We start from the raw sequence: 56,549 nt of genomic DNA on the forward strand, positions 1-56,549 counted from the left end.
GCTCAATCAGGACGTGAAAACCAATGCGATGGGCAAGAGCCGGCCGACCAACAAGGCAGAAATGATCGATAGCGTGCGTCGCCATCTGCATCGCCGGCAGAAGCAGCCTCACGTCATTCGCAACCTGTTTCAGGAAAAGCATGTTCGCTACGCAGCCTGATCAAACGTACGCACTATTTAGTGCGCCGGTCAGTAACACCCGTTAAAAGACAGCGCAATGCGCACCGAGGAGACAACATCATGCTGCTGAAGGACAAGATCGTCATCATTTCGGGCATCGGCCCCGGGCTGGGCGTGAAACTCGCCGTGGAGGCCGCCCGCGAAGGCGCGCGCGCCGTGGCCATTGCCGCACGCACTGCGGCGAAGCTGGACGAGGCCCAGGCCCGCATCGACGAACTGGGCGCCGACTGCGAAGTGCTCAAGGTGGTGACCGACATCACCGACCGCGCCCAGTGCCGGCACCTGGCCAGCGAGACCCTGCGCCGCTACGGACGCATCGACGCGCTGGTCAACAGCGCCTTCCAGCACGGCAATTTCCCGGAACCGATTGCATCCGCCGACCTCGACGTCTGGCGCGAGGTGTTCGACACCAACGTGTTCGGCACCATGACGCTGACGCAGGAAGTGGCGGCGCTGATGAAGCCGCAGGGCGGCGGCGCGATCGTGATGATCAATACACAGGCCACGCGCAAGCCGATGCCCGGCGAAGGCGGCTACGCGGCGTCCAAGGGCGCGCTGGCGGTGGCGGTCAAGTACCTGGCGCGCGAACTGGGCCCGTATGGCATCCGCGCCAACAGCATCTTCATGGGCTGGATGTGGGGCGCGCCGGTGCAGGGCTATGTGCGCCACGTTGCAGCGGAGCAGGGCATGAGCGAAGATGCGGTGATTGCCCCCGTCACCGCGCAGATCGCGCTGGGCCGCATGCCGACCGACGACGACTGCGCGCGCGCAGCGCTGTTCCTGGTGTCGGACTACGCCCGTGCGATCACCGGCGCGTCGCTTGACGCCAACGGCGGCGATTTCATGCCCTGATCGCTGGCCACCGGAAACCTGCCATGACACGCTACTTTGCCTTCAACGGCGACGCCGACGGCCTGTGTGCCTTGCAGCAGCTGCGCCTGGCCCATCCCGGCGACGCAACGCTGGTCACCGGCGTCAAGCGCGATATCCACCTGCTTGACCGCATCGACGCCGCACCGGGCGATACGGTCACCGCACTCGATATTTCGCTGGAGCAGAACCGCGCCGGCCTGCTGCGGCTGCTCGCTGCCGGTGCGCGGGTGGAGTACTTCGACCACCACCACGCCGGCGCATTGCCTGAGCATCCCGGGCTGTGCGCGCATATCGACGAAGGCGCGGAAGTCTGCACCAGCATCCTGGTGGACCGCCACCTAGGCGGTCGCCACCGGCGCTGGGCGATCACTGCGGCTTTCGGCGACAACCTGGCAGGCGTGGCCCGACAGATGGCTGCGCAGGCCGGGCTCGAAGCGCGCGACACCGCCGTGCTGGAGCAGTTGGGCACCTGCCTCAACTACAACGCCTACGGCGAGTGCGTGGCCGATCTGCACTTCGATCCGGCCGAGCTGGCCGCGCACATGCTGCCGTTTGCCGATCCACTGGACCTCGCGGCCCAATGCGCGGCTTACCGGGTGCTGTGTGCCGGCTATGCCGACGACATGGCCCGCGCGCGCTGCCTGGCGCCGTCGCACGAGGTCCCGGGTGCCGCGCTGCTGGTGCTGCCCGACGCCGCATGGGCGCGGCGCGCGATCGGCGTGCTGGCCAATGAGCTGGTGAGCGGGCGTCCCGGCGACGCCATCGGGCTGCTGTCGCCCAAGACGGACGGCGGCTTTGCCGTCAGCGTGCGGGTGCCCGCGCACAGCGCCACCGGTGCGGCTGACTTCTGCCGCGGCTTCGATACCGGCGGCGGCCGGCGCCTGGCAGGTGGCATCAATCACCTGCCCGACGCCGACGTGGACCGATTCACGCGCAGCTTCACAGACTGCTTCGGCCGCGCGTAGCCACCTTGTTCAGGCTGGGGGCACGAACTCCGTGACCTCCAGCTCGAAGCCGGCGACCGTGCGGTAAGGCACCGGATGGCTGAGCAGGCGCAGCTTGCGCGCGCCCACGTCGCGCAGGATCTGCGCCCCCACGCCCAGCGCGCGTTGCGCAAACGCCGGTGCGGGCGTAGCGGCGGACGGTGCGGCAAGCCGCTCCAGCCGCTGCTGCGGCGATTCCCGTTCATCGAGCAGCACCAGCACGCCGCAGCCTTCGGCTCCGATACGCGCGAGCGACCGTTCCAGGTTCCAGGCCGGCAGCAACGGCGCGCCGAAGCCAAGCACGTCACGCTGCATTTCGACCGTCTGCACGCGCGTCAGCACCGCCTCGGCCGGATCGGGTTGCCCCAGCACCAGCGCCAGGTGCAGCGCATCGACCGGCACGTCATGGTAGGCGTGCACGGTAAATCGGCCATACGGCGTGTCCAGTTCGGTCGTGCGCGTGCGGCGCAGCGCGCCTTCGGTCAGCAGCCGGTGGTGGATCAGCCCGCTGATCGATACCGCGGGCAGGCCGTGTCGCTGCGCGAACGCGAGCAGCGCAGGGCCGCGCAGCAGGTCGCCGGCATCGTCGAGCAGCATCGCATAGGCGCCCGAGGCGACGCATCCGGCCAGCGACGGCAGGTCGGAGCACGCTTCGGCAAAGCCCGCGCGGCGCAGCACGCCGTCCGGCTGCGCGACTACCGGAAAGATGTGGCCGGGCTGGACCAGGTCCGCTGGCTGCGCGAGCCGCGCCGCGGCCACGCGCAGCGTCAGGGCGCGGTCCGCGGCGGAAATGCCGGTGCTGACGCCGCTGGCGGCTTCGATCGACACCGTGTAGCGCTCGCGCTGGCGATGGTTGGCGGCCATGGGCGGCAACTGCAGCCGCTGGCGGCGCGCCTCGGTGATCGCCATGCAGACCAGCCCGCGAGCCTCGGCGGCCATGAAGTTGACGTCGCCCTCGGTGGCGCGCTCGGCGGCGACCAGCACGCAGCCAAGGGCCTCGTCGGTCTCATCCTCGAGCACCACCACGCGTTGCCCGGCCGCCAGCGCCGCGAGCACGTCCTGCATTGGCGGGAGCAGGGTGGCGTTCATGCTGCCTCCTGCGTGCCACTGGCGGTAAAGGCCTGGCGCAGCGACGCGGCGCCGGCATCGAGCGCGTGGCTTGCGGCATCGATCACGCCCTGCATGCTCATGAAGCCATGGAACTGGCCGGGCCAGCGGCGCACGGTTGCCGCGCTGCCCGCGCGCTGGAGCGCTTCGCCATACGCTTCGCCCTGGTCGCGCAGCGGATCGAATTCCGCGGTGATGATGGTGGCGGCCGGCAGGCCGTGCAAGTCGTGCTGGTGCAAGGGGCTCGCGCGCACATCGGCGGCGTCGGCCGGATTGGCCAGGTACTGGGCGCGATACCAGTCGAGCTCGCGGGCGCTGAGGAAATAGCCTTCGGCGCAGTCGCGGTAACTGGCGCTGTCGGCGGCGGCGTCGGTGCAGTCCAGGTAAGGGTAGAGCAGTAGCTGATGCTTCAGCGCGATGCCGCTGCCGCGCAATTGCTGGCACACCACCGCAGCGAGGTTGCCGCCGGCGCTGTCGCCGGCTACTGCCAGCCGGGCCGGGTCGGCGCTCAGCTCGGCGGCGTGCTTGGCGACCCAGCGCACAGCCGCGACCGCGTCGTCGGCCGCGGCCGGGAAGCGCGCTTCCGGAGCCAGCCGGTAGTCGACCGACAGCACCAGCGCGCCGCTGCGGCGCGCCAGGCTGCGGCAGATGTTGTCGTGCGAATCGAGGCCGCAGAGCACGAAGCCGCCGCCATGGAAATAGACCACGAGCGGCAGGCCGGCGCTGTCGTCAGGCCGGTACAGGCGCGCCGGCAACGGGCCCGCCGCGCCATCGATGGTCAGGTCTAGCTGCGCGGCAATGCTGTCGCCGGGCGCAAAGCCCGGCATGGCGGCCACTGCCGCGCGATAGTCGGCGGCGCGCAGGGTGGCGAAATCGGGGCTCGGCATGGCGGCCATGGCGTCCAGCATGGCGCGGGCCTGGGGATCGAGCGGCATGGAATCTCCCTGGTAAGGTGGTTGAGGATGGTCAGAGCGCGAAGGCGGGCGCCTTGCCGGCGGCAATGCCTTGCGCGCGCACGAGCGCGGCCTGTGCGGCTTGCTCATGCGGCAGGATCCAGAACTGGCCCGCCGACACGCCGTCGAGGATCATCTGGGCGACGGCATCGGGCGTCATGCCGGCGGCAATGCCGCTGCGCAGGGCGCCGTTCATCTGGTCCACTTCCTGCGGCGCCGTGCCGCCAAGTCCGGCGGCGATGCCGGTGGCGACCGGACCGGGGCAGACCACGGATACGCCCAGCGGCATCCCTGCCGCCTGCAGTTCGAGCAGCAGCCCTTCGCTGAGCGCGACCACGCCCTGCTTGGACAGCGTGTAGGGCGCCAGCCACGGCCCTACCGCGAGGCCGGCCATCGATGCCACGTTGACGATATGGCCCGCACCTTGCGCCGCCATGCGCGGCACGAAGCTGCGCAGCGCGTGCAATACGCTCCACAGATTGACGCGCAACACGCGCTCGAACACCTCCGGCTCCAGCTCCCAGCAGCGGCCGGTCGCAAGAATGCCGGCGTTGTTGACCAGCAGGTCGACACGGCCCAGCTGCCGGAAACTCTCTTCGCACAGGTGCTCGATCTGCGCCGCATCGGACACGTCGGTGGGGATGGCGATGACGGTCGCCCCTTGCCCGGCGAGCGCCGCGCGTGCCGCTTCGAGCGCATTGGCGTCGATATCGGCGAGCGCCAGCGCATACCCTTGCGCGGCCAGCGCTTGCGCGAGCGCGCAGCCAATGCCGCTGGCCGCTCCCGTGATCACTGCGGCCTGCTGCCGCGGAATTGCCGCCATGGTGTTGCTCCTCGGTGAAATGAAGGCGGCGGAAATCGCCGCGCATGGCTGTCTTGTAGCGGCAGCGCGGCGGCACGGCATCGTCTGTTTGGGTAGGGCAGTGGCGGGCGTCGAGCAGAATTTCCAAGGATCCGGGGACGCCTAAGGGTTTGCCCTCGGCTCGGCGGGGATGGCCGGGATGGCGGGGATGGGTCTGCCCTTAGTCTGTTTGGAGTATGTGCGCGGGCGTCAGGCGCGTGAGCATTGTGCTGTTCCGCAGGACTAGTCCGCTTCGCATGCATTGCCGGTCCAGCCTTCGGGAAAAACATGAAGGTGGCCGCCACGCCGGCCACCGCCACCATCCCCGTCATCGGGACGCAAAGAAGGGCCGCAGAGCCCGTACAAGGCCAGCTGCGCGGCACGTCCCGCGCGCTGCGCACGCCACACAATGGAGACAGAGGAAATGCTGATGGAGGCTAGCCAGAACCCGGCAATCGCACACCTGTTCACGCAGGCAACCGTGTCGCTGTCGGACTTCAGCGCGTTGCTGGGGAACATCTACCAGGGACCGATGGAGCAGGTGCCATGGGGCAAGGCGCTGGAGCAGATCCGCAGGCAGCTCGATGCCAATTACGTCACGCTGATCCTGCGCTCGCCGTCGACGGACCGTCCCGGGCTGATGGTCAACGCCTCCGAGCACGGCCAGACGCTGCCGGGCGAGGTGTCCTACAACAGCTACTACTATTCGCTCGATCCCTTCATCGGCCTGCCTTCCGACCGCGTCGTGACCATCGACGAGCACCTGGGTCACGGTGTCTGGTGCATGAGCGAGCTGTACCAGCAGTTCCTCAAGGACATCGGCATCCGCTACATCCTGGGTGCGGACCTGCGCACCGACGACGGCGTGGAATGCCGCTTCCGCGTCTGCCGTAACCATGACGGCCCCGATTTCTCCACCTCCGATAAGGCGCTGTGCACCGCGCTGCTGCCGCACCTGAAGCGCGCGGTGGACCTGCACTCGCGCATCGACGTGGTGGAATCGGAACGCACCGTCTACGCCAGCGCCATCGACCGCATGCTGGTCGGCATGGTGATCCTCGACGAGTCGGGCACCATCATCAAGACCAACGCGGCCGCCGACGAAATCCTCGCCGCCAAGGACGGCATCCGCATGGCAAAGGGCGGGCTCGACGTGGAGTACGGCCAGGAGAACCGCAAGTTCCAGCGCGTGCTGCGCCAGGCGATGATGGGGCACGTCGGCACCGCGCCGCCGGTGATGGAGGCGATGTCGATCACGCGTCCGTCCGGCAGCGCCAAGCTCGGCGTACTGGTCCGCACCATTCCGCTTAGCGAATGGTCCGAAGACAATCGCAAGCGTCCTGCGTGCGTGGTGTTCATTCGCGACCCGGAGAGGCGTTCGCAGGCGTCGCATGACGTGGTGCGCCAGCTGTTCGATCTCACGCCTGCAGAGACGCAGCTCGCGCTGCAGCTTGCCAACGGTCTCACGCTCGACGAAGCCGCGGACGAACTCGGCATCAGCAAGAACACGGCGCGCGCGCACCTGCGCGCGATCTTCTCCAAGACCGGCGTGACGCGGCAGGCCACGCTGGTCCGCATGCTGCTGAGCAGCGTGATCTCGCTCGGCTAACTTGCCGGCGCAAGCTTTGCGCTGAGCACCAGCGCAAAGCCTTCGGGCGTGTGCAGCACCGCACGCGCCTCATGCGGCCCCTGCGCAGGGGGCTGTGCCACAGCAGCACCGGCTTCCACCAGCCGCGTGACTGCCGCGGCAATGTCTTCGGCTTCGTCCACCTTGAACGCCAACGCCGGCTGTTCCACCAGCCTTTCTTCGCCGGCCACCAGCGCCAGCGTCAGCGCCCCCGCATCGAGCGCGCAATAGCGGTCGCCATCGCGGAATTTCACTGGTAGTCCGAGTGCTTCCGTGAAGAACGGCAGGGCCGTGTCGAGATCGCCAACGGGGTAGAGCAACAGCTTCGATTGCATGGTGTGCGGTTCCTTTCGTTGAAAACAGGGGGCGTGATGCCCGTTGCCAATGATAGGCAGGCGCAATGTCCTGCTCATAATCCAATCAGACGATGTTGCAACGCCTTGCGGCGACCACACTGCGATCACACAGGCCACATCCGGCCACAGGCGCAGCGTCTTGCAGTGCCCCGGATGCGGATCTGGACCGATACAAGCCGAGAGGGGACTGCAATGCGTTTTTCGCTGATCTATGAAGCCCAGACCGTCGATGCCTCGCGCGCCGGCGACCACAAGGTGTTCGATGAAATCATGGAACAGGTGGTGCTGGCCGAGGACATGGGCTTCGACGTGGTCTGGGCGGTGGAGCACACCGCGCTGACCAACTATGCGCACATGAGCGCGCCGGAGACGTTCCTGGCTTTCGTCGCCGGGCGCACGCAGCGCATCGGCATCGGCCATGGCGTGGTGTGCCTGCCGCCGGCGATGAATCATCCGGTCAAGGTGGCCGAGCGCATTGCCACGCTGGACATCCTGTCCGGTGGCCGCGTGCACTTCGGCGTGGGCAAGGGCGGCACGCAGCAGGAGGCCGGTACGTTCGGCTATGACCTGAGCACGCTGCACCCGATGATCGACGAGTCGATGTACCTGATCCCGAAGATCCTCACGCAGGACGAGATCGAGCACGACGGCGAATTCATCAAGATCCCGCGCCGCCCGATCCACCCGAAGCCGCGCCAGGACCCGCATCCGCTGATGTACCTGGCCTGCACCAATGCCGACACGCTGCAGCGCGCGGGCGCGCGCGGTATGGGCGCGCTGGTGCTCGGCTTCGGCGGCCCGGAGGATGTCGCCAAGAAGAACGACATCTACCGCACGGCATGGGAAAGTCGCAAGTCCGAGGACCAGGTGGGCTTCCGCCCGCACCAGCATTTGGCCGCGCTATGCCCGACCATCGTGCTCGAAGATGGCCTGGCCGCGCGCAAGATCGGCATCAAGGGTCAGCGCTACTTCATGGAATCGCTGTCGTACTGGTACGCAGGCGGGGAGCGTCCCGATCCTTCGAAGTGGGACGACGAACATGTCACCGCTACCGACGCGCAGGGCAAGGACGTCATCAATACGAATTTCGCTTCCGAGAAGGTCTCGGTGGACTTCAGCGACCCGGCGATGATGATGCTCAATCCCAACCATGCCTACGGCACGGTGGAGGATTGCATCGGCTACGTGCAACGCCTGATCGACGCCGGCGCCGACGAAATCCTGTTCATCTGCCAGATGGGCACGGTGCCGCAGTGGGCGCAACTCGAGACCATCCGCAATATCGGCGAACACGTGATCCCGCATTTCCGCAAGCAGGGCCACAAGCTGCGCGTGGCCTGACCGGACTGGACTTGCTCCCCGATGGTTTGCTCCCCTCTCCCGCTTGCGGGAGAGGGGCCGGGGGAGAGGGCCAGTGCCTCCATGAAATGCCCGGTTTCATCGCGCGAGGGCTAGTCCCATCAGACGATGGCACCCGAACCCGCCGATGCAAATATCAACGCCAGCCACAAGACAAAATCACAAGGAGACCGCGGTGCATCACGACAACAATCCCAAGGAACTGGCGGCACGCCTGATCGCGCGCGCCGAGCAGATGATTCCCGTGCTGGCGCAGCGCGCCGCGCAGGCAGAAGCCGAGGGACGCATTCCCGATGAGACCGTGGCCGACATGCAGGCCGCGGGCTTCTTCAAGGTACTGCAGCCGCGCCGTTACGGCGGCTACGAGCTTGACCCGCAGACCTTCTTCCGTATCCAGATGGCGCTGGCTAAAGGCTGCATGTCGACCGCCTGGGTCTACGGCGTGGTCGGCGTGCACAACTGGCAACTGGCGCTGTTCGACGAGCGCGCGCAGCAGGAGGTGTGGGGCAACAATGCCTCGACGCTGATCGCTTCAACCTACATGCCGGTCGGCAAGGTCACGCCGGTGGAAGGCGGGTTCCGCTTCTCGGGGCACTGGAAATTCTCCAGCGGCAGCGAGCTGTGCGAGTGGATCTTCCTGGGCGGGCTGGTACCGCCGTCCGAGCCGGGTGGTGCCTATGACTACCGCACCTTCCTGCTCCCTCGCTCCGATTACAAGATCGTGCGCAACTGGGATGTGCTCGGCCTGCGCGCGACCGGCAGCCATGACATCGTCGTGGACGATGTGTTCGTGCCCGAGTACCGCACGCATCGCGCCGTCGACGGCGCTATGGGTACCAGTCCGGGTTTGGCGCACAACGACGTCCCGCTGTACCGGCTCCCGTTCGCGCAGATTTTCGTGCGAGCGGTGTGCACCGCCTGCATCGGTGCGCTCGAAGGCACGCTCGACGATTTCGTCGCCTATGCCGATGGCCGCGTGAGCAGCAACGGCGGCAGCAAGACGGCCGAGGACGGCGGCGCCCAGCTCGCCTGCGCCAATGCCGCCGTGGCGATCGACGAGATGCGCACCATCCTCGAACGCAACTTCGACGAACTGCTGGCGCTTGCACGAGAGGGCGGCCAGATGCCGACGCCGCGCCGGCTGCATTTCCGCTACCAGTCGTCGCAGGTCGCCGAGCGCTGCGCGCAGCTTGCCAACGGCCTGCTGCGCTATGCGGGCGGCAATGGCATCTACCGCAGCAACCCGATGGTGCGCCGCTTTATGGACCTGCACGCGGCACGCGCCCACTACGCCAACAACCTGGACCGATTCGGCCAGAACCTGGGCGGCGTGATGATGGGCCGCGCCAACACCGATTTCTTCATCTGAGCCGCGCACCGATCAAGGGAACCGATCATGAGCCAGAGCACAGCGCGCAAGCAGCCGGCGGAGTTCGACGTGGTGGTGGTGGGCTCCGGCGCGGGCGGCATGCTGACCGCCTGCCGCGCCGCCGACCGCGGCCTGTCGGTGGTGGTGCTGGAAAAGAGCAGCCAGTATGGCGGCACGTCGGCGGTGTCCGGCGGCGGCATCTGGATTCCGCTCAATCACCATATCGCCGCAGCGGGCGCGAAAGACGACTACGCGACCGCGTTCGAATACGTGCTTGCCTGCACGGGCGAACACGGCGATCCGCAGCGGCTGCGTGCCTACCTGGACCACGCGCCGCGCATGCTGCAGTATCTGGAGAAGCAGGCCGGCGTGCAGTACTACACGCTGCCGCGCTACGCCGACTACTTCCAGAAGCAACCGGGCGCGATGCCGGGCTACCGCTCGCTCGACCCGATGCCATTCGACGGCGCGCGCCTGCGCGAGGAATTTGACCGCCTGCGCCCGCCGTCCCCCGGCACGCTGGTGGCCGGCCGCGTGGCGGTGACTTCCGGCGAGGCCCACAAGCTGGTGTGCAAGTCGCCGGGCTGGCTGTGGCTGGCAGCGCGCCAGTTCGCGCGCTACTGGCTGGATATTGGCTGGCGCCGCAAGACACGGCGCGACCGCCGCCTTACGCTTGGCAACAGCCTGGCCGGCGGCCTGCGGCGCGCGATGATGGACCGGGCCATTCCGCTGTGGCTCGATACGGCGCTGCAGGACCTGATCATCGAAGACGGCGTGGTCCGTGGCGTTCGCGCGCTGCAGGACGGCCGCGTGGTCGAGATCCGTGCCTTGCGCGGCGTAGTCCTGGCCGCAGGCGGCTTCGAGCGCAACCAGGCCATGCGCGAGCAATACCTGCCGCAACCGACGCAGGCCACGTGGAGCGCCACACCGCCCAACAATACCGGCGATGCCATCCGCGCTGGCCAGGCCGCCGGTGCCGGCGTCGCGCTGATGTCCCACATGTGGGGCGCGCCGACCGTGCGCGTGCAGGGCGAGGAAAAGCAGCGCGCGCTCTTTATCGAACGCGCCATGCCCGGTTGCATGGTGGTGAACGGGCAGGGGCGGCGCTTCGTCAATGAAGCCGCGCCGTACTCGGAATTCGTGCCCGCCATGTACCGCGACCACGAGAAGACCGGCTGCAGCGTGCCCGCGTGGATGGTGTTCGACGCCACGTTCCGCCACAAGTATCCGTGCGGGCCGATCCTGCCCGGCTCGGTCATGCCGGATCGCAGCATCCCCGCCAGCCTGTCCGGCATTCTGGTGATAGCCGACACGCTGGAGGCACTGGCCGCGCAAACCGGCATCGATGCCGCGGGCCTGGCCGACAGCGTGGCGCGCATGAACCGCTATGCGGCGAGCGGCGTGGATGAGGACTTCGGCAAGGGCGACAACTTGTTCGATACCTACTACAGCGATCCCACCGTCCGCCCCAATCCGTGCCTCGCGCCGATCGGCAAGGCGCCGTTCTACGCCGTACGGCTCGACGCCGGCGACATCGGCACCAAGGGCGGGCTGGTGACGGACGCCAGCGCGCGCGTGCTGCGCGAAGACGGCTCCGCGATTCCCAGGCTCTTCGCCATTGGCAATACCAGCGCCGCGGTGATGGGCACCAGCTATCCAGGCGCGGGCTCCACGCTGGGACCCGCCATGACTTTCGGCTTTATCGCCGCCGACGTGCTGGCGCAGCAAGCGCGGCAGACTGCCGCGGCGCCCCACACTCAATCCGTTCAGGAGGCCTTATGAGCGCCAATCCCATTCCCGGCGCCACGCTGCGCGACGACATGCTGATGGCCATGCGCCGCATGGCGCGCTCGGTGGCGGTCATCAGCTGCCGCGATGGCGAGCGCCGCTATTCGATGTCCGTGACCGCGGTCGATTCGCTGTCGGCGGATCCGCCGTCGCTGCTGATCTGCATCAACCGCAATTCGTCGATCTATCCGCCGCTCGATGCCGGCGCGGACTTCTGCATCAACCTGCTGGCCGCCGACCATCGCGATATCGCGGTGGACTGCAGCGGCAGGCTCAAGGGCGAAGAGCGCTTCACCAGCGGCCAGTGGGACGATGACATGCTCGGCGTGCCGTGCCTGCGCGACGCCCAGGCGAACCTGATCTGCACGCAGGACGGCCGTTTCGACTACGGCACGCACGCGGTCTTTATCGGCCGGCTTCGCGAGGTGCGGCTGGCGGGCGAGGTGTCGCCGCTGGTCTATGTCGACGGGGCCTATTCCACTTCCGCGCCGCTCGCCTCGTTGTGCCCGGCGTAATCCATACGTAAGCGGCCGTCAGAAGGCCGCCATGCAAACACCAGTTTGCCGGCCAGCGGCAGGCGGAAATCAGAAGCAACAATCAGCAGGAGACCATTCATGAGCCAACGTACTGAAGGAAAGATCGCCATCGTCACCGGCGCCGCGAGCGGCGTCGGCCGGGAAGACGCGCTGTTGCTGGCGCGCGAAGGCGCACGCGTGGTGCTGACCGACCTCAACGAGGAAGCCGGCCATGCGCTGGCGCGCGAGATCGGCGAGACCGCGCTGTTCGTGCAGCACGACATTGCCAGCGAAGCCGGCTGGCAGCAGGTGATCGCACGTACCGAGCAGCGCTTCGGCGCCCCCAATGTCCTCGTCAACAACGCCGCCATCCTGCTGCTAGGCACGGTGGAAGACACGTCGCTGGAGCAATGGCAGCGGGTGCAGCGCATCAACGCCGATGGCTACTTCCTCGGCTGCAAGTACGGCGTGGCCGCGATGAAGGCGGGCGGTGGCAGCATCGTCAACATGTCGTCGGTGGCAGCACTGGGCGGCATGGGGGCGTTCTGTGCCTACAGCGCGAGCAAGGGCGCAGTAGCGGCGCTGACGCGCAGCGTCGCGGCGCACTGCAAGCAAAGCGGCTACAAGGTGCGCTGCAACTCGATCCATCCGGACGGCATCCTCACGCCGATGACGGCGGCCTTCCTGCCCGGCGGCGCCACCGCCTTGCCTGAGGAGGTGGGCGGCGTGGACCCGATGCAGCGCATGTGCCATGCGCGCGATGTGGCGAACCTGGTGCTGTTCCTGGCCTCCGATGAATCGCGCTTCATCAATGGCGCCGAGCTGCGCATCGACAACGCGCAGACCATCATGGGCGTCGCCTGACGCATACGACTATGGTGCAAGCGCAATTTCACCGGCTGCAGATCGCCGAAGTCGTGGCGGAGACGGACCAGGCGCATTCGCTGGTCTTCGCGCTGCCCGACAGCCTGCGCGACACCTTTGCCTACCGGCCGGGCCAGTTCCTGACGCTGCGCGTGCCGGTAGACGGCGTGCCGCAGCAGCGCTGCTATTCGCTGTCGAGCGCGCCGGAAGTCGACAGCGCGCTGCGCGTGACGATCAAGCGCGTGCAGGGCGGGCGGGTTTCCAACTGGGTCTGCGACCACCTCGGCACCGGCGATACGGTCGAGGTCATGCCGCCCGCCGGCGTGTTCACGCCACCCACGTTGCACGGCGACTTCCTGCTGCTGGCCGGCGGCAGCGGCATCACGCCGGTGCTGTCGATCGCCAAGGCGGCGCTGCGCCATGGGCGCGGCACGGTGACGCTGGTCTATGCCAATCGAGACGAGCAATCGGTAATCTTCCGCGAAGCGCTGGGCGAACTGGCGCGGCGCCATCCTGGCCGGCTGCGGGTGATCCACTGGCTCGACAGCGTGCAGGGCCCGCCCAGCCAGCGCCAGATCGAGGAGCTGGTGCGGTCGTGGAGCCTGGCCGAGTGCTTTATCTGTGGACCAGGCCCGTTCATGGACAGCGCCCAGGCCGCGCTGCAGGAACTGGGCGTACCGCGTGGAAAGCTGCACGTGGAGCGCTTCGTTTCGCTACCGGACCGGACACCGGCACCTGCTCAGGCAGCAATGCCAGCTGTATCCACGGTAGCGACGCCAGTCCCGGTGGCAACCATGCACGGCGCCGCGCTGACAGTGCAGCTCGATGGCGCAACCCATCAGGTCAGCGTCGCGCCCGATGAAACCGTGCTCGACGCGATGCAGCGCGCCGGCGTGGCTGCCCCCAACTCCTGCCGTGCCGGCTTGTGCGGCGCCTGTATGTGCCAGGTGATGCAGGGCGACGTCACGCTCGGCGAAAACCATGTGCTCGACCAGGCCGACCTCGATTCGGGCTGGACACTGGCTTGCCAGGCCCGCCCCGCGAGCGGCGACATCCACCTCAAGTTCCCGGATTGACATGACCACATCTGACACCATCGACGCCATTGCGGCACCGGCCGGGACCGGCATGGCAGCGCGCGAGGACATCCCGGCGACCATTCCAGAACTGGTGCGGCGCGCGGCGCAGCGCTACGGCGATCGCATTGCCATTCAGGAAGACGGCCTGCGCCTGAGCTATGCCGCGCTCGACGCGAGCCGCATCCAGGCAGCGCGCGCGCTGATGGCGCTCGGCGTGCAGCCGGGCGACCGCATTGCCATGTGGGCGCCGAATTTCTCCGAATGGATCATCGCGGCGCTGGCCACGCACAGCGTGGGCGCGGCACTGGTGCCGCTCAATACCCGCATGAAGGGCGTAGAAGCCGGCGCTGTACTGGCCGACAGCGGCGCGCGGCTCTTGTTCTGCGTCGACGACTTCCTGGGCGAGAGCTATCCGCAGATGCTGGCGCCGCATCGTCCCGCCACGCTCGAGCGTCTGGTGATCCTGCGTCCCGGACACGGCAGGGCGGCAGCCGACGGCGAACTGCCTTGGGAGGCCTTCCTCGCGCTAGCGCAGCAGGTGGACATGGCTGCCTTCGCCGAACGCGAGGCCACCGTGCGCGGCGATATGCCGATGGACATCATGTTCACGTCCGGTACCACCGGCCGGCCCAAGGGCGTGGTGACCGCGCATGCGCAGAACCTTCGCGCCGTCGACGGTTGGGCAGCCATCACCGGCGTGCAGGCCGGCGACCGCTACCTGATCGTCAATCCGTTCTTCCATACCTTTGGCTACAAGGCCGGCTGGCTCGCAGCGCTGTCGCGCGGCGCCACGGTGCTGCCGCACCTGGTGTTCGACGCCGAAGCCGTGATGACCCGTGTCGAGAACGAGCGCATCACCGTGCTGCCCGGGCCGCCGACGCTCTACCAGACGCTGCTCAACGCGCCGCGCCTGCGCGAATTCGACCTGTCGTCACTGCGCATCGCGGTGACAGGAGCCTCCGCCATAGCGCCGGTGCTGATTCAGCGCATGCGCAGCGAACTGGGCTTCGACACCATCATCACCGGCTACGGCCTGACCGAATCCTGCGGCTTTGCCACGCTGACGCGCGCCGGAGACGATGCCGACACCGTCGCCGCCACCTCGGGCCGTGCCATGCCGGGCATCGAGATCCGCTGCGTGGATGCGCAGGGCCAGCCAGTCGCCACGGGCGAGCCGGGCGAAGTGCTGGTGCGCGGCTACAACGTGATGCAAGGCTACTTCGGCCTGCCCGACGCCACGGCCGAAGCGATCGACAGCGACGGCTGGCTGCATACCGGCGATGTCGGCACGCTCGACGCGCGTGGCTACCTGCGCATCACCGACCGCATCAAGGACATGTTCATCGTGGGTGGTTTCAACTGCTATCCCGCGGAAGTCGAAAAACTGCTGGTGGCTCACCCGGCCGTGGCCCAGGTAGCCGTGGTTGGCATGCCGCACGACAGGCTCGGCGAGGTCGGACGGGCGTACGTCGTGCTGCGCCATGGCGCACGCGTGGACGCCGACACGCTGATCGGCTGGGCGCGCCGGCAGATGGCCAACTACAAGGTGCCGCGCGAGATCGTGTTTGTGCCGACCCTGCCGGTCAGTGCGGCGGGGAAGGTGCTGAAGTACCAGTTGCGGGAATCCTGAGGAGGAGGGGAATGACTGACATGACGGATATGAAGTCGCTGGCGCAGCGGCTTGACCGGCTCGAAGCGGCCGACGCCATCCGGGCGCTCAAGCTGCGTTACCTGCGTGCGTGCGATGACAAGAACCCGGAGGGCATGCGGGCGTGCTTTGTCGCCGACGGCGCGCATATTCACTATGACCGCATTGGCAGTTTCGCGGGGCGTGATGCGCTCGTGCAGTGCTTCACTGAACTGGCCTGCCGGCCGACGCTGCGGGAGATGCATTTTGCCGGGCAGGGGGATGTTCAGGTGCTGGATGATGGGACGGCGCGGGGGAGTTGGGATCTGGCTTATCTGGCGTTTGATGATGTCAATGGGGGGAGGACTTTCCTGAGTGGTCGCTATGCCGATGAGTATGTGCGGGTTGATGGGGAGTGGTTGATGCGGTCTACGGTGTTTACGACTGGGCTGTTGTCGCAGGGGGCTTAGCGTTGTCGTTCTTGGCATGCGCCGCGGTTTCGCCGGCGTAGCCGGCGAGTCACTTTTTGTCCGAGCGACAAAAAGTAACCAAAAAGCGCGTCGTTGCCGCTGGCCATCAATTCCACGGCGGCAGACGTTCAAACGGCTTTGGATTCCATTTTGGTGGTCGGCCGTTCCACCCTGCTACGCCATGTGAGTCAGAACCTGTGCCTTGCGCGGCACGGCTTTTGGACGATCCCCAAGACGGACTCGGGTACAGCGTTTCAACACGGTCCGTGGTGGGACGCCTTCGGCTGCGCTGCGCGCGCGTCATCGTCTGGACGCAAGCTCATCAGCGTGGCTGGCGCCCAGGTTCGTCCAAGGTCCTTTCTCCACTTCGGCATGCCATGCGCGGGCATCGTCTCCGAGGCGCGGGCCTCGTCACCGAGGCGTGGTTAGCCCTGGGCCCGTGTGCTCAGACTAGAGCTCTGCGCGCAGCGCAGCCGAAGGCGATCACACGATATCGCCGGCAGCAGGAGCCACAGACGCTTGCAGGGCTCGTTCAATCAGCGCTGTATTCCCACTCACGGTGGTGCCCCACGCGGCAGGCAGCGGAAATCCCCTCTGAAGCCCATACCCGTACAACACCCTTGGCACACTACGATAAAAATTCGCCCCTTTGGGGCAACCAAAACGCGTTTTTGGTTACTTTTGTCGCTCGGACAAAAGTGACTCGCCGGCTACGCCGGCGAAACAGCCGCGCCTGCCAAGAGCGATAAGCCCAGCCCGCAAAAAACCCCCGTTGGCTACGCCGGCGAAACAGCGGCGCCCGCCAAAAGCGACGCCACCCCAAAACCAGAAGCCCCGCCGCCTACGCAGGCAAACCGGCAGCGCCTGCCAAGAACAACAGCCTTGCCAGCGTCCTACTCCACAATCGCCGGATGCACCCCCGGCGGCCCGCCAAGCACCTCCCGATACGACGGCGGCTGCACCCCTTCATCATCCACAATCCCATACTCCAGCGCCGCCTCAGCACAAATCAGCACCTTCCCGGATTTATCCATCAAAGCAGCATCCCGATACAACGCATCCACAATACGCCCCGTAAACTCCGGCGTCTCCGCCACCGGCGCAAACGACGCATATTTATCGGGATGCTTCTCCCACACCTGCATCGTCCGCGCCGTCCGCAGCGGCCCCATCCACAGCGACACCGCAGCCACGCCGTGGGGCCGCAGGTCTACCGCCATGTCGTGCGCGAACTTGTCGATGCCAGCCTTCTGCGCGCCGTAAGCCGGCCCATGCATATAGCAGTTGGCGCCAAATGACGAAGTGAAAACGATCAACCCACGCCCCTGCGCGATCATCATCGGCGCGGCATGCCAGCTGGCCACATAGCCCGAACGCAGGCCCACGTCGAGAATGCCGGTCATCTCCAGCGGCTTCTGCCAGAAGGGTCCCGGCATGATCAGCTCGTCATGCAGGAAGGTGGCGTTGTTGACCAGGATGTCGAGCCGTCCGGCTTCCTCTCGCACGCGCCGGAACAGCGCGGCCACCTGCGCATCGTCACCATGGTCGCAGGCCACCGCGATACCGCGGCCGCCGAGCGCGTCGATGTCGCGCGCAGTCGCGTGAATCGTGCCCGGCAGCGGCGCGCTGCCTTCCTGCTCGGTGCGTCCGGTCACATACACCGTGGCGCCGGCTGCGCCGAGTGCCAGTGCAATGCCCCGGCCGGCACCACGCGATGCGCCGGTAACCACTGCGACGCACGCTTGTTTTAAATCCTTCATGTCTCCTCCTGTGAGTATGGGAACCGCTTCCAAGATTGCGGTTCGGCGCAGACCGGCACATCACTCGTTCGGACTAGCCACGTACGCGTCCGGCTAATCCAGCCGGACGATGGCCGCTGTCCCCGCGAAGGCCACGATAGGCGCGGCTACGCCCACGCGCCGCGAACGGCGCAACACTCAACAATCAAGGAGACAAGCGATGCCAGACCCAGAATCCATAGAAGCCATCCGCACACTGGCCTACCGCTACGCGCAGGCCGTGGACCGCCGCGAGTTCGCGCGCCTGACGGCACTGTTCACACCCGACGCGAAGCTGAGCGGCCCGGGATTCCACCTCGACGGCGCACAGGCGATCGCCGAGGGCATGTCGGCACTCGGCAACTACAACGCCACGCAGCACCACGTGCATCACCAGCTGGTCGATGTAGACGGCGATACCGCGAGCGGCGAGACCTACTGCATTGCGAACCACCTGTACCAGGACGACGGCGGCGTGCCGCGCAAGCTGGACTGGGGCATCCGCTACCAGGACCGCTATGTGCGCCGCCAGGGCGAGTGGCGCATTGCCGCACGCACGCTGCTGGTCGACTGGACCCAGGATCTCCCACAGAAAGGATGAGGCACAACATGACGAAAGTACTGGAAGGAAAGGCAGCACTCGTTACCGGCGGCGCAGGTGGCATTGGCGCGGCGAGCGCGCTGGCGCTGGCGCGCGATGGCGCCGCAGTGGCATTGATGGGCCGGCGACGCGAAGCGCTGGAAGCGGCTCGGGACGCGCTGCGCGAGAAGGTGCCCGGCGCCAGCATCGAGATCTGCGTGGGTGACGCATGCCGCGCCGACGACGTGCAGGCCGCGCTGCAGCAGGCGTGGGACCTGCGTGGGCGCCTCGATATCGTCGTGCCAACGGTCGGTGGCGGCGGTTTCAAGCCGATGCTGATGCATGACGAGGCTTCATTCATGGCCGAGATCGAGTTCAACATCGCCAGCGCGTTCCTGGCCGTGCGCCACGCCGCGCCGCTGATGGCGCCGCATGGCGGCAGCATCGTCTGCATTTCGTCGGGCGCGGCGCGCATGAACTGCCGCTGGCTGTCGGCGTACTGCGCGGCCAAGGCCGGGCTGGAAGCATTCGTGCGCGGCGCAGCAGAGGAACTGGCCGAAGCCGGCATCCGTGTCAACGCAGTGCGTCCAGGGCTCACACGCTCGGGCGCAACTGGCCCGATGTTCGACAACGAAGCCGTGCTCGGCCAGTTTGTCGCGCAGATGCCGCTGGGACGCGCCGGCGAGCCGGAAGACATCGCCAACGCCGTGCGCTACCTCGCCGGTCCGGAATCCGGATGGGTGACAGGGCAGAGCTTCGGCGTCGATGGCGGCAACGAGCTGCGCGGCAACCCCATGCTGGACGATGCCATTGCCGCCATGTACGGCCAGGCCGCGCTGGACGACGTGCTGGCGGGCAGGATTCCGGCCGCAGCATGAACGGTCGGCACAACGAAGAGGAGAACGCAGATGAAGCAAGAATGTAGGGTGAAGGGCAAGGTCGCGCTGGTCACCGGCGCGGCCAGCGGCGTCGGCCGCGCGGACGCGCTGCTGCTGGCTGCAGAAGGCGCGAGGGTGGTGCTGAGCGACGTCAACGAAGAAGCGGGCCACGCGCTGGCCCGCGAGATCGGCGACGCGGCGCTGTTCGTGCGCCATGACATCGCGAGTGAGCAGGACTGGAACGGCGTCATGGCGACCGCGCTGGACCGCTTCGGACGCCTGGATGTGCTGGTGAACAATGCCGCGATCTGTCCGCTCGGCTCGATCGAGGAAACCTCGCTCGAATGCTGGCGGCAGGTCATGCGCGTCAATGCGGATGGCTATTTCCTCGGCTGCCGCTTCGGCGTGGCTGCCATGAAAGGCAATGAGACCGGCGGCTCGATCGTGATGATGTCCTCGGTTGCGGCGCTGGGCGGGCTGCCGATGATGTGCGCATACACGGGCTCTAAAGGCGCCGTTACCGCGCTGACGCGCAGCGTGGCCGTGCATTGCAAGCAGCAAGGCTACCGCATCCGCTGCAACTCGATCCACCCGGACGGCATCTGGACGCCGATGACGCAAGCGCTCGTGCCGGATCTCGACCCGGTGGCGCTCGGTATCGGCACGGACCCGATGGCGCGCATGTGCAATCCCGAGGATGTCGCGAACCTGGTGCTGTTCCTCGCCTCGGATGCATCGCGCTTCATCAACGGCGCGGAACTGCGCATCGACAACGCACAGCTGATTTCGTCGCTGTGACGAGGACGCGGCAGCTGCCAGGAACGGAGCTGCCGCGTAGTACTTAGCCGCCGTATTGAGCGACTATCTCTTTGACCGTGCGTGCGATGTCCTGGCGGCGGTAGCCGAGCAGGGCGGTCTCTGCCGAGTCGGGTTCGTAGTAGAGCGTATTGCCACGGCCGAAGCAGATCGCCGCATCCGGCATCAGCGGATGTTCCTGGTCGATGGCCGGTGGCACCGGTCGGCCAACCTCACGGAAGAAGGCGCCAAAGTAATCCTGGAACGTCAGGTTCTCGTCGCCGACCAGATAGGCCTTGCCGTTCTCGCCGCGCAGCAGCGCGCCTTCGATGGCCTCCGACAGCGATGCCGCCGAAATGAAGTTGACGCCGCCCGGCGGCGCAAAGTCAGGCATCGGCGCGAAGCCGCCCTTCGCATAGTTGGTATAGGCCTTGAACATGGGCACCAGCAGGCCCGGCACGGTCCCGACGACGAACGGCGCATTGACGCTCACGACGCGGAACTCAGCGCCGGCCAGCGCGCGCACGCCCTCGTCGGCAAGCTTGCGTGAGCGGATATAAGCGTTGTGCTCGACCAGCTCTGGCATCGCCTGCGGATAAAAGCTGCCAACATGCACGGCGACGCGGATGCCGGCATCGCGCGCGGCACGGAAGAAGCGGGGCACACCCTGCACGTTGGCGCGTTCCCAGTGCGCCGCTTCGTCGCCATCCGCCGGCAGGTGGCGTACATCGTTGCCGGCCGCAAAGACCAGGGCATCGAACGCACCGAGCTGCGCGGCCGGCAGGTCGTTGGCGATGTAATCGCAGCGCAGGTAGTCAAGTTCACCTAGCGGCGTGTCTGCGGCAGGGCGGTTGCGCCCTGCGATGGTGACTTCGTGTCCCTTGTCGCGCAGGGCCAGGGCGGCGTGGCCGCCGATCATGCCCGTGCCGCCGACGATCAGAATCTTCATGCTGCTCTCCTTGCTCGTGGTTGTTGTTGGTTGGCTGAGGGTTACGATGCGTTCGATCAGCCGTCAGAGATTCATGCCGTTGCCGACCATCACCGGCATATTGGTCCAGTTGCCTTTCGGATCGCGGTACCAGCCGGCCGCCGCCAGCGCGCCGCCGTTTACATGCAGGGCCGTACCCGTGATCCACGCCGCGCGCGGGCTGGCCAGGAACACGATGCCCTCGGCAATGTCGCGCGCCGTGCCAAACCGGCCCAGTGGGATCCAGTTCGGCATGTGATGCCGGTGCTCTTCCGCCACCACCAGCGACACCGGCACCTGCGGCGTTTCCGTGGTTTCAGGGGCGATCAGGTTGACGCGGATGCCCGACGGCGCCAGTTCGAGTGCAAGGCTTTGCGTAAAGCCGGTCAGTGCGGCCTTGAACGCGCCATAGATGCTGCAGTTCGGGATGCCGCGGAAGCCTTCGATCGACGACACGCTGACGATGCTCGCGGCCGTGCTGCGCCGGAGCAGCGGCAGCATCGCGCGCGTGACCGTGAACACATGGCGCAGGTTGACCGCGTACAGGCTGTCGATCTCCGCGTCGTCATACAGTTCGAACGGCTTGGCGATGCGTAGGAAGTCGCCGACGTTATTGACCAGCACATCGAGCGCGCCGAAGCGTTCACCGATCTGCGCGGCGAGCGAGGCGACGGTGGCCGCGCAGGTGACATCGCCGTGCACGACCAGTGCGTCCTTGCCGCCTGCGCCGAGCACGGAAGCGGCAGCATCGGCGCGGCCCGCATCGATCTCGATCACCGCGACGCGCGCGCCCTGTTCCTGGAAGGCCTGCGCGGCCGCCAGCCCGATGCCGGCGCCGCCGCCGGTGATCAATACAGTCTTGCCTTGGAAATCCATCAGTCTCAGTCTCCTCTTTTGTCGTGGTCGACAGCGGCCGTAGCAAGGCCACCCGAGGCGACTTTGAATCGCCGCGGTGGTGTGGACATCGTCCGAATGCATGGCAGGGAAAACACCGATAGGGCGGGGCCGGGCGTGGCCCTGATGCGTCCCTATAATCGCCGCTGACCCAGGTGCCGGCAGAGCGCCGGGCAAGACACCCAGGAGACGAAAAGTATGTTGATGGCCACGGAGCCGGCGCCGGACGCGTCGTCGCCCCTGTTCACCCATTCCGGCCTCGGCCTGGCGCAATTCAGCGCGCTGCTGGCAGCCATCTACGAAGGCCCGATGGAGTCCGTGCCCTGGGGCCGCGCGCTCGAAATGCTGCGCAAGCAACTGGATGCCACGTATGTGAGCTTTATCCTGCGCTCGCCGGCCAGCGACCGCAGTGGCCTGGCGGTACACGCGTCCGAGCAGGGGACCTCGCTCGAGGCGGAAGCGTCATACAACAGCTACTACTACGCCATCGATCCGTTCATCAACCTGCCCACCGACCGCGCCGTCACGGTGGACGAGGCGACCGGCTCGGGCAACTGGTGCCACAGCGAGATCTACCGGCAGTTCCTGCAGCCGCTCGATATCCGCTATCTGCTGGGCGCGGACATCCGCACCGACGACGGCGTGGAATGCCGCCTGCGCATCTGCCGTCCGCATGCGTCGCAGGACTTCAACGAGAAGGACAAGGCGGCTTGCGGCGTCATCCTGCCGCACCTGAAGCGCGCGGTCCGGCTGCATTCCCGGCTCGACGTGGTCGAGTCCGAACGCAGCCTGTACGCCGGCGCCATTGACCGGATGCTGGTGGGCATGCTGATCCTGGATGAGTCCGGTGCGGTTCTCAAGAAGAATTTCGAAGCCGACGAGATCCTCGCGGAGAATGACGGCATCCGGCTGAACGGTGGCAGCTTCGAGATTGCCTACGCGCAGGAGAGCCGCAAGTTCCAGTTCCTGCTGCGTCGTGCGCGCATGGGTCACCATGGCGGCGCGCCGGCAATTGCGGAGGCCATGTCGATCACGCGGCCGTCGGGGCGCGGGAAGCTTGGGGTGTTGATACGGACGATTCCGTTGAGCGAGTGGTCGGAGGACAACCGGCACCGGCCGGCATGCGCGGTGTTTATTCGCGATCCGGAGCGCAAATCGCGCGCCTCGCATGAGGTAGTGCGGAAGCTGTTTGATCTCACTCCTGCGGAGACGGCGCTTGCGCTGGTGCTGGCTGACGGGTTGACGCTTGATGAGGCGGCTGTTGAGTTGGGGATCAGCAAGAACACTGCTCGGGCGCATTTGAGGGCTATTTTTTCCAAGACTGGGGTGACGCGGCAGGCTACGTTGGTCAGGACGTTGCTGAGTAGTGTGGTGGCGTTGGGGTAGGGGTTGGCAGGTTAACGTTCTTGGCAGGCGCCGCTGTTTCGCCGGCGTAGCCGGCGGGGCTTCTCAGTGGGGTCAGGTTGTCGCTCTTCGCTGGCGCGGCTGTTTCGCCGGCGTAGCCGGCGAGTCACTTTTGTCCGAGCGACAAAAGTAACCAAAAACGCGTTTTGGTTGCCCCAAAGGGGCGAATTTTTATCGTAGTGTGCGGAGGGTGTTGTACGGGTATGGGCTTCAGAGTGAATTACGCTGCCTGCCGCGAGGGGCACTACCGTGAGTGGGAATACAGCGCTGATTGAACGAGCCCTGCAAGCGTCTGTGGCCCCAGCTGCTGGCGATATCGTGTGATCGCCTTCGGCTGCGCTACGCGCAGAGCTCAAGTCTGAGCACACAAGTCCAGGGAAAACCACGCCTCGGTGACGACGCCCGCGCATGGCATGCGCGAAGTCGAGAAAGGACCTCGGACGAACCGGGGCGCCGGCGATGCTGATGAGCTTGCACCCAGACTACGACGCGCGCGCAGCGCAGCCGAAGGCGTCCCACCACTGATCTGATTGAAACGCTGTACCCGAGTCCGTCTTGGGGATCGTCCAAAAGCCGTGCCGCGCGAGGCACAGGTTCTGACTCACATGGCGTAGCAGGGTCGAACCACTGACCACCATCGCAGGCGTCCAAAGCCGTTTGAACCACTGCCACCGTGGAATTGATGGCCAGCGGCAACGACGCGCTTTTCTGCCTACTCTTTTGTCGCTCGGACAAAAGAGTAGGTCGCCGGCTACGCCGGCGAAACAGCGGCGCCTGCCAAGAACAAAGCCCCATTCCCAACCACAAATCCCCCGCCAGCTACGCCAGCGAAACAGCGGCGCCTGCCAAGAACAAAGCCCCATTCCCAACCACAAATCCCCCACCAGCTACGCCAGCAAAACAGCGGCGCCCGCCATGAGCGATAACCCAACTCCAACGAGAAAGCCGCTCCCGCCGACATCCCCGTATACCCGGTAGTCCACTTGAGGTATGCCCCTCATCCCCCAGCCTCCTAGCATCCTCGCGAACCCCTGAACGCCATCCGCAATGTCGTTCTAAACGGACCGTAAAGGTCAAAACCTGCAATCCCTTCGCACAGGAGCCAAGAGCATGGAAAAGGTCATCTACGTAGTCTGGCGCGACCCCCGCACCAAGCCGGAGACATTCGCACACGACCTGCGAACAAACCTGGCACAGCAACTGCTGCAACTAGGCGCCCGCGGCGTACAGATCAACGTACAGGACGAGGACGTGGCCCCCGCCACAGCCCTGCGGCAAGTGAACACACTCCCCCAGATGGACGGCCTGGTCTCCATCTGGGTCGACAGCGCCATCACCAGCCTGCGCCGCCCATTCGACGACGCCGTGCAGGTCGCCACCGGCCGCATGGCCGGCTATCTCGTCACCGAATCCCAACCCATCCGCAACACCCGACATCCCGCGCGCCCCGGCGAGCGCACGCCGGGCTTCGCGCAGCTGGCGTTCCTGAAGCGCCCGCCGCGCCTGACCCACGAGGCGTGGCTCGACACCTGGCACAACCGCCACACCCAGGTGGCCATCGACACCCAGGACACCTTCCTCTACGTGCAGAACGTGGTCGTGTGCCCGCTGACGCACGGCGCGCCGCCGCTCGACGCGGTGGTCGAGGAGGGCTTCCCTGATGCCGCCATGACCGACCCGCAAGCGTTCTTCGATGCACCCGGCGACGAGGCGAAATACCAGCGCAACCTGGCCGCCATGATGGAAAGCTGCCAGCGCTTTATCGACTTCGACAAGATCGACGTGGTGGCCAGCAGCCAGTACATCGTCAGGCCGCCAGCCGCCTGAATGCCGCGAGAATGCGCCGGATCCGGCTAGTCCGCTAGGACGATGTGCCGGCCGGCTGCGCACGGAAGAATGGTCTCCATACCGATATCGAACCAGAGGAGACCAGCATGTTGGACATTCGTGCGCTTGGCTACATCGTGGTCGAGTCCACCGACCTAGGACAGTGGCGACACTACGCGGAACAGGTGCTTGGCATGGCCTGTTCCGGGGCTCCGGGCGGCGCGTTGTACGTGAAGATGGACGAACGCGACTACCGCTACCTGATCGTCCCCGGCACGCGCGACCGCTACCTGGCTTCCGGCTGGGAACTGGCCGACGAGCAGGCTTACCGCCACGCGCTGGCTACGCTGCGCGTGGCGAACGTGGAAGTGGTGCAGGCCAGCGCCGCCGAGCTGGCGCAACGTCGCGTGCAGGCGCTTGCCTGGTTTGTCGACCCGTCGGGCAACCGCCATGAGATCTCGTGGGGCATGCGCTCGGATTTCCTGCGCTTTGTGTCGCCGATCGGCGTGCCGCGCTTCATTACCGATCCGATGGGTGCCGGCCACACCGTGCTGCCGGCACCGGCCTTTGACGAGACCTATGCCTTCCTGCGCGATGTGATGGGCTTCGGCCTGTCGGACATTTACCGCGTGCGCTTCTCCAACGATCCCGCCGAGCCGGAAAAGCGCATCCACTTCCTGCACTGCGCCAACGCCCGCCACCACAGCCTGGCGATCTTCGAGATGCCGTCGGAAGCGGGGTGCATCCACGTGATGGCCGAAGTGCCGGAGATGTCCGAAGTCGGCCGCGCGCTGGACCGCGTGCAGCAGCACGGCGTGAAGATGTCCGCCACGCTGGGCCAGCACTGCAACGACCGCATGACATCGTTCTACATGAAGACGCCGGGCGGATTCGACCTCGAATACGGCCATGGCGGGCTGGTGGTGGACTGGAGCCACCACGCCGCCTACGAAGCCACGCGCGTGAGCCTGTGGGGACACGACTTCAGCATCGGATACCGCTAAGCCCTCAATACCTATGATCAAGACAATCGACAAGACCATGAGCGCGGCCGATGTGGTCGGCCAGCTCGCCGATGGCATGACCATCGGCATCGGTGGCTGGGGCCCGCGCCGCAAGCCGATGGCAATGGTGCGCGAGATCCTGCGCTCGCCGCTGAAAGACCTGACCGTGGTCGCCTACGGCGGCCCTGAAGTGGGCATGCTGTGCGCGGCGGGCAAGGTGCGCAAGCTGGTGTTCGGCTTCGTGTCGCTCGACGTGATTCCGCTCGAACCGTACTTCCGCCAGGCGCGCGAGCGCGGCCAGCTGGCGGTGACGGAGCTGGATGAGGGCATGCTGCAACTTGGCTTGCGCGCCGCTGCCGCGCGGCTGCCTTTCCTGCCGACGCGTGCGTCGCTTGGCACCGATGTACTGGACAGGAACCCCGAACTGAAGACAGTGCGCTCGCCCTATGCAGACGGCGAGGTACTGGTGGCGATGCCGGCCATCGAGCTGGACGTGGCGCTGCTGCACGTCAATGAGAGCGATGTGCTCGGCAATACCCGCATCGACGGTCCAGATCCCTTCTTTGATGAATGGTTCGCGCGCGCCGCAGGCCGCTGCTACGTGAGCTGCGAAACGCTGCGTCCCAGCATCGAGGATGAAGACCTGTCGCGCGCACGCGGCAATGCCTTCGAACGCTCGCTCGTGACCGGTGTGGTCCACGCGCCTGGCGGCGCCCATCCCACGTCCTGCGCTCCGGCTTACGGCTGGGACCTGCCCGCGCTGAAGGCGTATTGCGCCAGCGCCGAAGCCGAGCACGGCTTTACCGCCTACCGCAACGAGGTGGTGGGCACGAGCGAAGCTGCCTACCTGGAGCGCATCGGCGGCCTCGGCCACGTGCATGACCTGCCGCTGCCCGTACTTTGAACCCGTCAACTCAAGGAGCGACCGTGAGCGCCACTTATGAATTCACACGCGCCGAGCTGATGATCGCCGTCGCTGCCCGCGCCTGGCGCGACGATGGCGAGGTGCTGGCCACCGGCATCGGCACCGGCCCGCGCATTGCCGCCGGCCTGGCGCGCCTTGCGCACAACCCCGGGCTGCTGCTGACCGACGGCGAAGCCTACCTGGTGGAATCGCCCGTGCCGCTGGGCCCGCGCGAGCCCGGCTACAAGGTCCGCGCAAGCGGCTGGATGGGCTACTCGCGCGTGTTTGACTGCCTGTGGGGCGGACGGCGCCATGCGCTGGTGATGCCCACGCAGATTGACCGCTTCGGCCAGGCCAATATCTCGTGCCTCGGCGGCACGCACGCACAGCCGAAGACCCAGTTGCTGGGCGCACGCGGCTTTCCCGGCAACAGCATCCATCACGCCAATTCCTTCTTCGTGCCGGCGCACAGCACGCGTGCCTTTGTCGCCGGCGAAGTCGACATGGTCTGCAGCACCGGCTACAACCCGGCGCGCCAGATCGAAGGCATGCGCAGCTTCGTCGACCTGCGCGTGATCGTCACCGACCTGTGTGTGATGGATTTCGGCGGCCCGGACCATGCGGTGCGCGTGCGTTCGCTGCACCCGGGCGTAAGCCTGGAGCAAGTGCAGGCGGCTACCGGCTTCGCGCTGGCCAACACGGCCGGCGAGGTACTGCCCGAGACTGCGCCGCCCACGCCGGAAGAACTGCGCCTCATCGCGCAGCTCGACCCGCACAACCTGCGCGCGACCATCGTGCGTGGCAACCCTTCCGGACGCGCGTGAGGCAACCATGACAACGCCAGCCATCGAGCCCATTGCACTGGGCCCCGACGCCGAAGTGCTCTACCACGTGGCGGACGGCATTGCCACCGTCACCATGAACCGTCCGCAGTACCACAACGCGCAGAACTCGAAGATGACGTATGCGCTGGACGAGGCCTATCGCCGCGCCGCGTCGGATGACGCGGTCAAGGTGATCGTGCTGCGCGGCGCCGGCAAGCATTTCTCGGCCGGGCACGATATCGGCACGCCTGGGCGCGACATCAACGAGTCGTTCGAGCGAGCCTCGCTCTGGTATGACCACGTCAACAAGCCCGGCGGCGAATTCCTCTATGCACGCGAGCAGGAGGTATACCTGGGCATGTGCCGGCGCTGGCGCGAGCTGCCCAAGCCGACCATTGCGATGGTGCACGGTGCCTGTATTGCCGGCGGGCTGATGCTGGCGTGGGTGTGCGACCTGATCGTGGCGTCCGATGACGCGTTCTTTGCGGATCCGGTCGTGCGCATGGGCATCCCCGGCGTCGAGTACTTTGCGCATCCCTATGAGCTGCATCCGCGCATCGCCAAGGAATTCCTGTTCCTTGGCGAGCGCATGAGCGCGGAGCGCGCCGAGCGCATGGGCATGGTCAACCGCGTGGTGTCGCGCGATGCGCTGGAGGACACCGTCTACGGCATGGCCGCGAAGGTCGCGCAGATGCCGCGCCTGGGGCTGACGCTGACCAAGCAGGCGGTCAACCATGTGGAAGACCTGCAAGGCAAGCGCACGGCGATGGACGCCGTGTTCGCCTGGCACCACTTCGCGCATGCGCACAACGAACTGATCAGCGGCGACAAGCTCGGCGGCTACGACGCGCGCGCCATGGCGGCATCGCAACGTCCGGGGGAGGGCAAGTCATGAGCGCGTCCAGCCTGCATACGGTGCTGTGCGATCTGCTCGGCTGCCGCTATCCCATCGTGCAGACGGCGATGGGGTGGGTGGCTGATGCGAAGCTGGTCGCGGCCAGCGGCAATGCCGGCGCCTTTGGCTTCCTGGCCGGCGCGACGATTCCGCCTGGCGAGGTCGAGCGCGAGATCCTGCGCGTCAAGGCGCTCAGCGACAGGCCGTTCGGCATCAACTTCCACATGTTCCAGCCAAACGCGGATGAGGTCATCGAGATGGCCATCCGCCACCGGCTGCGCGCGGTCAGCTACGGGCGCGGGCCGGACGCGAAGATGGTCGGCCGGCTCAAGGCCGCCGGTGTGGTCTGCATGCCGACCGTCGGCGCCGCCAAGCACGCCGCCAAGGCGGTGGAACTGGGCGCGGATGTGGTCACCGTGCAGGGCGGGGAGGGCGGCGGCCATACCGGCGGCACGCCAACCACGCTGCTGCTGCCACAGGTGCTCGACAGCGTGCGCGTGCCGGTGGTGGCCGCTGGCGGCTTCTTCGACGGTCGTGGACTCGCGGCGGCGCTGGCATACGGCGCAGCCGGCGTGGCCATGGGCACACGCTTCCTGATGTCGAGCGAATCGCCGGTGCCGGCGCAGACGCTGGAGCGCTACGTCAAGGTGCGTGATCCGGCCAGCATCCGCGTGTCGCTGGCGATTGACGGCCTGCCGCAGCGGATGATCGACAACGCGCTGCTGCTGGAGCTGGAACAGGCGGGCCCGTGGCGGCGCACCTGGCTGGCGCTGGGCGCCGCGCGCAAGTGGCGCGCACGCACCGGGATGAGTTCGGCACAGATGCTTGCCACGGCCTGGCGCGCGATGCGCGAGCACGACTATAGCGCCGCGCAGACGCTGATGGCCGCCAACGCGCCGGTGCTGATCCAGCGCGCGATGGTGGAAGGACATCCCGACGACGGCGTGCTGCCGAGCGGCCAGGCCGCTGCGGCCATCGGCGCCATCGAATCGTGCGAGCAGATTGTTGCCGGCATCGCTGCCCAGGCACAGGTGCGGCTGGCCGCGTTGTCCGGCAACGGGCTGGCTGCCGCCGCCTGACCACAGACAGAGGAAACCATGCAAACGAATCAAACCGGCCAGAAAGCGCCGTTCCGCATCTATGTCGGCGACGGCATCGCCGAACTCGTGATTGACCACCCGCCGGTCAACGCGCTCGACAATGCCGGCTGGCATGCGCTGGCACGGGCGATCGACCGCCTGGGCGACGATCCCTCGGTGCGCGTCATCCTGCTGCGCGGTGAAGGCCGTGGCTTTTGTGCGGGTGTCGACATCAAGGAACTGGCCACGTACCCGCAGCGCATCGTCGACGTCAACGCCGGCAACTACGCAACCTTTCGCGCCGTGCACCGCAATCCCAAGCCGGTCATCGTCGCCGTGCACGGCTTCGTGCTGGGCGGCGGTATCGGCATCTGCGGCGCGGCCGACATCATCGTCGCGTCCGAGTGCGCAAGCTTTGGCGTGCCGGAGATCGACCGCGGCGCCATGGGCGGCGGCGCCCACCTGCAGCGCATGTTCGGTGTGCAGAAGGTGCGCGCGATGTACTTCACCGGCGAGATGATCGATGCGGCGGAGGCTTTCCGCCTCGGTGCGGTCGAGCGCGTGGTGCCGCGCGACGCGTTGCGCGACGAGGCCCTGGCGCTGGCCCGCAAGATCGCCGCCAAGAGCCCGGCCATGCTGCAGCTCGCCAAGGAAGCGCTGAACGGCGTCGAGGACGGCAACCTCGAGGACAAGTACCGCTGGGAGCAGGGCTTCACGCTGCAGGCTTATATGAGCGCCGATTCCGGCGAGGCGCGCGCCGCCTTCGTGGAAGGCCGCGAAGCCCGTTTCGCCTAGCCTGGGAACCGCCATGCATCTCGAATACACCGACGCCCAGCGCGCCTTCCGCGCCGAGGTCCGCGCCTGGATGGCCGAACACGTGCCGCGCACGCCGCTGGCAAGCTTCGATACCGAGGAAGGTTTCGCGCAGCACCGCGCGTGGGAAGCCACGCTCAACCAGGGCCGCTGGAGCATGGTCACATGGCCGTCCGAACTGGGCGGGCGCGGCTGCGATCTGATCGAGTGGCTGATCTTCGAGGAAGAATACTGGCGTGCCGGCGCGCCGCTGCGCGTCAACCAGAACGGCATCTTCCTGCTGGGGCCCACGCTGATGGAATTCGGCACCGAGGCGCAGAAAGCGCGCTTTCTGCCGCGCATGGCCTCGGGCGAGCACGTCTGGGCGCAAGGCTGGTCCGAGCCGAATGCCGGTTCCGACATGGCCGCGATCCGCTGCAGCGCGGTGCGGCAGGGCGACGACTACGTGATCAACGGCCAGAAGATCTGGTCGACCCGCGCGGTGTGGGCGGACTGGCTGTTCGGCCTGTTCCGTACCGATCCTTCGTCGTCGCGCCATCATGGGCTGACCTTCATTCTGGTGCCCCTGAACACGCCCGGCATCACCGTGCGGCCGATCCGCCAGCTCAACGGGCAGACGGGCTTTGCCGAGATCTTCTTCGACGAAGTGCGTGTGCCGGTGGAAAACCGCCTGGCTGCCGAAGGCGCTGGCTGGCAAGTGGCGATGGCTACCGCCGGCTTCGAGCGCGGCCTGATGCTGCGTTCGCCGGCGCGCTTCCAGGAGACCGCGCGGGCGCTGGTGAAGCTGTACCAGCAGCACAAGGCATCTGCTGACCGCGATCCGTCGTTGCGCGAAGCGGTGCTGCGCGCGTGGATGGATGCAGAGGCTTACACGCTGTCCACCTATGCCACCGCCAGCCGTCTGGTGCGCGGTGGCCATATTGGCGCCGAGTCGAGCACGAACAAGGTGTTCTGGTCCGAGCTGGACATCCATATGCACGACACCGCGCTGGCCATTCTCGGCCAGGCAGCCGAGGTTGCGCCAGCCGACCAGCCGTCGGGCTCGCTTGGCCACTGGCTGGATGGCTTCCTGTTCTCGCAGGCCGGGCCGATCTACGCCGGTACCAACGAGATCCAGCGCAATATCGTCGCCGAGCGCCTGCTCGGCATGCCGCGCGCGTAACGAGAAAAACGGCATCCGAGGGGAAACACGATGGATTTCACTTTCACCGAAGAGCAGGAACAGTTTGCTGAAGCGATCCGGCGCTTCCTGATGACCGAGATGACGCCCGAGCTGACCCGCGAGCTGTGGGCCACCGAATCCGGGCGCTCCGATGCGCTGTGGCGCCAGCTTGCCGACCAGGGCATGGCGGCGTTGATGGTGCCGCAGGAGCAGGGCGGGCTGGGACTGGGCGAGGTCGAATGGGCGCCGCTGGCGCAGGCGTGCGGCTATTTCGCGCTTCCCGAGCCGTTGCTCGACACCGCGCTGGTGGCGGCGGCGCTGCTGCGCGATGCGTTGCCGCTCGTGCAAGACGACGCGGCGCGCGACCATTGCACGACGCTGCTGGAGCGCATTGCCGGTGGCCATGCGCGCGTGGCGGTGGCGCATCCGCACGAGCTGCTGGTGGCCGACGCCCACGTGGCCGACGCCATCCTGTGCGAACACGAAGGCGCAGTGCATCTGCTGCGGCGGGACCAGGCCGTGCTGACGCCGCGCGCGGGGCTCGATCCTTCGCGCCGCCTGTTCGAGCTGGCCTGGACGCCTTCCGGCGATACGCAACTGATCTCCGCTGCGGCAGCCGCTGCAGCGGGCCTGTGGGACGGCGCGCTGAACCGCGGCGCGCTCGGCGTAGCGGCACAACAGCTGGGCCTGACGCAGCGCATGCTCGATCTTGCGATCGACTACAGCGCGCAGCGCAAGCAGTTCGGCAAGGCCATCGGCACCAATCAGGCAGTCAAGCACCTGCTGGCGGACGTGGCGATCCAGCTCGAGTTCGCCAAGCCGGTCCTGCACCGGGCCGCCAGCGCGTTGGCGCAAGGCCTGTCGCAGGCGGGCCTGCATGTGTCGCATGCCCGCGTGGCGGCCGCGCGCTGCGCGTGGTCCGCGGCGCGCCAGGCCATCCAGGTGCATGGCGCGATGGGCTACACGTGGGAACTCGACCTGCAGATCTTTACCAAGCGGGCCTGGGCCCTGGCAGGAAGCTGGGGCGATCGGGCCTTCCACAAGGCGCGCCTGGGCGCGCACATCCTGGACGGCGCGCATGACATCGGCGCCGGCGCCACCTTTGCCTGAATCCGAAGAGAGTCATGACCATGAAACACGCCTATATCGTTGACGCCCTGCGCACGCCCACCGGCCGCCGCAAGGGCGGACTGTCGCACATGCACGGCGCGGACCTCGGCGGCCTTGTGCTGGCCGAGCTGGTGCGCCGCAATGGCATCCCCGCCGAGGACTATGACGACGTGGTGTTCGGCTGCGTCGACACCATCGGCCCGCTGGCCGGCAATATCGCCCGCAGCGCATGGCTGGCCGCAGGCCTGCCGCTGGCCGTGCCGGGCGTGACGGTGGACCGCCAGTGCGGTTCGTCGCAGCAGGCCGTGCATTTTGCCGCGCAGGCGGTGATGAGCGGCACGCAGGATGTCGTGATCGCCGGCGGCGTGCAGACCATGACGCAGATCCCGATCTCGTCGGCCATGCTGGCAGGGCAGGCGCTGGGGTTCTCCGACCCGTTCTCGGGCAGCAAGGGCTGGCAGGCGCGTTTCGGCGATGCGCCGGTGTCGCAGTTCCACGCCGCGCAGCGCATTGCCGAGCACTGGAAGCTGTCGCGCGAGGCGATGGAAGCCTACGCGCTGGAGAGCCACCGCCGCGCCGCGGCTGCGATCGAGGCCGGCCACTTCGCGCGCGAGATCGTGCCGTGCGAAGGCGTGAAGCATGACGAGACGCCGCGCCCCGATACCACGCTCGCCAAGATGGCGGCGCTGGAGCCGCTGATGCCGGGCAGCGCGCTGACCGCCGCTGTATCGAGCCAGACCGCCGATGCGGCCGCCGCGCTGCTGATCGTTTCCGAAGACGCGCTCAAGCGCTACCAGCTCACGCCGCGCGCACGCATCGCCCATATGAGTGTCATGGGCGACGACCCGCTGTGGATGCTGACCGCGCCGATCCCGGCGACGAAGCGGGCGCTCGAACGCAGCGGACTGAGCCTGGCCGACATCGACGTGGTGGAGATCAATGAAGCCTTCGCCTCGGTGGCGATGGCCTGGCTCGCGGAGACCGGCTATTCGGCCGAGCGCACCAACCCCAACGGCGGCGCCATTGCACTGGGCCATCCGCTCGGCGCCACCGGCGCGCGTCTGATGACCACGCTGCTGCATGAGCTGGAGCGCACTGGCGGCCGTTACGGCCTGCAGACCATGTGCGAAGGCGGCGGCCTGGCGAACGTCACCATCATCGAACGACTGTAAGGAGAACGCCATGGGAATCTGCGACGGACGCACCGTTATCGTCACTGGCGCCGGCGGCGGGCTGGGCCGCGCCTATGCGCTGGCGTTTGCCGCCGAAGGCGCCAATGTGGTTGTCAACGATATCCGGCGCGAGGCGGCCGAGGCCGTCTGCGCCGACATTCGCACGGCTGGTGGCAGCGCACTGGCGAACGATGACGACATCACGCAACTCGTGACCGCGCAGCGCATCGTCGACGCGGCTGTGGCGGCGTTCGGCGAAGTGCACGTGCTGGTCAACAATGCCGGCATCTGCCGCGACCGCATGTTTGTCAGCCTGACGGAGGCCGACTGGGACGACGTCATGCGCGTGCACCTGCGCGGCCACTTCTGCCTGGCCAACCTGCTGGCCAGGCGCTGGCGCGATGCGGCCAAGGCCGGCCAGTCGGTCGATGCGCGCATCATTAACACGAGCTCCGGCGCGGGCCTGCAGGGCTCGGTCGGACAATCGAACTATGCCGCGGCCAAGGCCGGCATTGCCGCACTGACGCTGGTGCAGGCCGCCGAGCTGGGCCGCTATGGCATCACCGCCAATGCGCTTGCGCCGGCCGCGCGCACCGGCATGACCGAGCAGGTGTTCGCCGACATGATGAAGGCGCCGGAAGGTGGCTTCGATTACTTCGACCCGGCCAATGTCGCGCCGCTGGTGGTGTGGCTTGGCAGTACCGCTTCGGCGCAGGTCAACGGCCGCATGTTCGAGGCGGCCGGCGGCATGATCTCCGTCGCCGATGGCTGGCGCACCGGCCCCAGCGCCGACAAGGGCGCGCGCTGGCAACCCGCCGAACTCGGCGCGGCGGTGGGCGAACTGCTGGCTCAGGCGCAGGCGCCGCAGTCGGTCTACGGCGCGGCCTGAGCGTGACGGCCATGGATTTCTCCCTTTCCGTCGAACAGCAGATGATTCGCGACAGCGCGCGAGACTATCTCGCCGCGCACAGCGATTCGGCAGCGGTGCGGCGCGTGACCGAAGCCGGCCCCGCCCATGACGACGCGCTGTGGCGCGCGATGGCCAGCGAACTCGGTTGGTGCGGCATCGCGCTGCCCGAGGCCGTGGGTGGTGCCGGCCTGGGTGCGCCCGGGCTGGTGCTGCTGCAGGAACAACTCGGTCAGCGCCTGGCGTGCGTACCGTTCTGGTCCACGGTTTGCGTGGCGGCACCGCTGCTGCAGGCCAGTCTCGGTCCGCGCGGCAGCGCGCAATGGCTGGAACGGCTGGCGTGCGGCGAAATCCGTGCCGCCGTGGTGCTGCCGGACAATGGCGGCTGGCGATATGACGGCGTTGCCATGACCGCGCAGGCTGGCGCGGATGGCTTCGTGCTGCACGGAAATGCTGCGCAGGTGGCCGATGCCGCCGGTGCGGACTGGCTGCTGGTGCCGGCGCGGCTGGAGGATGGCAGCGCTGCATTGTTCCTGCTTGAGCCCGTCGCCTTCGCAGGCGACGCACGCTTCTCGCTGCAGCCGCTCGATACGCTCGACCGCACGCGGACGATGGCCGCGCTGCGGCTGGACGGGCTGCCAGTCAGTGCCGGTGCCTTGCTCGCACGCGGCGACGCCGCCGCGCAGGGCCTGGCGCACGCCTGGTGGCACGGCAAGCTGATGCTCGCGGCGGAACAGCTCGGCGCGGCCCAGCAATGCCTGGACCTGACCGTTGCCTACGCATCGGAACGTATTCAGTTCGGCCGCGCCATCGCCTCGTTCCAGGCAGTGAAGCACCGCTGCGCGCAGATGATGGTGCTGATCGAAGCGGCACGGTCCGCGGTGTATGGCGCGGCCAACGCATGGGATGACGACGATTCGTCCCGTGCCCGTCCCGACATCGCCGCGGCCTCGATCGCGGCCGACGACGCGCTGCGCTTCTGCGCGCAGGAGGCTGTCCAGCTCCATGGCGGCGTCGGCTTCACCTGGGAGTACGACCCTCAGCTCTATTTCAAGCGCGCGCAGGCGGCCAGCCACTGGCTCGGCGGGGCGGGCGTGGCACTCGATTACATCGCCGATGTTTCCCAAGACGCGGATAGCGAGCCGGGCGCGGGGAGGACAGCATGAACACGAATGAAGACGCGGTATTTCGTGCCGAGGTGGCGCGGTGGATGTCCGCCAACCTGGCTGGCGAGTTCGCCTGCCTGCAACACCGCGGTGGCCCCGGTGACGAGGAGGCTTATCCCGAGCTGCGCAAGGCCTGGGAGCGGCGCCTCGCTGAAGGCGGCTGGACCGGGCTCGGATGGCCACGCGCGCATGGCGGGCGCGAGCTGCCGGTGATGCAGCAAGTGATCTTCCATGAGGAATACGCGCGCGCCGGCGGCCCGGGCCGCATGGGGCATATCGGCGAAGGGCTGATCGGCCCGACGCTGATCGCCTTCGGGTCGGAGGACCAGAAGGCGCGCCTGTTGCCGGGCATCCGCAACGGCACGACCTTCTGGTGCCAGGGCTATTCGGAGCCCGGCGCCGGCTCGGACCTGGCCAATGTGCGCACGCGCGCGGTACGCGACGCGTCCACCGGCGACTGGCTGGTGAGCGGGCAGAAGGTGTGGACCTCGCTCGCGCACGAATCCGACTGGATCTTCGTGCTGGCGCGCTGCGAGCCCGGTTCGCACGGCAGCAAGGGGCTGATCTTCCTGATGCTGCCGCTGGACCAGCCCGGCATCGAGATCCGGCCGATCCGCCAGATGGGCGGTGGAGCCGAATTCAACGAGGTGTTTTTCGACGGCGCACGCGCGGCGGCCGCCGACGTGCTCGGCGAGCCCGGCGACGGCTGGCGCATCGCCATGGCGCTGCTCGGGTTCGAGCGCGGCATCTCCACGCTGGGCCAGCAGATGCAGTTCACGCATGAGCTGGAATGGGTCGCGCAGGCCGCGCGAGACAACGGCAGCAGCCGCGATGCGGTGGTGCGCCAGCGTATCGCGCGTGCCTGGGCCGGGCTGCGCGTGATGCGCGCCAACGCGCTGCGCATGCTGGCCGGCGCGGCGCAGGCCGGCGCCGACGGCGGCACCGCGCTGCAGCGCGAGGCGCTGATCTACAAGTACTACTGGTCCAACTGGCACCGCGACCTCGGGCAACTGGCGCTGGACGTGCTGGGCCCGCTGGCCAACGTGCTCGACACCGGTGAGACGGGCGATGTGCGCCGCACGCGGCTGCAGCAGATGGCGCTGTTCTCGCGCGCCGACACCATCTACGCCGGTACCAACGAAATCCAGCTCAACATCATCGCCGAACGCGGACTCGGCATGCCCCGCGAGGCAAGAGGACAGTCATGACCCCGAACACCGAAACCATTGGCCTGCCGGCCGCGCCGGCCTACGTACCCGGCCATCAACTGCTGGCTGGCAAGAGCGTGCTCATTACCGCGGCCGCCGGCGCCGGCATCGGCTTTGCCGCGGCGCGGCGCTGCGCGGAGGAGGGCTGCCGCGCGCTGATGATCTCCGACATCCACGAAAAGCGTCTGGACGAGGCGGTCGCGAAGCTGCGCGCGGAAACCGGCCTGCAGTCGATCTATGGCCAGCTTTGCAATGTCGCGGACGACGTGCAGGTGCGCGCACTCGTGGCGGCGGCGGAAGAAGCGCTGGGCGGGACCGACGTGCTGATCAATAACGCGGGCCTCGGCGGCTCGCGCCGCCTAGTCGAGATGGACGATGCCGAGTGGTCGCGCGTGCTCGATATTTCCCTCACGGGCACTTTCCGCATGACGCGGGCCATGCTGCCGCACATGCAGGCGCGGCGTCGCGGGGCCATCGTCAACAACGCTTCGGTGCTGGGCTGGCGCGCGCAGAAGGAGCAGTCGCACTATGCCGCGGCCAAGGCCGGGGTGATGGCGCTGACGCGCTGCAGCGCGATGGAGGCCGCGGAGTTCGGCGTGCGCATCAACGCCGTGGCGCCCAGCATCGCGCTGCACGACTTCCTGAAGAAGTCGGCGCCGGCGGACCTGCTGCGGCAGCTCAGCGAACGCGAAGCGTTCGGGCGCGCGGCCGAGGTGTGGGAAGTGGCCAATGTGATGGTGTTCCTGGCGAGCGACTACGCCTCTTACATGACGGGCGAAGTGCTGCCGGTGAGCAGCCAGCGGGCTTGAAGCACTGACAGATTGCTGCAGAGCGTGCTCCATCTCTAGCTTGCGCGAGTGGAGCTACTGGTTTTCGCCCCTCTCCCATTTATGGGAGAGGGGCGGGGGAGAGGGCGGGAGTCACCACGAAGTGAGGGGCTACGGTGCTTGCCATACGCCTGCCCTCTCCCCCAGCCCCTCTCCCGCAAGCGGGAGAGGGGAGCAAAGAGCAAACAGGCGGGATCCACGGACAAGTCTGTGAACTTGGGGCCCATGAGGAAAGAGTCAACTCAGGAAACAGCAAATGCCAAGAACTTTCCGCTCTGCCGAAGACATTCACGACGCCGTCGGCCAGCGCCTCGGCGAAAGCGCCTGGACGCGGATCACCCAGGCGCAGGTCGGCCAGTTCGCCGATGCCACGGGCGATCACCAGTGGCTGCACGTCGATCCCGAACGTGCGGCGCAGGGCCCGTACGGCGCGTGCATCGCGCATGGCTACCTGACGCTGGCCCTGGTCAACCAGTTCCTGCCGGAGCTGGTCACGGTCGAGGGCATGAAATGGGGCGTCAACTACGGCTGCGACAAGGTCCGCTTTCCCGCGCCGGTGCGCGTGGGCGCCCGCGTACGCGGCGTGGGCGAGCTGGTGCGGGCCGAGACCCTGACGGGCGGCGTGCAGTCGGTAGTGCGCATGACCGTGGAAATCGAGGGCGAGGACAAACCGGCCTGCGTGGCCGAGACCATCAGCCGCTACTACTTCTGAGAAGGAATCGAGCATGAATGAAGCAGTCATCGTCGCCGTCGCGCGCACGCCGATCGGCAAGGCCTTCCGCGGCGCGTTCAACGATACCGAAGCCCCGGTGCTGGGCGGCCACGTGGTGCGCGCGGTGGTCGAGCGCGCGGGCGTGGACCCGGCCGAGGTGGAAGACGTACTGATCGGCGCGGCCGCTCAGCAGGGCACGCAGGGCTATAACCTGGGCCGCCTGTGCGCGGTCGCCGCGGGCCTGCCGGACAGTGTGCCCGGCATGACCATGGACCGCATGTGCGGCTCGGGCCTGATGACGATTGCGACGGCGGCGCGTGCGATCCAGTGCGGCGAGGCGGACATCCTCGTGGCCGGTGGCGTGGAATCCATCTCGCTCACGCAGAACAAGCACAAGAACGCCTTCCGCGCCCAGTCCGAAGCCGTACTGGCGCACCAGCCCGCCGCCTATATGGCGATGATCGAGACCGCCGAAGTGGTCGCGCGCCGTTACGGCATCAGCCGCGCCGAGCAGGACGCCTACGCCTGGCGCAGCCAGCAGCGCACCGCCGAGGCACAGCGCCGCGGCGCCTTTGACGACGAGATCGTGCCGCTGGAAACGCGCCGCGCGCTGTTCGACAAGAGTGGCGTGCTGACCGGCCATGAAACCGTTCGGCTGGACCGCGACGAATGCAACCGGCCCGACACCACGGCCGAAAGCCTTGCCGCACTGAAGCCGGTCTGGAGCGGCGGACAGGCAATCGCCCAAGGCGAATACATCACCGCGGGCAATGCCTCGCAGCTTTCCGACGGCGCAGCCGCGGTGCTGCTGATGAGCGCTGAAGAAGCACAACGCCGCGGCCTGCGTCCGCTCGGCCGCTACCGCGGCATGGCGGTGGCGGGCTGTGCGCCCGACGAGATGGGCATCGGCCCGGTGTTCGCCGTGCCGAAGCTGCTGGAGCGCCACGGCATGACGGTGGCTGACGTCGGCCTGTGGGAGCTGAACGAGGCGTTTGCGTCGCAGGTGCTGTATTGCCAGCAGAAGCTCGGCATTCCCGATGCGCGCCTGAACGTGAGCGGCGGCGCGATCTCGGTCGGCCATCCGTTCGGCATGTCGGGCGCGCGCATGACCGCGCACGCGCTGATCGAAGGCCGCCGCCGCGGCGTGCGGCAAGCGGTGGTGACCATGTGCATCGGCGGCGGCATGGGTGCCGCGGCGCTGTTCGACGTGTTGCCATGAGGACCGCTGGTTTGCTCCCCTCTCCCATTTATGGGAGAGGGGCGGGGGAGAGGGCGGGCATCTCCACGAAGTGAAGCGCTGCGATGCTTGCCATGCGCCTGCCCTCTCCCCCGGCCCCTCTCCCGCAAGCGGGAGAGGGGAGCAAACACGTAGCACATAAGGGCAGCACCGGCATGGACGGCCCTCCATAAGGTCGTCTGCCATCACTCCAGACGGAGGAGACATCATGAAACGACTGATCGGCATCGCCATGTCGCTGGCGGTACTGGCGACCGCGGTATGGGCCTTTGCGCCGCGTCCGCTGCCACCATTCCCGGCGACGGCACTGCGTCCGGACGGCCTGCAGGTAAACGGCATGGCGCGCGCCGGCGAGCGGCTGGTGGCCGTGGGCGAGCGCGGCAAGATCCTGCTCAGCGATGACCAGGGCCGCACCTGGCGCGGCGCAACCGTGGACCATCCGCAAGGCGCCTCGCTGACGCAGGTCGCGTTTGCCGACAGCCGCCATGGCATGGCGGTGGGCCACAGCGGCTGGATCCTGCGTACCGAGGATGGCGGCGAACACTGGCAGCAGGCCGCGTTCGACACTGAGTCGTCCGATCCGCTGCTCGGCGCCTGGGCGCAGGCTGGCGGAACCTGGTTCGCGGTTGGCAGTTTCGGCCGCTTCCTGGTCTCGCGCGATCTTGGCAAGCATTGGGAGGACGGCGCCGCGAAGGGCATGCCAGAGGCGATGAAGGACCGCCACCTGAACGGCATCGCCGGCGATGCGCAAGGCCGCCTGATGCTGGTCGGCGAAGGCGGACTGGTATTGCGTTCGGCCGACGGCGGCGAGCATTGGGAAGCCGTGAAGGCACCCTATGAAGGATCGCTGTACGGCGCCTTGCCGCTGCGCGATGGTGCCTGGCTGGCCTTCGGCATGCGCGGCAACGTGCTGCGCAGCGAAGACTTCGGTACGACCTGGCAAGTGGCCGAGACGGGCCTGAAGACCTCCTTCTTCGGTGGTGTGACGCTGCCTGACGGCCGCATCGTGCTGGCCGGCCAAGGTGGCAGCCTGGTGTTGTCTGCCGATGGCGGACGCCACTTCGCCGCCTTGCCCGCCGGCAGCCCGCAGACCCTGGCCGCGCTGGCCCTGACCGGCAAGGACACGCTGGCACTGGGTGGCAACGGCGGCATTGCGGACCTGACGCTTCCCGCTGTCCGCTAATTCCCACCCGCCTGAACGATTGCGAGAACGATCATGAACCGCCCCCAATCTCCCGGCCGCCTGGGCCGTTTCGTTGATGCCTGCGCCGGACTGCTGATGCGCCGCCGCCGCGTGTTGCTGACCATCTGCCTGGCCATCACCGTGGCGCTGGGCTTTTCCGCCACGCGCCTGCGGCTCGATCCCGGGTTCAACAAGATGATCCCGCTGCAGCACCCGTACATGCAGGTGTTCACCAAGTATGCGAGTACCTTCTCGGGTGCCAACACGGTGCTCGTGAGCCTGCGCTGGAAGGGTGATGGCGACATCTACAACGCGGCCTTCATGGACAAGCTGCGCCGCGCCACCGACGAGGTGTTCTTTATTCCCGGCGTGGACCGCTCGCGCGTGTTCTCGCTATTCACGCCGAACGTGCGCTTCACGGAGGTGACCGAGGCCGGCTTCCGTGGCGACGTGGTCGTGCCTGGGCGCTTCTCCGGCACGCCGGCAGAACTCGACAAGGTGCGCCGCAACGTGGCGCGCTCCGGGCAGATCGGCCGGCTGGTCAGCAATGACCTCAAGTCCGCGCTGATCCGCGCCGAGCTGCGCGAGACCGATCCGGCCACTGGCAAGACCATCGACTACGGCACGGTCGCGCGCCAGCTCGAGAAAATCCGTGCGGAGTTCGGCGGCACCGATGTCGACGTGAATGTCGTCGGCTTCGCCAAGCTGGTCGGCGACGTGGAAGAGGGCATCGCCGGCGTGATGGGCTTCTTCGCACTGGCCTTTGCCGTGACGGCGCTGCTGCTGTGGCTCTATACCCGCTCGCTGCGTACAACGCTGCTCGCGCTCGTGGTGGCGCTGCTGCCGGTGGGCTGGCTGCTTGGGCTGCTGCCGCTGCTGGGCTATGGCATCGACCCGATGTCGATCCTGGTGCCGTTCCTGATCTTTTCGATCGGCGTGTCGCACGCAGTGCAGATGACCAACGCGTGGAAGCAGGAGGTGGTGCAGGGCCACAGCGCGCTGGACAGCGCCAGCGCCGCGTTCCGCAAGCTGTTTATCCCAGGCACGGTCGCGCTGCTGACCAATGCGCTCGGCTTCATGGTGATCATGCGCATCGAGATCGATATCGTGCGCGAGCTTGGCATCACCGCCTGCCTGGGCGTGCTGCTGATGATTGTGACCAACAAGGTGTTCCTGCCGATCCTGCTGTCGTACACGCGGCTGGAGCCGTCGGCGCTGGCAGCGGCGCAGGCGCGCCGTGCGCAGGGCGGCGGCCGGCTGTGGCAGAAGTTCGGCGCGCTGGCGCGGCCGGCACCGGCACTGGGCGTGTTCGTCGCCGCGCTGGCGCTGCTGGCGGTCGGCGCGATCGAATCGCGCGGCCTCAAGATCGGCGACGTGGGCAGCGGTGCGCCCGAACTGCGCGCCGACTCGCGCTACAACCGCGACAGCGCCAGCGTGGTCAGCCAGTACAACATCGGCTCGGACGCGCTGACGGTGGTGGTGGAGCCGGCCGGCTTTGATGATGGCTGCCTTCACTATCCCGTGATGAGCGCAGTCGAACGCTTCGAAATGCACATGCGCGGCGTGTCCGGCGTGCAGTCGGTGGTGAGCGTGTCGTCGCTGGCCAAGGTGGTGATCGGCGCCTACAACGAGGGCAATCCGCGCTGGGAAGCACTGCCGCGCAACGGCGATGGCCTGAGCCAGGGCGCCAAGGCTTTCGACCCGGACAACGGCATGAACACGCCGAACTGCCAGGCCATCCAGGTGCTGATCTACACGGCCAACCATGAGGGCGCCACCATTGCCCACATCATCCGCGAGATCCGCCGCTTTACGGCCGAAGACAAGACGCCGAACGTGGCGTTCCGCCTGGCCGGCGGCAATATCGGCGTGATGGCGGCTACCAACGAGGCGGTGGAAGAGGCCGAGGTGGCGATGCTGCTGTCGATCTTCGGCGCCATCACCCTGCTGTGCCTGCTGACGTTCCGCTCGTGGCGCGCGGTGCTGTGCATCATCGTGCCGCTGACGCTGGTGTCGGTGCTGTGCAATGCGCTGATGGCGCGCCTTGGCATCGGCCTGAAGGTTTCGACGCTGCCGGTGATCACGCTCGGCGTCGGCGTCGGCGTGGACTACGGCATCTACCTGTACGAGCGCATCCAGCACCAGATCCGCGAGGAAGGCCAGAGCCTGCCGCAGGCCTTCGCGGAAGCCATGCGCCAGCGCGGCTCGGCGGCGCTGTTCACGGCGCTGACGATGTGCATCGGCGTGGGCACGTGGGCGTTTGCCGCGCTCAAGTTCCAGGCGGACATGGGCATCCTGCTGGCGTTCATGTTCCTGGTGAACCTGTTCGGCGCGGTATCGCTACTGCCAGCGCTGGCGGCATGGTTGGGGGTGGAAGAGGAGGAGCGCGCCCGGGTGGCTGCAGGGAGCGCCGTGCACGACGAGCGGGTACGTCCGGCACGCGGGCTGAAGTCCGATACGGCATGACGCCGGCACGATAGCCAATCCGCACGTCGATGGTCTTCTGCGCTGTCCCATGAGCGGGGCAGGGCAGAAGGCCATCGCTTCATATGAGTCATTACCAAAAGCAAAGACCCAGGGGAGGGACAGCATGGAGGCTCCGCAATCTGCCGGCGCAGCGGCATTCGCACCGGTTCGCATCGGCCCGCTGACGCTGCGCAACCGCTTTATCAAGGCTGGCGCGAACGAGGGCATGACGCCCGAGGGCCTGCCGACGCAGGCGCTGGTCAAGCACCACAGCGACCTGGCCGCAGGTGGCGTAGGCATGACCACCGTGGCCTATGCTGCCGTGGCCGATGACGGCTTGACCTTCGCGCACCAGCTCAGCATGCGCGCGGAACAGGTGCAGCACTTGCGCGTACTGACCGATGCCGTGCATCGCGAAGGTGCGGCGGCCTGCCTGCAGATCACCCATGCCGGCTCGTTCACCACCATGCGCCACGGCGGCAGCCGCGCGCCCGGCAGCGCGTCGTCGGGGCTCAATGCCTTCGGCATGATGCACGGCGTGTATTTCCAGCGCGCCATGAGCCAGGCGGACATGTCGCGCCGCGCGGTGCAGTTCGCGCAGGCAGCACGGCTCGCGCGCGAGGCCGGTTTCGACGCCGTGGAAATCCATATGGGCCATGGTTACCTGCTTAACCAGTTCCTGTCGCCGCTGAGCAACCGGCGTCGCGATATGTTCGGCGGCAGCGTGGAAAACCGCACGCGCTTCCCGGCGATGGTGCTGCGCCAGGTGAAGGACGCGGTCGGTGCCGACATGGCGGTGTGCTGCAAGCTCAGCGTGACCGACGGCGTGCCCGGCGGCAATGACGCTGCCGACTCGGCAATCACTGCACGCCTCCTGGAAGCGGAGGGCGCCGACCTGCTGACCCTTAGCGGCGGACGCAATGTCGAAAGCCCGTGGGCGCTGTTCGGCAGCCCGATGCCGACCGCACAGATGAAGGCCGCCGCGCCGAACGCGATGGCCCGCTTCGGCATCACCATGCTGGAGAAGCGCACGCCGCGTGACCTGGCATTCCGGGAACTCTATTTCCTCGAGGCGTCGCGCGTGGTGCGGCAGGCGGTGCGGATGCCGCTGGCCTATATCGGCGGCGTGAAATCGCTGGATAACGTGGACGCGCTGCTTGGCGAAGGTTTCGACTGCATCGCGCTGGCGCGCGCGCTGATCCACGATCCGGCGCTGGTCGAGCACTGGCGAACCGGCGTGGTCACGCGTTCGGCGTGCGACAGCTGCAATGGCTGCGTCGCGAAGATCTACGACCCGGCGGGAGTGTGCTGCGTGCACGGCCCGGCCAACGATCCCGCGCTCACAGGCATCCCGGCGGCGCTGAAGCCGGTCCAGGTCGTGAAGTCCGTGACAGCGCACACCGAGCCTAGTCTGATGGGACGATGAGCGGCGTGCGCGCGCCTCGTATCGTGAAGCATCCACAGAGATCCAAGGAGACAGACGCCATGACAACCACCGGCTACAAGATCGAAACGCGCCCGCTCGAGGCCCGCTACGCGCGAGGCTGGCACTGCCTGGGACTGGCCGACGATTACCGCGACGGCAAGCCGCATACGCTGAACATCTTCGGCAAGCGCCTGGCGGCGTTTGCCGACTCGACCGGCGCCATCCGCATCGTCGACAGCTATTGCCCGCATATGGGGGCCGACCTCAGCACCGGCACCGTGCAGGGCGACAACCTGGTCTGCCCGTTCCACGGCTGGCAATGGGGCGGCGACGGTGGCTGCAAGTCGATTCCCTACTGCAAGCGCGTGCCGCCCAAGGCTCGCATCGGCAGCTGGGAGACCAGCGAGCAGAACCGGCTGCTGTTCATCTGGCACGATCCGGAAGGCCGTCCGGCGCCGCCGGAAGTCGCCATTCCGCGCATCGACGCCTGCTATGAGCCGGATTGGTCTGACTGGGCCATGGACAAGATGCTGATCGGCACCAACTGCCGCGAGCTCGTCGACAATATCTCCGACATGGCGCATTTCGGGACTGTGCACGGCGCGCCGGTGGATTACTTCGCCAACCTGTTCGAGCACCACAAGGCTACGCAGCTGATGATCGGGCGCAGCGCCAGGCTGTCCGGCGACTCGCGGCTGACCGCACACTCGACGTACTTCGGCCCGGCGTACCACATCACCGAGATGACGGGCAAGATGGGCGACCAGGAGATCCACTCGATCCTGCTCAACTGCCATGTGCCGATCGATCTGAACAGTTTCGAACTGCGTTATGGCGTGCTGGTCAAGAAGATACCGGGGCTGTCCGACGAGCAGAACCGTGCGGTCGCGCAAGCCTATGTCGAGCAGGCCCGCGCGGCCTTCTACGAGGACGTGGTGATCTGGGATAGCAAGATCCGCATCGACAATCCGCTGCTGTGCGAGGGCGACGGGCCGATCTACCAGATGCGTGACTGGTACCAGCAGTTCTATACCGATGTGGAACAGGTGCGCCCGGCCAGCGTGGCGCGACGGGTGTTCGAGCTGAATCCTGCAGGCATGGAACCGCCGGCGCTGCGGCATGTGTTTGAGGTCTGAGGCGGGCGGGACGACGTCAAGGGCTGGAGGCGTCGTCCACGATGGGGGTTTTGGATCACGAAACCCCTTTTTCTTCGTTCGGTGAAGTGTGGGGTTGTCGTTCTTGGCGAGCGGTGCTGTTTTGCTGGCGTCGCTGGCAGGGGCTTGTCGTTCGGGGTGGGTTATCGCTATTCGCTGGCGCGGCTGTTTCGCCGGCGTAGCCGGCGAGTCACTTTTGTCCGAGCGACAAAAGTAACCAAAAACGCGTTTTGGTTGCCCCAAAGGGGCGAATTTTTATCGTAGTGTGCGAGGGGTGTTGTACGGGTATGGGCTTCAGAGGAGATTTCCGCTGCCTGCCGCGTGGGGCACCACCGTGAGTGGGAATACAGCGCTGATTGGACGAGCCCTGCAAGCGTCTGTGGCCCCTGCTGCGAGCGATATCGTGTAATCGCCTTCGGCTGCGCTACGCGCAGAGCTCAAGTCTGAGCACGCAGGCCCAAGGCGAACCGCGCCTCGGTGACGATGCCTGCCAATGCATGCGCGTAGAGACAGGACATCAGGAACTGGAACGGGGACTCGGGCGCCAGCCACGTTGATGAGCTTGCCCCCAGACGACGCCGTGCGCGCAGCGCAGCCGAAGGCGTCCCACCACTGACCTGGTTGAAACGCTGTACCCGAGTCCGTCTTGGGGATCGTCCAAAAGCCGTGCCGCGCCAGGCACAGGTTCTGACTCACATAGCGTTAGCAGGTTGGAACGGCCGACCACCATCGCAGGCGTCCAAAGCCGTTTGAGCTACTGCCACCGTGGAATTGATGGCCAGCGGCAACGACGCGCTTTTCTGCCTACTCTTTTGTCGCTCGGACAAAAGAGTAGGTCGCCGGCTACGCCGGCGAAACAGCGGCGCATGCCAAGAGCGCCCCCCCAATCCCAACCCCAAAACCCCCGCCGGCAACGCCAGCGAAACAGCCGCGCCTAATAACCGAGATTCACCGCTGCGAAGGAATATTCCCCCCATCGACCACAAGTTCGGTGCCAGTGATGTAACTGGCTTCGCTCGACAGCAGGAAACGGACCACCCGCCCGATCTCCGCGGGCGTGCCAAGACGGCCCAACTGAATGCGGCGCTCGAACGTGCCCGGAGGCAGGGCATCGATAGCGGGCTGGAGCATCGGCGTATGGATCTGTCCCGGAGAAACCGCGTTGATGCGAATCCCGTCCTGGCCCAAGCTGTCCGCTAGCGAACGCACGAGCGAGAGCAAACCGCCCTTGGAAGCCGAGTAGGCCGGAATCAATCCATTGCCCAATGTCGCATTGATCGATGCGATGGCAACCACGGCGGCGCCCGGTTGCTGGCGCAAGTCGGCCAGCATGGCCTGGACCAGCAGCGGCATGGCGCGCAGATTAACATCGAGCACGGCGTCCCAGCGTGCCTGCGTCAGGCCGTCGATCCCGCTCTGGTCCACCACGCCGGCAGCATGCACCATGCCGCCGAGCGCCGGCAGGGCTGCGCGTGTGCGGGCCAGCGCATCTTCGATGCCTGCGGGTACCCGCAGGTCAATGCCGAGCCCAAAGGTGGGCACGTCATAGCGTTCGGCCAGCGTCGCCGCGACGGCTCGCGCCTTGTCCTCCTGGATATCCCAGATGGCTACAGGCCGGCCGACAGCGGCCAGGGCCTCCGCGCAAGCCTCGCCGATGCCGGAGGCTGCGCCGGTAATCACGACACTGCTGGCCGGGCTGTTCAGGGCCACGCGAAAGTCGCTGGCGGCAGGATGTTGGGTCGTCACTTGTTGTCTCTCCCGGATGTCTTGGTCAGTGGCACAGCCGCGACAGGCGCGGCTGCTATGCGCATTGTTTCCGCTCACGTTCAAGGTGACATAGTCCAAACAGACTAAAACGGGCGCGCCGGTCCCGGCATCTGCCGTCCGACGCGCCTGAATTGCCGGGTCCTGCAAGCCTATTTCACGGGCGTCAGGATCGGTGCGCCCTTGTTCTTGATCAGGAGCACGACAAACTTGGCCGGCTGTGTGGAACTCGCATTGCGCCCGACGGTATGGATGTCATTCGTGCCTTCGTGGAAGGTATCGCCGGGCTTGAGCGTTACCTCCTTGCCACCCTTGACGCCCATGACGATGTTGCCCTCGAGCACGTAGACAAAGGCGTGCGCATCATGTCGATGCACGGGGTCCACCGCGCCCGGTGGATAGTCCACGATGATCATCTCGACTTCCTTGCCCGGGTATTCGGGCAACGGTTCCGTCCGCAGGGGCGTGACCTTCGCTTCCGGTGCGGCCACTGCCGGCTGCGCCGCCATCAGGCACGACAGCATCAGCGCTGCCGCCAATGAGACGATTGCTTTCATGGCTTTACTCCTTATTGCTTGTTCGCTTGCGAGAGCCACTGCTCGAGGCTGACGCGGCCGATCCGCGCGTCGCCGAGCGGTACGAGCGACATTTCCTCGACCTGACCGCCGTAGTACAGAGCTTCGCGGTCCGTCACCACCGTGCGGGCATCGCCCGTTGACTTCAGATAGCGCGCAACGATCTCGGCAAAGGGAGCGCGGTCCGGGCCGGCGATCTCAAGGGTGCCATTCAGGGGCGCTTCCAGCGCGACCTGTGCAAGGATTGCCGCGACGTCTTGGGAAGCAATCGGCTGAAACAGCCCGTCGCCGATACGCACGGTATTGCCGTCCGTGCCGAAATCGGCGATACCGCCGAGGAATTCCATGAACTGCGTGGCGCGCACGATCGTGTACGGCACGCCGGCTGCTTCAATGGCTTCCTCCTGCGCGACTTTTGCTGCGAAATATGCATTGCCCGGCATGCGGTCGGTACCGACGATCGACAGCGCGACGTGATGGCGTACACCCGCGGCCACTTCGGCCTTGCCGAGATTGCGTGCGGAAGTGCGGAAAAAATCGAGTACGGCCTGCGGTTCCCACGATGGTGCGTTCGCCACATCCACGACGACGTCCGCGCCCTCGAATGCCTGGGCCAATCCTTCGCCCGTCACGCTGTTGACGCCGGTACTCGGAGAGGCCGCGATTGCGGTATGACCAGCCTTGGCGAGCAGTGCGACAACTTGGGAGCCGATCAGGCCGGAACCACCGATTACAACGATCTTCATGGCAGATTCTCCAGATGAGAGTAGGGAAGTGCGCGGTGCGGCTGTCGGGGGCATCCATCCGGGTGCCTGTCCCCGTCGCATCGTGTGAGACCATTGTGGAACAATCATGCCCTATGGATAAGGGCCAAGAATTGTCGAAATGACTAGGCCAAGTCCAGCCTGTCCACATTGCCCGCGAACCCGTCATGACCGCTCGGACTTCCCCCTTGGCCATCGAAATCGACCGCCAGAACCGCTCGCCGATCTATCTGCAGATTTGCGAGCGGTTCAGGACAGCCATCGCCGCGGGGCACTTGCGTCCCGGCGATCGCGTACCCGCGCTTCGGGGGCTTGCCCTGCAGTTGAATACGGCGCGCGGCACGGTCGAAATGGCCTATACCATCCTAGTCGACGAGGGCTACCTGCAGATGCGCGGTGCGGCGGGGACGTTCGTCTCCGCGTCGTTGCCGGCATCGGTGACGCGTCCTGCACGGAAAGACGATCGCCAGGGCCTCGCAGCCAGGGAGCAGGGTGCGCCTAAGGCGTCCGAGGCATTGCGCAGTCGTAAGCCGGCGCAGCGTCAACTGGCAATCGCGGTGGCGATGAGCGGGGAGCCTAAGCTCTTGCAACCGGGGCTGCCGGCACTGGACGCGTTCCCGCGCAAGCTGTGGAACCGGCTCGTCTCGCGTTGCGCGCGCAGCGGAGAACGCGCGATGCTGGCCTATCCGGACCCGGTTGGTTACCGCGCGCTGCGTGAGCACATTGCCACCTATCTGGGCTTGTCGCGGGGCGTGGTGTGCGTGCCGGAACAGGTATTCATCACCGCTGGCTACCGCGCGACGCTCGAACTCGTCTTGCGCAGTCTCGCGAGTCCCAATGACCGCATGTGGTTCGAAGACCCCGGCTACCTGCTCGCACGCGGCTTTCTGGCCGAAGTCGGCGTCAATCTCGTACCGGTGCCGATCGACAGCGAAGGGATCGATGTCGAGCGCGGCATCGCGCTGGATTCGCTCGCGCGTTTCGCACTGGTGACGCCATCGCACCAGGCGCCGCTCGGATACACATTGTCGCTCGCCAGGCGCATGGCGCTGCTCGATTGGGCGGCGAAAGGGTCTCGCTGGATCATCGAAGACGACTACGACAGCGAGTTCCGTTATGTGGGCCGGCCACTGCCGGCGTTGAAAAGCCTCGACAAGGACGATCGCGTGATCTACAGCGGCACCTTCAGCAAGGTGATGTTTCCGGGACTACGGCTCGCGTATGCCGTGGTGCCGGAGCGCGCGGTCGAACGCGTGGAGCGCGTGGCGTGCAGTATGAATGCCGGCTCGCCGATGCTATTGCAGGCGGCCGTGGCGGACTTCATCGAACAGGGGCATTTTGCGCGGCACGTGAAGCGGATGCGTGCGTTGTACGGGCAGCGCCGCACGCTGATTGCGCATGCGCTGGAGCAGGCGTTCGGGGAGCGCATGCTTGTCGAGCTGCCGCACGGCGGCATCCAGTTCGCGGTCCGGTTTGCCGAAGGTCCCGAAGGTCCCGTCGACGACGTGGCCTTTGCCGCGCGCGCACGCGACGCAGGGCTCGCGGTGGTGCCACTGTCGATCTGGTATGCGAACGCACGCACGCGGCGTACGCCACGCGGCCTGGTCATGGGATTCGCGAACATCACCGATGCGAGGGAAGCGTCCCGTCTCGCGCGAACCTTGCGCGCGTGCCTCGAGGGCTAGGCTGGCGCCGAACTGAAGAAGCGCACCGAGACCGCGCTGCCAGGCATCGGCGCGAAATGCGCGTCGCTGAGCACGCGGGCCATGCCGTCCGCAGCCCCAAGCTGCACGAGCGCCGGGCGCCAGTGCGGCGCACCCGCCTGAGCGCGGACCGCGCCGGAGTAGTGCCCGACAGGCGGCACGCAGATGCCCTGCGGGAGGCGAATCTCCGCCGCGCCGCTGGCTCTGGCAGGCGCCTTGGCGACTACCATGGCATGAATTTCATGCGGGCGCTCGAGCAACGCAGCCGCAGCACGCACGTCGCCGCACTGAATCAGGCGGCGGGCTTCCGTGGATGAACAGCGCACATCCATTCCGGTTGCATTGGTGGCATGCAACGCTACGGGCTCGACGTCATAGCCGTGCGACTTGCCAAGCTGGCCGAGGTAATCGATATCGCCCTGGCGTCCCCGACCGCAGCGGAAATTCGCGCCGACCACCAGCCGCCGCATGCCCAGACGCGCAAGCAACAAGCCACGAACGAAGTCATCGGCACTGGCTTCACTGAGGGCGCGGTCGAACGGCAGCACAAGGCAGTGGTCAACGGCGCCGCTTTCGGCCAGGAGCGCGATACGGTCATCGACCGTGGAGATCATGCGCGGCGCACTCTGCGGCTGCAGAAAGGCCCGCGGATGCGGATCGAAGGTCAGCAATACGGTCGGCAGCCCGAGCGCACGCCCGCTGGCGCGCAACGCAGCCAGGACGGCGCGGTGCCCGCGGTGCACACCATCGAACGTGCCGATCGAAACAACGGATGCCGCCAGACGCAGCGCGTCCGCCTGCCTTGTCACCTGCATGATGTTCTCCTCCTCTTGTCATGCACCGCATGCTAGGAGGCGATGGCGCATGACGCCAATCCTTTGCCGTCATGGTGTCTATAACCGGCGCTCATCCTTCCATGTTTGCCCCGGCTGCCGCGCCCGCCACGGCATCGTGCCGGGCAAACAGCCGGTGTACCAGCGCGCGGATCCACTGGTTGCCGGGCTCGCGGTGCACGCGATCGTGCCAGTGCTGGGCGATGTCCATGCCGGGCAGCGTCAGCGGTGGCGTGACAACCGTCAGGTCGAGGTCCTTGCAAAGCGCGCGTGCAAGCGTCAGCGGCAGGACAGCCACGGCGTCCGAGTGCTTGGCGATCAGGCCCGCGGTGGCGAAGCTCGGCACACGGCAGATGATGTTGGTATGCGGTACGGCGGCCTCGATGGCGCGCTCGATGCTCAGGTGCTGGTGGCCGGTACCGACCGCGGAGACCAGCACATGCTTCTCGGCGATGAAGGCGTCCAGATCGCCCAGCTGTGCCAGCCGCGGATGGTCCTTGCGCACCACCGCGCCGTAGGTTTCGTGCCATAGCAACTGCCGGCGGATGCTTTGCGTGAGCCCCGGGAACGAGCCGATGGCCAGGTCGACGAGGCCGTTCTCGAGCCAGATGTCGAGATGCGTGGCATCGGCGTTGACCGCCTGCACCAGGATGCCCGGCGCTTCTTCCGCCAGCCGGCTCAGCAGCGGCGGCAGCATTTGCGAGGCGCCGGCATCGAGCAGGAAGAAGCTGAAGCTGCGCTGGCTGGTGCGCGGGTCAAAGCCGACATGGTCCGAGCGCAGCGCACGCACGCTCTGGAGAATGCCCCGCACCGGGTCGGCAAGCTCGAGTGCCTTGGGTGTCGGCTCCATGCGCAGGCCGACGCGGACGAACAGCGGGTCACCGAAATACTGGCGCAGCCGCGCGAGCGTCTTGCTCAACGCAGGCTGCGTCAGGTTGAGCACGCGCGCCGCCTTGGTGAGGCTGCGCTCACTCAGCAGTACATCGAGCACCAGCAGTTGATTCAGGCTGAGTTCGTCTTCATGACGCTGAGGAATAGTGTCCATGATGCGAGGTGATTAGCAAACGGGCAGGCTCGGCTGTAGTCTAGTTTCACACAGCTGACACAGATCAGAAAGCAGGTTTCCAGAGACAAAGCTTCATCCAAGCCCTGTCGCAGGGCAACGAAGAAGGCCCCCAACAAGGAGGAGATCGCCATGTCGTCCGCAGTCTTCATCGAAGCCGGCGCGAGCCGCATTCCCGACGCCGCCATCGACGCCACCCGCTTCCGCGACGCCTTGTCGCTTGCGGTCACCGCCGTGACCGTCATCGCCACCGACGGCGCAGGCGGCCGCGCTGGCGTCACGTGCTCGGCGGTCTGTTCCGTGAGCGATTCGCCGCCCACCGTGCTGTTCTGCATCAATCGCCGCAGCGCCGCAAACAGCGTGATCAAGTCCAACGGCGTGGTCAGTATCAACTGGTTGCACGCCAGCCAGACCGCAGTGTCCCAGCTGTTCGCCGGGGCCGGCGCGGTGCCGATGGCGCAGCGCTTCGACGATGACGGCTGGGGCGTGTTCGGCACCGGCGCGCCATACAGCAAGTCCGCCATGGTCGCGCTCGACTGCAAGGTCGTCGATCAGCTCGAAATCGGCACCCACAGCGTCTTCGTCGCGCAGGTGCTCGGCAGTTCGGGCGCTGAAAGCAGCAACGACACGCCGCTGGTCTACTGCCGCCGCAGCTACGCCACCACGCAGCCAGTCGCGGCTTAGCACGACTTGACGCGGCCTGGCCGGCGCCAGGCGAAACCCCGAATTCGTATCCGTGTCCGTATGCCCTTCTCCAGGGCAGGGACTGTCACACCCCGAAAACCCACCAAGGAGACCTCGCGATGATTCGCACTGGCAAGCAGTACCTGGAATCGCTCAACGACGGCCGCAACGTATGGGTCGGCAACGAGAAGATCGACAACGTCGCGACGCACCCCAAGACGCGGGACTACGCGCAGCGTCACGCCGACTTCTACGACCTGCACCATCGTCCCGACCTGCAGGACGTGATGACCTTCGTCGACAAGGATGGCGAGCGCCGCACCATGCAATGGTTCGGCCACTTCGACAAGGAACAGCTGCGCCGCAAGCGCAAGTACCACGAGACGATCATGCGCGAGATGGCCGGCGCGTCGTTCCCGCGCACGCCGGACGTCAACAACTACGTGCTGCAGACCTATATCGACGATCCGTCACCGTGGGAAACGCAGACCATCGGCGCTGAAGGCAAGGTCAAGGCGAAGAACATCGTCGACTTCGTCAACTTCGCCAAGAAGCACGACCTGAACTGCGCGCCGCAGTTCGTCGATCCGCAGATGGATCGCTCCAACCCCGATGCCCAGCAACGTTCGCCGGGGCTGCGCGTGATCGAGAAGAACGACAAGGGCATCGTCGTGTCAGGGGTCAAGGCCATCGGCACCGGCGTTGCCTTTGCCGACTGGATCCATATCGGGGTGTTCTTTCGCCCCGGCATCCCGGGCGACCAGATCATCTTCGCGGCCACGCCGGTCAACACTCCGGGCGTGACCATCGTTTGCCGCGAGAGCGTGGTCAAGGAAGATCCCATCGAGCACCCGCTGGCCTCACAGGGCGATGAGCTGGACGGCATGACGGTATTCGACAATGTCTTCATCCCATGGTCGCACGTGTTCCACCTGGGCAACCCTGAGCACGCGAAGCTCTACCCGCAGCGTGTGTTCGACTGGCTGCACTATCACGCGCTGATCCGCCAGTCGGTGCGCGCCGAGCTGATGGCCGGCCTGGCAATTCTGATCACCGAACATATTGGCACCAACAAGATCCCCGCGGTGCAGACGCGCGTGGCCAAGCTGATCGGCTTCCATCAGGCCATGCTCGCGCACATCGTCGCCAGCGAAGAGCTGGGCTTCCATACGCCGGGCGGTGCCTACAAGCCGAACATCCTGATCTACGATTTCGGCCGCGCGCTTTACCTCGAGAACTTCTCGCAGATGATCTACGAGCTGGTCGATCTCTCCGGGCGCAGCGCGCTGATCTTCGCGAGCGAAGACCAGTGGAACGACGAGGCGCTCAACGGCTGGTTCGAACGCATGAACAACGGCCCTGTGGGCCAGCCACACGACCGCGTGAAGATCGGCCGTGTGATCCGCGACCTGTTCCTGACCGACTGGGGCAACCGCCTGTTCGTCTTCGAGAACTTCAATGGCACGCCGCTGCAGGCCATCCGCATGCTGACCATGCAGCGCGCCGAGTTCTCCGCTGCGGGCCCATACGGCACCCTGGCGCGCAAGGTCTGCGGCATCGAACTCAGCGAAGGCCACGAGAGCGAATACAAGGCCACCGCCGGCTATGCCCAGGCACTGGATTCGGCGCGTCAGCAGGAAAAGCTCGCGCTGAGCGGCACGATGACTGTGTGATTGCCTGACCCTCCGGCCAGCGTCGTCTGGCCGGAACACCCGAAACATGCAAGGAGTGAACGATGCAAACCAATGAACTGCTCGACAAGATCTTCCGCGGCGCGCGCAGCCAGAACGGCTGGCTACCCACGCCGGTACCCGACAGCACGCTGCGGGAACTGTATGACCTGATGAAGTTTGGCCCAACCTCGGTCAACTGTTCACCGGCGCGGCTGGTGTTCGTGCGCACGGAGGAGGGCAGGGCAAAGCTGCGTCCGGCACTGGCGCCGGGTAACGTCGAGAAGACCATGGCCGCGCCGGTCGTCGCGATCGTCGGCTACGACACGCGCTTCTACGAGCAACTGCCGGATCTGTTCCCGCACAACCCCGCAGTCAAGGCATGGTTCGAAGGCGACGAGAAGGTGGATTTCGCCAACACCACGGCGTTTCGCAACGGCACGCTGCAAGGCGGCTATCTTATCGCCGCGGCGCGCGCGTTGGGTCTCGATTGCGGCCCCATGTCCGGTTTCAACAACCAGGCCGTCGATCAGGCCTTCTTCGCCGGCACCAGCATCCGCTCGAACTTCATCTGCGGCCTTGGTCACGGCGACCCCGAAAAAGTGTTCGCCCGCAGTCCGCGCCTGTCGTTCGAGCAGGCCTGCCAACTCGCCTAGCGGCCGGGAGTCCAGCGATGCAAGAGTATGACCAGCATAACCTGACCAAGGCCGTCATTGCGCGCCTGGCCGACACGCCCAATGCGCGTACCAAGGAGATCATGACCAGCCTGGTGCGGCATCTGCACGACTTCGCGCGTGAGGTCAGGCTGACCGAGGCCGAGTGGAAGCAGGGCATCGACTACCTGACTGCGACCGGCCAGATGTGTGACGACAAGCGCCAGGAGTTCATCCTGCTCAGCGACGTGCTGGGCCTGTCGATGCTGACCGTGGCCATGAACCAGGAGAAGCCGGAAGGCTGCACCGAGGCCACCGTGTTCGGTCCCTTCCACGTCGAAGGCGCGCCGCACTACGAGCATGGCGCGGATGTGGCGAACGGCGCCAAGGGCGAGCCCTGCATGGTCTATGGGCGCGTCACGGGCGTGGACGGCCGGCCGGTTGCCGACGCCGTGGTGGAGACTTGGCAAGCGGACG

The 56,549-nt window shown here is 66.7% G+C and carries 53 protein-coding genes (1 of these 53 running past the window's edge); 41 read left to right on the top strand and 12 right to left on the bottom strand.

Annotated elements, in window-relative coordinates; genetic code table 11:
- The first annotated feature begins 240 nt into the window (after positions 1-240).
- Both KHO41_RS30150 and KHO41_RS30155 read left to right on the top strand, forming a co-directional pair.
- Complete coding sequence (locus tag KHO41_RS30150; RefSeq protein ID WP_211956907.1) at positions 241-1,032, top strand: SDR family oxidoreductase; 792 nt, start codon at positions 241-243, stop codon at positions 1,030-1,032.
- A 23-nt stretch (positions 1,033-1,055) separates the two neighbouring features.
- Positions 1,056-2,018, top strand: a complete 963-nt coding sequence (locus KHO41_RS30155; protein WP_211956908.1) for an acetyltransferase — start codon at positions 1,056-1,058, stop codon at positions 2,016-2,018.
- A gap of 9 nt (positions 2,019-2,027) precedes the next feature.
- On the opposite strand, the gene KHO41_RS30160 is transcribed toward KHO41_RS30155, so the two are convergent.
- From KHO41_RS30160 to KHO41_RS30170, 3 genes are read right to left on the bottom strand one after another with little or no spacing between them, the layout of a single operon-like run.
- A complete protein-coding gene (locus KHO41_RS30160; protein WP_211956909.1) occupies positions 2,028-3,125 on the bottom strand; it encodes a 3,4-dihydroxy-2-butanone-4-phosphate synthase in 1,098 nt (365 codons plus the stop codon).
- Positions 3,122-4,078, bottom strand: coding sequence for an alpha/beta hydrolase (locus tag KHO41_RS30165; protein ID WP_211956910.1), 957 nt, complete (start codon positions 4,076-4,078; stop codon positions 3,122-3,124). Before KHO41_RS30165 ends, KHO41_RS30160 begins: the two co-directional genes overlap by 4 nt.
- Positions 4,079-4,109: 31 nt before the next feature.
- The gene (locus KHO41_RS30170; RefSeq protein ID WP_211956911.1) at positions 4,110-4,919 is read right to left on the bottom strand and encodes an SDR family NAD(P)-dependent oxidoreductase; all 810 of its coding nucleotides are present in this window, start codon (positions 4,917-4,919) and stop codon (positions 4,110-4,112) included.
- Between KHO41_RS30170 and KHO41_RS30175 the strand changes: the two genes are divergently transcribed.
- Both KHO41_RS30175 and KHO41_RS30180 read left to right on the top strand, forming a co-directional pair.
- On the top strand, positions 4,918-5,064 hold the full coding sequence (locus KHO41_RS30175) for a hypothetical protein (protein WP_211956912.1): 147 nt from the start codon (positions 4,918-4,920) through the stop codon (positions 5,062-5,064). The genes KHO41_RS30170 and KHO41_RS30175 overlap by 2 nt on opposite strands.
- Before the next feature lie 297 nt (positions 5,065-5,361).
- Positions 5,362-6,546, top strand: coding sequence for a helix-turn-helix transcriptional regulator (locus tag KHO41_RS30180; RefSeq protein ID WP_211956913.1), 1,185 nt, complete (start codon positions 5,362-5,364; stop codon positions 6,544-6,546).
- On the opposite strand, the gene KHO41_RS30185 is transcribed toward KHO41_RS30180, so the two are convergent.
- Positions 6,543-6,899 carry a VOC family protein gene (locus KHO41_RS30185; RefSeq protein ID WP_211956914.1) on the bottom strand — a complete coding sequence of 119 codons (357 nt, stop codon included), beginning with the start codon at positions 6,897-6,899 and terminating at the stop codon, positions 6,543-6,545. The genes KHO41_RS30180 and KHO41_RS30185 overlap by 4 nt on opposite strands.
- A 213-nt stretch (positions 6,900-7,112) precedes the next feature.
- Here KHO41_RS30185 and KHO41_RS30190 point away from each other — a divergent pair, with 213 nt between their 5' ends.
- The 8 genes from KHO41_RS30190 to KHO41_RS30225 all read left to right on the top strand — a co-directional run bounded on the left by KHO41_RS30190 (position 7,113) and on the right by KHO41_RS30225 (position 15,991).
- Complete coding sequence (locus KHO41_RS30190; RefSeq protein WP_211956915.1) at positions 7,113-8,261, top strand: LLM class flavin-dependent oxidoreductase; 1,149 nt, start codon at positions 7,113-7,115, stop codon at positions 8,259-8,261.
- A gap of 193 nt (positions 8,262-8,454) precedes the next feature.
- Positions 8,455-9,648 (top strand): acyl-CoA dehydrogenase family protein, encoded by a 1,194-nt coding sequence (locus tag KHO41_RS30195; protein ID WP_211956916.1) that lies wholly within the window; start codon positions 8,455-8,457, stop codon positions 9,646-9,648.
- 27 nt (positions 9,649-9,675) lie between these two features.
- Positions 9,676-11,430, top strand: coding sequence for an FAD-dependent oxidoreductase (locus tag KHO41_RS30200; protein ID WP_211956917.1), 1,755 nt, complete (start codon positions 9,676-9,678; stop codon positions 11,428-11,430).
- The gene (locus tag KHO41_RS30205; RefSeq protein ID WP_211956918.1) at positions 11,427-11,951 is read left to right on the top strand and encodes a flavin reductase family protein; all 525 of its coding nucleotides are present in this window, start codon (positions 11,427-11,429) and stop codon (positions 11,949-11,951) included. Before KHO41_RS30200 ends, KHO41_RS30205 begins: the two co-directional genes overlap by 4 nt.
- 99 nt (positions 11,952-12,050) lie before the next feature.
- Complete coding sequence (locus KHO41_RS30210; RefSeq protein WP_211956919.1) at positions 12,051-12,815, top strand: SDR family oxidoreductase; 765 nt, start codon at positions 12,051-12,053, stop codon at positions 12,813-12,815.
- A gap of 11 nt (positions 12,816-12,826) precedes the next feature.
- Positions 12,827-13,891, top strand: coding sequence for a ferredoxin--NADP reductase (locus KHO41_RS30215; RefSeq protein ID WP_211956920.1), 1,065 nt, complete (start codon positions 12,827-12,829; stop codon positions 13,889-13,891).
- Between the two features lies 1 nt (position 13,892).
- Positions 13,893-15,524, top strand: coding sequence for a FadD3 family acyl-CoA ligase (locus KHO41_RS30220; RefSeq protein WP_211956921.1), 1,632 nt, complete (start codon positions 13,893-13,895; stop codon positions 15,522-15,524).
- Between the two features lie 20 nt (positions 15,525-15,544).
- Complete coding sequence (locus KHO41_RS30225) at positions 15,545-15,991, top strand: nuclear transport factor 2 family protein (RefSeq protein WP_376989880.1); 447 nt, start codon at positions 15,545-15,547, stop codon at positions 15,989-15,991.
- Between the two features lie 893 nt (positions 15,992-16,884).
- Here KHO41_RS30225 and KHO41_RS30230 read toward each other — a convergent pair.
- Positions 16,885-17,751: an SDR family NAD(P)-dependent oxidoreductase gene (locus KHO41_RS30230; RefSeq protein WP_211956973.1), complete on the bottom strand. Its 867-nt coding sequence runs from the start codon at positions 17,749-17,751 to the stop codon at positions 16,885-16,887.
- Positions 17,752-17,950: 199 nt separating this feature from the next.
- Here KHO41_RS30230 and KHO41_RS30235 point away from each other — a divergent pair, with 199 nt between their 5' ends.
- The 3 genes from KHO41_RS30235 to KHO41_RS30245 are packed head-to-tail and all read left to right on the top strand — an operon-like array spanning position 17,951 to position 20,025.
- Positions 17,951-18,370 (top strand): nuclear transport factor 2 family protein, encoded by a 420-nt coding sequence (locus tag KHO41_RS30235; protein WP_211956923.1) that lies wholly within the window; start codon positions 17,951-17,953, stop codon positions 18,368-18,370.
- 8 nt (positions 18,371-18,378) lie between these two features.
- Positions 18,379-19,227, top strand: coding sequence for an SDR family NAD(P)-dependent oxidoreductase (locus KHO41_RS30240; RefSeq protein ID WP_211956924.1), 849 nt, complete (start codon positions 18,379-18,381; stop codon positions 19,225-19,227).
- A gap of 30 nt (positions 19,228-19,257) precedes the next feature.
- Positions 19,258-20,025, top strand: coding sequence for an SDR family oxidoreductase (locus KHO41_RS30245; RefSeq protein WP_211956925.1), 768 nt, complete (start codon positions 19,258-19,260; stop codon positions 20,023-20,025).
- 43 nt (positions 20,026-20,068) lie between these two features.
- Here the strand turns inward: KHO41_RS30245 and KHO41_RS30250 are convergent, their stop codons facing one another.
- Positions 20,069-20,971: an NAD-dependent epimerase/dehydratase family protein gene (locus KHO41_RS30250; RefSeq protein WP_211956926.1), complete on the bottom strand. Its 903-nt coding sequence runs from the start codon at positions 20,969-20,971 to the stop codon at positions 20,069-20,071.
- Between the two features lie 63 nt (positions 20,972-21,034).
- Complete coding sequence (locus KHO41_RS30255) at positions 21,035-21,865, bottom strand: SDR family NAD(P)-dependent oxidoreductase (protein WP_211956927.1); 831 nt, start codon at positions 21,863-21,865, stop codon at positions 21,035-21,037.
- Positions 21,866-22,081: 216 nt separating this feature from the next.
- Between KHO41_RS30255 and KHO41_RS30260 the strand changes: the two genes are divergently transcribed.
- The 21 genes from KHO41_RS30260 (at position 22,082) to KHO41_RS30360 (ending at position 46,345) form a co-directional block, all read left to right on the top strand.
- Complete coding sequence (locus tag KHO41_RS30260; RefSeq protein WP_211956928.1) at positions 22,082-23,269, top strand: helix-turn-helix transcriptional regulator; 1,188 nt, start codon at positions 22,082-22,084, stop codon at positions 23,267-23,269.
- A 1,128-nt stretch (positions 23,270-24,397) separates the two neighbouring features.
- Positions 24,398-25,114 carry an EthD domain-containing protein gene (locus KHO41_RS30265; RefSeq protein WP_211956929.1) on the top strand — a complete coding sequence of 239 codons (717 nt, stop codon included), beginning with the start codon at positions 24,398-24,400 and terminating at the stop codon, positions 25,112-25,114.
- 107 nt (positions 25,115-25,221) lie between these two features.
- Positions 25,222-26,118 (top strand): VOC family protein, encoded by an 897-nt coding sequence (locus tag KHO41_RS30270; RefSeq protein WP_211956930.1) that lies wholly within the window; start codon positions 25,222-25,224, stop codon positions 26,116-26,118.
- 13 nt (positions 26,119-26,131) lie between these two features.
- On the top strand, positions 26,132-27,022 hold the full coding sequence (locus tag KHO41_RS30275; protein ID WP_211956931.1) for a CoA transferase subunit A: 891 nt from the start codon (positions 26,132-26,134) through the stop codon (positions 27,020-27,022).
- Between the two features lie 23 nt (positions 27,023-27,045).
- Positions 27,046-27,846, top strand: a complete 801-nt coding sequence (locus tag KHO41_RS30280; protein WP_140950054.1) for a CoA-transferase subunit beta — start codon at positions 27,046-27,048, stop codon at positions 27,844-27,846.
- A gap of 7 nt (positions 27,847-27,853) precedes the next feature.
- The gene (locus KHO41_RS30285; RefSeq protein WP_211956932.1) at positions 27,854-28,741 is read left to right on the top strand and encodes an enoyl-CoA hydratase; all 888 of its coding nucleotides are present in this window, start codon (positions 27,854-27,856) and stop codon (positions 28,739-28,741) included.
- Positions 28,738-29,820 carry an NAD(P)H-dependent flavin oxidoreductase gene (locus KHO41_RS30290; RefSeq protein WP_211956933.1) on the top strand — a complete coding sequence of 361 codons (1,083 nt, stop codon included), beginning with the start codon at positions 28,738-28,740 and terminating at the stop codon, positions 29,818-29,820. The genes KHO41_RS30285 and KHO41_RS30290 overlap by 4 nt, the downstream gene beginning before the upstream one ends.
- Before the next feature lie 18 nt (positions 29,821-29,838).
- Positions 29,839-30,615, top strand: a complete 777-nt coding sequence (locus KHO41_RS30295; RefSeq protein WP_211956934.1) for an enoyl-CoA hydratase family protein — start codon at positions 29,839-29,841, stop codon at positions 30,613-30,615.
- A 13-nt stretch (positions 30,616-30,628) separates the two neighbouring features.
- Positions 30,629-31,795, top strand: a complete 1,167-nt coding sequence (locus KHO41_RS30300; RefSeq protein WP_211956935.1) for an acyl-CoA dehydrogenase family protein — start codon at positions 30,629-30,631, stop codon at positions 31,793-31,795.
- 30 nt (positions 31,796-31,825) lie between these two features.
- Positions 31,826-32,905, top strand: a complete 1,080-nt coding sequence (locus KHO41_RS30305; protein WP_211956936.1) for an acyl-CoA dehydrogenase family protein — start codon at positions 31,826-31,828, stop codon at positions 32,903-32,905.
- A gap of 20 nt (positions 32,906-32,925) precedes the next feature.
- Positions 32,926-34,077, top strand: coding sequence for an acetyl-CoA C-acetyltransferase (locus KHO41_RS30310; RefSeq protein WP_211956974.1), 1,152 nt, complete (start codon positions 32,926-32,928; stop codon positions 34,075-34,077).
- 10 nt (positions 34,078-34,087) lie between these two features.
- Positions 34,088-34,966 carry an SDR family oxidoreductase gene (locus tag KHO41_RS30315; RefSeq protein WP_211956937.1) on the top strand — a complete coding sequence of 293 codons (879 nt, stop codon included), beginning with the start codon at positions 34,088-34,090 and terminating at the stop codon, positions 34,964-34,966.
- Positions 34,967-34,977: 11 nt separating this feature from the next.
- On the top strand, positions 34,978-36,150 hold the full coding sequence (locus tag KHO41_RS30320) for an acyl-CoA dehydrogenase family protein (RefSeq protein ID WP_211956938.1): 1,173 nt from the start codon (positions 34,978-34,980) through the stop codon (positions 36,148-36,150).
- A complete protein-coding gene (locus KHO41_RS30325; protein ID WP_211956939.1) occupies positions 36,147-37,358 on the top strand; it encodes an acyl-CoA dehydrogenase family protein in 1,212 nt (403 codons plus the stop codon). Before KHO41_RS30320 ends, KHO41_RS30325 begins: the two co-directional genes overlap by 4 nt.
- Complete coding sequence (locus tag KHO41_RS30330; protein ID WP_211956940.1) at positions 37,355-38,167, top strand: SDR family oxidoreductase; 813 nt, start codon at positions 37,355-37,357, stop codon at positions 38,165-38,167. The genes KHO41_RS30325 and KHO41_RS30330 overlap by 4 nt, the downstream gene beginning before the upstream one ends.
- 274 nt (positions 38,168-38,441) lie before the next feature.
- A complete protein-coding gene (locus KHO41_RS30335) occupies positions 38,442-38,897 on the top strand; it encodes a MaoC family dehydratase (protein ID WP_211956941.1) in 456 nt (151 codons plus the stop codon).
- Between the two features lie 13 nt (positions 38,898-38,910).
- Positions 38,911-40,116, top strand: coding sequence for an acetyl-CoA C-acyltransferase (locus KHO41_RS30340; RefSeq protein ID WP_211956942.1), 1,206 nt, complete (start codon positions 38,911-38,913; stop codon positions 40,114-40,116).
- 226 nt (positions 40,117-40,342) lie between these two features.
- Positions 40,343-41,317 carry a WD40/YVTN/BNR-like repeat-containing protein gene (locus KHO41_RS30345; protein ID WP_211956943.1) on the top strand — a complete coding sequence of 325 codons (975 nt, stop codon included), beginning with the start codon at positions 40,343-40,345 and terminating at the stop codon, positions 41,315-41,317.
- A gap of 33 nt (positions 41,318-41,350) precedes the next feature.
- Complete coding sequence (locus KHO41_RS30350) at positions 41,351-43,783, top strand: efflux RND transporter permease subunit (RefSeq protein ID WP_211956944.1); 2,433 nt, start codon at positions 41,351-41,353, stop codon at positions 43,781-43,783.
- Positions 43,784-43,970: 187 nt separating this feature from the next.
- Positions 43,971-45,209: an NADH:flavin oxidoreductase gene (locus KHO41_RS30355; RefSeq protein ID WP_376989881.1), complete on the top strand. Its 1,239-nt coding sequence runs from the start codon at positions 43,971-43,973 to the stop codon at positions 45,207-45,209.
- Between the two features lie 59 nt (positions 45,210-45,268).
- Positions 45,269-46,345 (top strand): Rieske 2Fe-2S domain-containing protein, encoded by a 1,077-nt coding sequence (locus KHO41_RS30360; protein WP_211956946.1) that lies wholly within the window; start codon positions 45,269-45,271, stop codon positions 46,343-46,345.
- 966 nt (positions 46,346-47,311) lie between these two features.
- Here KHO41_RS30360 and KHO41_RS30365 read toward each other — a convergent pair.
- From KHO41_RS30365 to KHO41_RS30375, 3 genes are all read right to left on the bottom strand, one after another.
- Positions 47,312-48,109, bottom strand: coding sequence for an SDR family NAD(P)-dependent oxidoreductase (locus KHO41_RS30365; protein WP_211956947.1), 798 nt, complete (start codon positions 48,107-48,109; stop codon positions 47,312-47,314).
- Positions 48,110-48,279: 170 nt separating this feature from the next.
- Positions 48,280-48,684 (bottom strand): cupin domain-containing protein, encoded by a 405-nt coding sequence (locus KHO41_RS30370; RefSeq protein ID WP_211956948.1) that lies wholly within the window; start codon positions 48,682-48,684, stop codon positions 48,280-48,282.
- 11 nt (positions 48,685-48,695) lie between these two features.
- Positions 48,696-49,448 (bottom strand): SDR family oxidoreductase, encoded by a 753-nt coding sequence (locus KHO41_RS30375; RefSeq protein ID WP_211956949.1) that lies wholly within the window; start codon positions 49,446-49,448, stop codon positions 48,696-48,698.
- Positions 49,449-49,633: 185 nt separating this feature from the next.
- Between KHO41_RS30375 and pdxR the strand changes: the two genes are divergently transcribed.
- Positions 49,634-51,151 carry a MocR-like pyridoxine biosynthesis transcription factor PdxR gene (gene pdxR / locus KHO41_RS30380; RefSeq protein WP_211956950.1) on the top strand — a complete coding sequence of 506 codons (1,518 nt, stop codon included), beginning with the start codon at positions 49,634-49,636 and terminating at the stop codon, positions 51,149-51,151.
- On the opposite strand, the gene KHO41_RS30385 is transcribed toward pdxR, so the two are convergent.
- A complete protein-coding gene (locus tag KHO41_RS30385) occupies positions 51,148-51,984 on the bottom strand; it encodes an FAD synthetase family protein (RefSeq protein WP_211956951.1) in 837 nt (278 codons plus the stop codon). The genes pdxR and KHO41_RS30385 overlap by 4 nt on opposite strands.
- Positions 51,985-52,075: 91 nt before the next feature.
- A complete protein-coding gene (locus KHO41_RS30390) occupies positions 52,076-53,047 on the bottom strand; it encodes a LysR family transcriptional regulator (protein ID WP_211956952.1) in 972 nt (323 codons plus the stop codon).
- A gap of 150 nt (positions 53,048-53,197) precedes the next feature.
- Here KHO41_RS30390 and KHO41_RS30395 point away from each other — a divergent pair, with 150 nt between their 5' ends.
- From KHO41_RS30395 to KHO41_RS30410, 4 genes are all read left to right on the top strand, one after another.
- The gene (locus KHO41_RS30395; protein WP_211956953.1) at positions 53,198-53,749 is read left to right on the top strand and encodes a flavin reductase; all 552 of its coding nucleotides are present in this window, start codon (positions 53,198-53,200) and stop codon (positions 53,747-53,749) included.
- Positions 53,750-53,868: 119 nt separating this feature from the next.
- The gene (gene tcpA / locus KHO41_RS30400) at positions 53,869-55,422 is read left to right on the top strand and encodes a 4-hydroxyphenylacetate 3-hydroxylase family protein (protein WP_211956954.1); all 1,554 of its coding nucleotides are present in this window, start codon (positions 53,869-53,871) and stop codon (positions 55,420-55,422) included.
- A gap of 62 nt (positions 55,423-55,484) precedes the next feature.
- Positions 55,485-56,075: a malonic semialdehyde reductase gene (locus KHO41_RS30405; RefSeq protein ID WP_211956955.1), complete on the top strand. Its 591-nt coding sequence runs from the start codon at positions 55,485-55,487 to the stop codon at positions 56,073-56,075.
- 17 nt (positions 56,076-56,092) lie between these two features.
- Positions 56,093-56,549, top strand: partial view of an intradiol ring-cleavage dioxygenase gene (locus KHO41_RS30410; RefSeq protein WP_211956956.1) — the 5' portion only. Its footprint extends 374 nt past the window's final position; 457 of the gene's 831 nt are visible here — the first part of the coding sequence; its start codon is at positions 56,093-56,095; its stop codon lies beyond the right edge, outside the window.

The organism is Cupriavidus numazuensis, from assembly GCF_905397435.1.
Taxonomy (GTDB): Bacteria; Pseudomonadota; Gammaproteobacteria; order Burkholderiales; family Burkholderiaceae; genus Cupriavidus; species Cupriavidus numazuensis.

Excerpts from the sequence above, each read along its gene's own strand:
- KHO41_RS30335 (WP_211956941.1), top strand. The coding sequence starts at position 38,442 with ATGCCAAGAACTTTCCGCTCTGCCGAAGACATTCACGACGCCGTCGGC.
- KHO41_RS30390 (WP_211956952.1), bottom strand. The coding sequence starts at position 53,047 with ATGGACACTATTCCTCAGCGTCATGAAGACGAACTCAGCCTGAATCAA.
- KHO41_RS30205 (WP_211956918.1), top strand. The coding sequence starts at position 11,427 with ATGAGCGCCAATCCCATTCCCGGCGCCACGCTGCGCGACGACATGCTG.
- pdxR (WP_211956950.1), top strand. The coding sequence starts at position 49,634 with ATGACCGCTCGGACTTCCCCCTTGGCCATCGAAATCGACCGCCAGAAC.
- KHO41_RS30310 (WP_211956974.1), top strand. The coding sequence starts at position 32,926 with ATGAAACACGCCTATATCGTTGACGCCCTGCGCACGCCCACCGGCCGC.
- KHO41_RS30245 (WP_211956925.1), top strand. The coding sequence starts at position 19,258 with ATGAAGCAAGAATGTAGGGTGAAGGGCAAGGTCGCGCTGGTCACCGGC.
- tcpA (WP_211956954.1), top strand. The coding sequence starts at position 53,869 with ATGATTCGCACTGGCAAGCAGTACCTGGAATCGCTCAACGACGGCCGC.
- KHO41_RS30285 (WP_211956932.1), top strand. The coding sequence starts at position 27,854 with ATGACAACGCCAGCCATCGAGCCCATTGCACTGGGCCCCGACGCCGAA.
- KHO41_RS30325 (WP_211956939.1), top strand. The coding sequence starts at position 36,147 with ATGAACACGAATGAAGACGCGGTATTTCGTGCCGAGGTGGCGCGGTGG.
- KHO41_RS30225 (WP_376989880.1), top strand. The coding sequence starts at position 15,545 with ATGACGGATATGAAGTCGCTGGCGCAGCGGCTTGACCGGCTCGAAGCG.
- KHO41_RS30255 (WP_211956927.1), bottom strand. The coding sequence starts at position 21,865 with ATGGATTTCCAAGGCAAGACTGTATTGATCACCGGCGGCGGCGCCGGC.
- KHO41_RS30265 (WP_211956929.1), top strand. The coding sequence starts at position 24,398 with ATGGAAAAGGTCATCTACGTAGTCTGGCGCGACCCCCGCACCAAGCCG.
- KHO41_RS30220 (WP_211956921.1), top strand. The coding sequence starts at position 13,893 with ATGACCACATCTGACACCATCGACGCCATTGCGGCACCGGCCGGGACC.
- KHO41_RS30240 (WP_211956924.1), top strand. The coding sequence starts at position 18,379 with ATGACGAAAGTACTGGAAGGAAAGGCAGCACTCGTTACCGGCGGCGCA.
- KHO41_RS30270 (WP_211956930.1), top strand. The coding sequence starts at position 25,222 with ATGTTGGACATTCGTGCGCTTGGCTACATCGTGGTCGAGTCCACCGAC.
- KHO41_RS30230 (WP_211956973.1), bottom strand. The coding sequence starts at position 17,751 with ATGAAGGATTTAAAACAAGCGTGCGTCGCAGTGGTTACCGGCGCATCG.
- KHO41_RS30155 (WP_211956908.1), top strand. The coding sequence starts at position 1,056 with ATGACACGCTACTTTGCCTTCAACGGCGACGCCGACGGCCTGTGTGCC.
- KHO41_RS30150 (WP_211956907.1), top strand. The coding sequence starts at position 241 with ATGCTGCTGAAGGACAAGATCGTCATCATTTCGGGCATCGGCCCCGGG.
- KHO41_RS30395 (WP_211956953.1), top strand. The coding sequence starts at position 53,198 with ATGTCGTCCGCAGTCTTCATCGAAGCCGGCGCGAGCCGCATTCCCGAC.
- KHO41_RS30165 (WP_211956910.1), bottom strand. The coding sequence starts at position 4,078 with ATGCCGCTCGATCCCCAGGCCCGCGCCATGCTGGACGCCATGGCCGCC.
- KHO41_RS30320 (WP_211956938.1), top strand. The coding sequence starts at position 34,978 with ATGGATTTCTCCCTTTCCGTCGAACAGCAGATGATTCGCGACAGCGCG.
- KHO41_RS30260 (WP_211956928.1), top strand. The coding sequence starts at position 22,082 with ATGTTGATGGCCACGGAGCCGGCGCCGGACGCGTCGTCGCCCCTGTTC.
- KHO41_RS30305 (WP_211956936.1), top strand. The coding sequence starts at position 31,826 with ATGGATTTCACTTTCACCGAAGAGCAGGAACAGTTTGCTGAAGCGATC.
- KHO41_RS30340 (WP_211956942.1), top strand. The coding sequence starts at position 38,911 with ATGAATGAAGCAGTCATCGTCGCCGTCGCGCGCACGCCGATCGGCAAG.
- KHO41_RS30215 (WP_211956920.1), top strand. The coding sequence starts at position 12,827 with ATGGTGCAAGCGCAATTTCACCGGCTGCAGATCGCCGAAGTCGTGGCG.
- KHO41_RS30290 (WP_211956933.1), top strand. The coding sequence starts at position 28,738 with ATGAGCGCGTCCAGCCTGCATACGGTGCTGTGCGATCTGCTCGGCTGC.
- KHO41_RS30360 (WP_211956946.1), top strand. The coding sequence starts at position 45,269 with ATGACAACCACCGGCTACAAGATCGAAACGCGCCCGCTCGAGGCCCGC.
- KHO41_RS30235 (WP_211956923.1), top strand. The coding sequence starts at position 17,951 with ATGCCAGACCCAGAATCCATAGAAGCCATCCGCACACTGGCCTACCGC.
- KHO41_RS30370 (WP_211956948.1), bottom strand. The coding sequence starts at position 48,684 with ATGAAAGCAATCGTCTCATTGGCGGCAGCGCTGATGCTGTCGTGCCTG.
- KHO41_RS30250 (WP_211956926.1), bottom strand. The coding sequence starts at position 20,971 with ATGAAGATTCTGATCGTCGGCGGCACGGGCATGATCGGCGGCCACGCC.
- KHO41_RS30315 (WP_211956937.1), top strand. The coding sequence starts at position 34,088 with ATGGGAATCTGCGACGGACGCACCGTTATCGTCACTGGCGCCGGCGGC.
- KHO41_RS30210 (WP_211956919.1), top strand. The coding sequence starts at position 12,051 with ATGAGCCAACGTACTGAAGGAAAGATCGCCATCGTCACCGGCGCCGCG.
- KHO41_RS30330 (WP_211956940.1), top strand. The coding sequence starts at position 37,355 with ATGACCCCGAACACCGAAACCATTGGCCTGCCGGCCGCGCCGGCCTAC.
- KHO41_RS30175 (WP_211956912.1), top strand. The coding sequence starts at position 4,918 with ATGGTGTTGCTCCTCGGTGAAATGAAGGCGGCGGAAATCGCCGCGCAT.
- KHO41_RS30375 (WP_211956949.1), bottom strand. The coding sequence starts at position 49,448 with ATGAAGATCGTTGTAATCGGTGGTTCCGGCCTGATCGGCTCCCAAGTT.
- KHO41_RS30300 (WP_211956935.1), top strand. The coding sequence starts at position 30,629 with ATGCATCTCGAATACACCGACGCCCAGCGCGCCTTCCGCGCCGAGGTC.
- KHO41_RS30405 (WP_211956955.1), top strand. The coding sequence starts at position 55,485 with ATGCAAACCAATGAACTGCTCGACAAGATCTTCCGCGGCGCGCGCAGC.
- KHO41_RS30345 (WP_211956943.1), top strand. The coding sequence starts at position 40,343 with ATGAAACGACTGATCGGCATCGCCATGTCGCTGGCGGTACTGGCGACC.
- KHO41_RS30275 (WP_211956931.1), top strand. The coding sequence starts at position 26,132 with ATGATCAAGACAATCGACAAGACCATGAGCGCGGCCGATGTGGTCGGC.
- KHO41_RS30200 (WP_211956917.1), top strand. The coding sequence starts at position 9,676 with ATGAGCCAGAGCACAGCGCGCAAGCAGCCGGCGGAGTTCGACGTGGTG.
- KHO41_RS30385 (WP_211956951.1), bottom strand. The coding sequence starts at position 51,984 with ATGCAGGTGACAAGGCAGGCGGACGCGCTGCGTCTGGCGGCATCCGTT.
- KHO41_RS30170 (WP_211956911.1), bottom strand. The coding sequence starts at position 4,919 with ATGGCGGCAATTCCGCGGCAGCAGGCCGCAGTGATCACGGGAGCGGCC.
- KHO41_RS30350 (WP_211956944.1), top strand. The coding sequence starts at position 41,351 with ATGAACCGCCCCCAATCTCCCGGCCGCCTGGGCCGTTTCGTTGATGCC.
- KHO41_RS30180 (WP_211956913.1), top strand. The coding sequence starts at position 5,362 with ATGCTGATGGAGGCTAGCCAGAACCCGGCAATCGCACACCTGTTCACG.
- KHO41_RS30160 (WP_211956909.1), bottom strand. The coding sequence starts at position 3,125 with ATGAACGCCACCCTGCTCCCGCCAATGCAGGACGTGCTCGCGGCGCTG.
- KHO41_RS30190 (WP_211956915.1), top strand. The coding sequence starts at position 7,113 with ATGCGTTTTTCGCTGATCTATGAAGCCCAGACCGTCGATGCCTCGCGC.
- KHO41_RS30185 (WP_211956914.1), bottom strand. The coding sequence starts at position 6,899 with ATGCAATCGAAGCTGTTGCTCTACCCCGTTGGCGATCTCGACACGGCC.
- KHO41_RS30295 (WP_211956934.1), top strand. The coding sequence starts at position 29,839 with ATGCAAACGAATCAAACCGGCCAGAAAGCGCCGTTCCGCATCTATGTC.